At 54.8% G+C, this 56888-nt stretch carries 54 protein-coding genes and 2 tRNA genes (1 of these 56 only partly in view); 39 read left to right on the forward strand and 17 right to left on the reverse strand.

All coding sequences use genetic code 11. The annotated features are described in order from the left end of the window. The 12 genes from tolA to accA form a co-directional block, all read left to right on the forward strand. Positions 1 to 518: the 3' portion of a cell envelope integrity protein TolA gene (tolA, locus tag HBA55_RS20520; RefSeq protein ID WP_166995282.1), read on the forward strand. 328 nt of this gene lie to the left of the window's left edge; only the last 518 of its 846 coding nucleotides appear in the window; the start codon falls outside the window, past its left edge; the stop codon is at positions 516 to 518. A gap of 79 nt (positions 519 to 597) precedes the next feature. Further along, positions 598 to 1875: a Tol-Pal system beta propeller repeat protein TolB gene (gene tolB / locus HBA55_RS20525; RefSeq protein WP_166995284.1), complete on the forward strand. Its 1278-nt coding sequence runs from the start codon at positions 598 to 600 to the stop codon at positions 1873 to 1875. Positions 1876 to 2006: 131 nt separating this feature from the next. Further along, positions 2007 to 2540 (forward strand): peptidoglycan-associated lipoprotein Pal, encoded by a 534-nt coding sequence (gene pal / locus HBA55_RS20530; RefSeq protein ID WP_166995286.1) that lies wholly within the window; start codon positions 2007 to 2009, stop codon positions 2538 to 2540. A 13-nt stretch (positions 2541 to 2553) separates the two neighbouring features. Further along, entirely contained in the window at positions 2554 to 3360 is an 807-nt protein-coding gene (ybgF, locus tag HBA55_RS20535) for a tol-pal system protein YbgF (RefSeq protein WP_166995288.1), read from the forward strand. A gap of 76 nt (positions 3361 to 3436) precedes the next feature. Continuing rightward, positions 3437 to 4084: a 7-carboxy-7-deazaguanine synthase QueE gene (queE, locus tag HBA55_RS20540; protein ID WP_166995290.1), complete on the forward strand. Its 648-nt coding sequence runs from the start codon at positions 3437 to 3439 to the stop codon at positions 4082 to 4084. Positions 4085 to 4115: 31 nt separating this feature from the next. Next, positions 4116 to 4931: a substrate-binding periplasmic protein gene (locus HBA55_RS20545; RefSeq protein WP_166995292.1), complete on the forward strand. Its 816-nt coding sequence runs from the start codon at positions 4116 to 4118 to the stop codon at positions 4929 to 4931. Further along, a complete protein-coding gene (gene queC / locus HBA55_RS20550) occupies positions 4931 to 5608 on the forward strand; it encodes a 7-cyano-7-deazaguanine synthase QueC (RefSeq protein ID WP_166995294.1) in 678 nt (225 codons plus the stop codon). The genes HBA55_RS20545 and queC overlap by 1 nt, the downstream gene beginning before the upstream one ends. Positions 5609 to 5700: 92 nt before the next feature. Beyond that, a tRNA-Lys gene (locus tag HBA55_RS20555) sits at positions 5701 to 5776 on the forward strand. A gap of 101 nt (positions 5777 to 5877) precedes the next feature. Next, positions 5878 to 5953: transfer RNA gene (locus HBA55_RS20560), tRNA-Lys, on the forward strand. A gap of 153 nt (positions 5954 to 6106) precedes the next feature. Continuing rightward, entirely contained in the window at positions 6107 to 7162 is a 1056-nt protein-coding gene (gene nadA / locus HBA55_RS20565; RefSeq protein ID WP_166995296.1) for a quinolinate synthase NadA, read from the forward strand. A gap of 158 nt (positions 7163 to 7320) precedes the next feature. Beyond that, positions 7321 to 10938, forward strand: a complete 3618-nt coding sequence (gene dnaE / locus HBA55_RS20570) for a DNA polymerase III subunit alpha (RefSeq protein ID WP_166995298.1) — start codon at positions 7321 to 7323, stop codon at positions 10936 to 10938. A 230-nt stretch (positions 10939 to 11168) separates the two neighbouring features. Beyond that, positions 11169 to 12119: an acetyl-CoA carboxylase carboxyl transferase subunit alpha gene (gene accA, locus HBA55_RS20575; RefSeq protein WP_166995300.1), complete on the forward strand. Its 951-nt coding sequence runs from the start codon at positions 11169 to 11171 to the stop codon at positions 12117 to 12119. 5 nt (positions 12120 to 12124) lie between these two features. Here the strand turns inward: accA and HBA55_RS20580 are convergent, their stop codons facing one another. The 4 genes from HBA55_RS20580 to HBA55_RS20595 all read right to left on the reverse strand — a co-directional run bounded on the left by HBA55_RS20580 (position 12125) and on the right by HBA55_RS20595 (position 14058). Next, positions 12125 to 12568: a hypothetical protein gene (locus tag HBA55_RS20580; protein WP_166995302.1), complete on the reverse strand. Its 444-nt coding sequence runs from the start codon at positions 12566 to 12568 to the stop codon at positions 12125 to 12127. Between the two features lie 102 nt (positions 12569 to 12670). Further along, on the reverse strand, positions 12671 to 13198 hold the full coding sequence (locus HBA55_RS20585) for an energy transducer TonB (protein WP_166995304.1): 528 nt from the start codon (positions 13196 to 13198) through the stop codon (positions 12671 to 12673). A gap of 181 nt (positions 13199 to 13379) precedes the next feature. Beyond that, entirely contained in the window at positions 13380 to 13703 is a 324-nt protein-coding gene (yciH, locus tag HBA55_RS20590; RefSeq protein WP_166995306.1) for a stress response translation initiation inhibitor YciH, read from the reverse strand. A gap of 43 nt (positions 13704 to 13746) precedes the next feature. Continuing rightward, positions 13747 to 14058, reverse strand: a complete 312-nt coding sequence (locus tag HBA55_RS20595) for a hypothetical protein (protein ID WP_166995308.1) — start codon at positions 14056 to 14058, stop codon at positions 13747 to 13749. Positions 14059 to 14213: 155 nt separating this feature from the next. On the opposite strand from HBA55_RS20595, the gene HBA55_RS20600 reads away from it, so the two are divergent. Continuing rightward, complete coding sequence (locus HBA55_RS20600) at positions 14214 to 15026, forward strand: ion transporter (protein WP_166995309.1); 813 nt, start codon at positions 14214 to 14216, stop codon at positions 15024 to 15026. 4 nt (positions 15027 to 15030) lie between these two features. Here HBA55_RS20600 and HBA55_RS20605 read toward each other — a convergent pair whose 3' ends face one another. Then, entirely contained in the window at positions 15031 to 15963 is a 933-nt protein-coding gene (locus HBA55_RS20605; protein ID WP_166995311.1) for a UDP-2,3-diacylglucosamine diphosphatase, read from the reverse strand. 166 nt (positions 15964 to 16129) lie between these two features. On the opposite strand from HBA55_RS20605, the gene HBA55_RS20610 reads away from it, so the two are divergent. The 3 genes from HBA55_RS20610 to HBA55_RS20620 all read left to right on the forward strand — a co-directional run bounded on the left by HBA55_RS20610 (position 16130) and on the right by HBA55_RS20620 (position 20262). Further along, on the forward strand, positions 16130 to 17299 hold the full coding sequence (locus HBA55_RS20610; RefSeq protein ID WP_166995313.1) for a serine hydrolase domain-containing protein: 1170 nt from the start codon (positions 16130 to 16132) through the stop codon (positions 17297 to 17299). 19 nt (positions 17300 to 17318) lie between these two features. Continuing rightward, positions 17319 to 17558: a SlyX family protein gene (locus HBA55_RS20615; protein WP_166995315.1), complete on the forward strand. Its 240-nt coding sequence runs from the start codon at positions 17319 to 17321 to the stop codon at positions 17556 to 17558. A 181-nt stretch (positions 17559 to 17739) separates the two neighbouring features. Continuing rightward, positions 17740 to 20262, forward strand: coding sequence for a putative bifunctional diguanylate cyclase/phosphodiesterase (locus HBA55_RS20620; RefSeq protein WP_240946187.1), 2523 nt, complete (start codon positions 17740 to 17742; stop codon positions 20260 to 20262). A gap of 15 nt (positions 20263 to 20277) precedes the next feature. Here the strand turns inward: HBA55_RS20620 and HBA55_RS20625 are convergent, their stop codons facing one another. Next, positions 20278 to 21747, reverse strand: a complete 1470-nt coding sequence (locus HBA55_RS20625; protein WP_166995317.1) for a M48 family metalloprotease — start codon at positions 21745 to 21747, stop codon at positions 20278 to 20280. Between the two features lie 241 nt (positions 21748 to 21988). Between HBA55_RS20625 and HBA55_RS20630 the strand changes: the two genes are divergently transcribed. From HBA55_RS20630 to aceF, 5 genes are all read left to right on the forward strand, one after another. Continuing rightward, positions 21989 to 22207 (forward strand): sulfurtransferase TusA family protein, encoded by a 219-nt coding sequence (locus HBA55_RS20630; RefSeq protein ID WP_166995319.1) that lies wholly within the window; start codon positions 21989 to 21991, stop codon positions 22205 to 22207. A gap of 112 nt (positions 22208 to 22319) precedes the next feature. Continuing rightward, positions 22320 to 23447 carry an AI-2E family transporter gene (locus HBA55_RS20635; RefSeq protein WP_166995321.1) on the forward strand — a complete coding sequence of 376 codons (1128 nt, stop codon included), beginning with the start codon at positions 22320 to 22322 and terminating at the stop codon, positions 23445 to 23447. A gap of 156 nt (positions 23448 to 23603) precedes the next feature. Next, complete coding sequence (locus HBA55_RS20640; RefSeq protein ID WP_166995323.1) at positions 23604 to 26444, forward strand: insulinase family protein; 2841 nt, start codon at positions 23604 to 23606, stop codon at positions 26442 to 26444. Positions 26445 to 26763: 319 nt separating this feature from the next. Next, the gene (aceE, locus tag HBA55_RS20645; protein ID WP_166995325.1) at positions 26764 to 29433 is read left to right on the forward strand and encodes a pyruvate dehydrogenase (acetyl-transferring), homodimeric type; all 2670 of its coding nucleotides are present in this window, start codon (positions 26764 to 26766) and stop codon (positions 29431 to 29433) included. 28 nt (positions 29434 to 29461) lie between these two features. Next, on the forward strand, positions 29462 to 31405 hold the full coding sequence (aceF, locus tag HBA55_RS20650; RefSeq protein WP_166995327.1) for a pyruvate dehydrogenase complex dihydrolipoyllysine-residue acetyltransferase: 1944 nt from the start codon (positions 29462 to 29464) through the stop codon (positions 31403 to 31405). A gap of 65 nt (positions 31406 to 31470) precedes the next feature. Here the strand turns inward: aceF and HBA55_RS20655 are convergent, their stop codons facing one another. From HBA55_RS20655 to HBA55_RS20665, 3 genes are all read right to left on the reverse strand, one after another. Further along, on the reverse strand, positions 31471 to 31998 hold the full coding sequence (locus HBA55_RS20655) for a hypothetical protein (RefSeq protein WP_166995329.1): 528 nt from the start codon (positions 31996 to 31998) through the stop codon (positions 31471 to 31473). A gap of 340 nt (positions 31999 to 32338) precedes the next feature. Beyond that, positions 32339 to 33493: a hypothetical protein gene (locus HBA55_RS20660; RefSeq protein ID WP_166995331.1), complete on the reverse strand. Its 1155-nt coding sequence runs from the start codon at positions 33491 to 33493 to the stop codon at positions 32339 to 32341. A gap of 9 nt (positions 33494 to 33502) precedes the next feature. Then, on the reverse strand, positions 33503 to 34075 hold the full coding sequence (locus HBA55_RS20665; protein WP_166995333.1) for a MiaE family protein: 573 nt from the start codon (positions 34073 to 34075) through the stop codon (positions 33503 to 33505). 167 nt (positions 34076 to 34242) lie between these two features. Here HBA55_RS20665 and fabV point away from each other — a divergent pair, with 167 nt between their 5' ends. The 8 genes from fabV (at position 34243) to HBA55_RS20705 (ending at position 42300) form a co-directional block, all read left to right on the forward strand. Then, the gene (gene fabV / locus HBA55_RS20670) at positions 34243 to 35430 is read left to right on the forward strand and encodes an enoyl-ACP reductase FabV (RefSeq protein ID WP_166995335.1); all 1188 of its coding nucleotides are present in this window, start codon (positions 34243 to 34245) and stop codon (positions 35428 to 35430) included. Between the two features lie 156 nt (positions 35431 to 35586). After that, the gene (locus HBA55_RS20675) at positions 35587 to 36480 is read left to right on the forward strand and encodes an MBL fold metallo-hydrolase (protein WP_166995337.1); all 894 of its coding nucleotides are present in this window, start codon (positions 35587 to 35589) and stop codon (positions 36478 to 36480) included. A gap of 30 nt (positions 36481 to 36510) precedes the next feature. Beyond that, positions 36511 to 37554: an NADP(H)-dependent aldo-keto reductase gene (locus HBA55_RS20680; RefSeq protein ID WP_166995339.1), complete on the forward strand. Its 1044-nt coding sequence runs from the start codon at positions 36511 to 36513 to the stop codon at positions 37552 to 37554. An 85-nt stretch (positions 37555 to 37639) separates the two neighbouring features. After that, complete coding sequence (gene lpxL / locus HBA55_RS20685; RefSeq protein ID WP_166995341.1) at positions 37640 to 38554, forward strand: LpxL/LpxP family Kdo(2)-lipid IV(A) lauroyl/palmitoleoyl acyltransferase; 915 nt, start codon at positions 37640 to 37642, stop codon at positions 38552 to 38554. 128 nt (positions 38555 to 38682) lie between these two features. Beyond that, the gene (gene dapA / locus HBA55_RS20690) at positions 38683 to 39555 is read left to right on the forward strand and encodes a 4-hydroxy-tetrahydrodipicolinate synthase (protein ID WP_166995343.1); all 873 of its coding nucleotides are present in this window, start codon (positions 38683 to 38685) and stop codon (positions 39553 to 39555) included. Positions 39556 to 39589: 34 nt separating this feature from the next. Beyond that, positions 39590 to 40774, forward strand: a complete 1185-nt coding sequence (gene bamC, locus HBA55_RS20695; RefSeq protein ID WP_166995345.1) for an outer membrane protein assembly factor BamC — start codon at positions 39590 to 39592, stop codon at positions 40772 to 40774. Positions 40775 to 40777: 3 nt separating this feature from the next. Next, the gene (locus HBA55_RS20700; protein WP_166995347.1) at positions 40778 to 41533 is read left to right on the forward strand and encodes an MBL fold metallo-hydrolase; all 756 of its coding nucleotides are present in this window, start codon (positions 40778 to 40780) and stop codon (positions 41531 to 41533) included. Positions 41534 to 42012: 479 nt separating this feature from the next. Continuing rightward, positions 42013 to 42300, forward strand: coding sequence for a PilZ domain-containing protein (locus HBA55_RS20705; protein WP_166995349.1), 288 nt, complete (start codon positions 42013 to 42015; stop codon positions 42298 to 42300). Between the two features lie 27 nt (positions 42301 to 42327). Here HBA55_RS20705 and HBA55_RS20710 read toward each other — a convergent pair whose 3' ends face one another. Continuing rightward, the gene (locus HBA55_RS20710) at positions 42328 to 42864 is read right to left on the reverse strand and encodes a leucine-rich repeat domain-containing protein (RefSeq protein WP_166995352.1); all 537 of its coding nucleotides are present in this window, start codon (positions 42862 to 42864) and stop codon (positions 42328 to 42330) included. Positions 42865 to 43026: 162 nt separating this feature from the next. Between HBA55_RS20710 and HBA55_RS20715 the strand changes: the two genes are divergently transcribed. The 6 genes from HBA55_RS20715 to HBA55_RS20740 all read left to right on the forward strand — a co-directional run bounded on the left by HBA55_RS20715 (position 43027) and on the right by HBA55_RS20740 (position 49793). Then, entirely contained in the window at positions 43027 to 44298 is a 1272-nt protein-coding gene (locus HBA55_RS20715; RefSeq protein WP_166995353.1) for an HDOD domain-containing protein, read from the forward strand. A 212-nt stretch (positions 44299 to 44510) separates the two neighbouring features. Next, entirely contained in the window at positions 44511 to 45452 is a 942-nt protein-coding gene (locus HBA55_RS20720; RefSeq protein ID WP_166995358.1) for an ABC transporter ATP-binding protein, read from the forward strand. Beyond that, the gene (locus tag HBA55_RS20725; RefSeq protein ID WP_166995360.1) at positions 45449 to 46207 is read left to right on the forward strand and encodes an ABC transporter permease; all 759 of its coding nucleotides are present in this window, start codon (positions 45449 to 45451) and stop codon (positions 46205 to 46207) included. The genes HBA55_RS20720 and HBA55_RS20725 overlap by 4 nt, the downstream gene beginning before the upstream one ends. Before the next feature lie 3 nt (positions 46208 to 46210). After that, positions 46211 to 48181, forward strand: coding sequence for a GldG family protein (locus HBA55_RS20730; RefSeq protein WP_166995362.1), 1971 nt, complete (start codon positions 46211 to 46213; stop codon positions 48179 to 48181). 157 nt (positions 48182 to 48338) lie between these two features. Next, positions 48339 to 48875 (forward strand): hypothetical protein, encoded by a 537-nt coding sequence (locus HBA55_RS20735; RefSeq protein ID WP_166995364.1) that lies wholly within the window; start codon positions 48339 to 48341, stop codon positions 48873 to 48875. Between the two features lie 84 nt (positions 48876 to 48959). Further along, positions 48960 to 49793 (forward strand): class I SAM-dependent methyltransferase, encoded by an 834-nt coding sequence (locus HBA55_RS20740; protein ID WP_240946188.1) that lies wholly within the window; start codon positions 48960 to 48962, stop codon positions 49791 to 49793. 7 nt (positions 49794 to 49800) lie between these two features. Here HBA55_RS20740 and HBA55_RS20745 read toward each other — a convergent pair whose 3' ends face one another. After that, positions 49801 to 50067, reverse strand: a complete 267-nt coding sequence (locus HBA55_RS20745; RefSeq protein WP_166995366.1) for a hypothetical protein — start codon at positions 50065 to 50067, stop codon at positions 49801 to 49803. Between the two features lie 175 nt (positions 50068 to 50242). On the opposite strand from HBA55_RS20745, the gene HBA55_RS20750 reads away from it, so the two are divergent. Continuing rightward, positions 50243 to 50842 carry a hemerythrin domain-containing protein gene (locus tag HBA55_RS20750; protein WP_166995368.1) on the forward strand — a complete coding sequence of 200 codons (600 nt, stop codon included), beginning with the start codon at positions 50243 to 50245 and terminating at the stop codon, positions 50840 to 50842. Positions 50843 to 50854: 12 nt separating this feature from the next. On the opposite strand, the gene HBA55_RS20755 is transcribed toward HBA55_RS20750, so the two are convergent. From HBA55_RS20755 to HBA55_RS20780, 6 genes are all read right to left on the reverse strand, one after another. Next, positions 50855 to 51292, reverse strand: coding sequence for a PaaI family thioesterase (locus tag HBA55_RS20755; protein WP_166995370.1), 438 nt, complete (start codon positions 51290 to 51292; stop codon positions 50855 to 50857). A gap of 25 nt (positions 51293 to 51317) precedes the next feature. After that, entirely contained in the window at positions 51318 to 51770 is a 453-nt protein-coding gene (gene moaE, locus HBA55_RS20760) for a molybdopterin synthase catalytic subunit MoaE (protein ID WP_166995372.1), read from the reverse strand. A gap of 2 nt (positions 51771 to 51772) precedes the next feature. Continuing rightward, on the reverse strand, positions 51773 to 52024 hold the full coding sequence (moaD, locus tag HBA55_RS20765) for a molybdopterin converting factor subunit 1 (protein ID WP_166995374.1): 252 nt from the start codon (positions 52022 to 52024) through the stop codon (positions 51773 to 51775). Continuing rightward, positions 52024 to 52527, reverse strand: coding sequence for a cyclic pyranopterin monophosphate synthase MoaC (gene moaC / locus HBA55_RS20770; RefSeq protein ID WP_166995376.1), 504 nt, complete (start codon positions 52525 to 52527; stop codon positions 52024 to 52026). The genes moaD and moaC overlap by 1 nt, the downstream gene beginning before the upstream one ends. Positions 52528 to 52656: 129 nt before the next feature. After that, a complete protein-coding gene (gene hemN / locus HBA55_RS20775) occupies positions 52657 to 54060 on the reverse strand; it encodes an oxygen-independent coproporphyrinogen III oxidase (protein ID WP_166995378.1) in 1404 nt (467 codons plus the stop codon). A gap of 70 nt (positions 54061 to 54130) precedes the next feature. Beyond that, positions 54131 to 54826, reverse strand: coding sequence for an ABC transporter permease (locus HBA55_RS20780; RefSeq protein WP_166995380.1), 696 nt, complete (start codon positions 54824 to 54826; stop codon positions 54131 to 54133). Between the two features lie 174 nt (positions 54827 to 55000). Between HBA55_RS20780 and HBA55_RS20785 the strand changes: the two genes are divergently transcribed. From HBA55_RS20785 to HBA55_RS20795, 3 genes are all read left to right on the forward strand, one after another. Beyond that, on the forward strand, positions 55001 to 55708 hold the full coding sequence (locus HBA55_RS20785; RefSeq protein WP_166995382.1) for an enoyl-CoA hydratase/isomerase family protein: 708 nt from the start codon (positions 55001 to 55003) through the stop codon (positions 55706 to 55708). Positions 55709 to 55789: 81 nt separating this feature from the next. Further along, positions 55790 to 56326, forward strand: coding sequence for a DUF2058 domain-containing protein (locus HBA55_RS20790; RefSeq protein WP_166995384.1), 537 nt, complete (start codon positions 55790 to 55792; stop codon positions 56324 to 56326). A 35-nt stretch (positions 56327 to 56361) separates the two neighbouring features. Further along, complete coding sequence (locus tag HBA55_RS20795; RefSeq protein WP_166995386.1) at positions 56362 to 56835, forward strand: BamJ family beta-barrel-assembly machinery protein; 474 nt, start codon at positions 56362 to 56364, stop codon at positions 56833 to 56835. Positions 56836 to 56888: the final 53 nt, after the last annotated feature.

Raw genomic sequence — 56888 nt, forward strand, 5'->3', positions numbered from 1 at the left:
AGCGGGAGCGCTTGCGCAAACTGGCTGAGGAAAAGAAACGCAAACAGGAAGCGCTGAAGAAAAAACAGGAGCAGGAACGGCTTGAAAAGGAACGGCAGGAGCTGGAAAAGCAACGCCGCCTGCAGGAACAGCGTGAACAGCAGCGGATAGCCCAGGAGGCTGCCATGGCGGATGAGTTGGCCCGCGAGGAGGAAATGCTGCTTGCCGAACAGGATGCTGCCACCGCTCAAAGTTACGTTGCCAAAATGGCGCAACTGATAGAACAGAACTGGAGCCGACCGCCATCGGCCAGGCGAGGGATGAAGTGCGAACTGCAATTACAGCTGGTGCCAACAGGCCAAGTCGTGAGTGTGGTGGTCACAAAGAGCAGTGGAAACCCGGCGTTTGATCGCTCGGCTGAGCAAGCGGTAAAGAAGATCGGTCGATTCGAGCTATTAAAAGAAATGCCGCCGTCAGTGTTCGAAACCTACTTCCGGCAATTGACATTGATATTTAATCCACAGGATTTACGCTTGTGAGCACTCTGCCATCAGGAGTCTGGGTTTGTTTGGTCAAAAAACAATCAAAGCTAAAGTCTTTTATTTAATTGGGGTGAATATGCAATTTAGATGGTGCCTGCTGCTATGCTGTTGGCTGGGATTATCGGCGGCGACCCATGCGGAGTTGACCATTGAAATTACTCAGGGCGTGGACAACCCCACCAGCATTGCCATTGTGCCCGTGGGGGGGCAGGGCAATGCGGTCGGTGAGGATATCAGTGCTATTGTTGCTGCGGACCTGCGTCGCAGTGGTCAGTTTCGCCCAGTGCCGCGTGAGGATATGCTGTCCTTGCCTCGCTCGGCCTCCGAGGTCTATTACCGGGATTGGAGAATCCTGGGCACCGAGTTTTTGTGGTTGGGCAACCTCCTGCGCGACGCCGGGGGAGGATACACGCTGAACTTTGAGCTGTTCGATATTCTTTCCCAGAAGCAGGTCTTAAAGCATCAGGTCAGTGGCGGGGCTGATCAGTTGCGAGACATGGCGCACTTTGCGAGCGATATGATTTACGAAACCATTACCGGTATTCGTGGTGCTTTTTCAACCAAAATGATCTATGTCGAAGCATTCGGCAACGAAAAATACCGTTTGATGCGGGCAGATGTCGACGGTGCACGGCCAACGCTGTTACTGGAATCGAAGCATCCTATTATGTCACCGGCCTGGTCTCCCGATGGTAAGTCAGTGGCCTACGTGAGTTTTGAGACCGGCCGACCGGCGATATTCTCACAAGTGCTGGCCACCCAGGAGCGTCGGCAAATGACCAATTTTAAAGGCTTGAACGGCGCACCGGCCTGGTCACCGGACGGAAAAAAACTGGCTATGGTTCTCTCGAAAGACGGTAATCCAGAGATCTACGTACTCGATATAGCCAGCAACCGTTTCACTCGAGTGACCCGTCACTTTGCCATCGATACCGAGCCGAGCTGGACAAAGGACGGGAAAGGGCTGATTTTCACCTCAGATCGCGGCGGAAAACCACAAATTTACCAAGTAACTCTTGCCAGTGGCCGGGTGGAACGCTTAACCTTTGAGGGTGACTATAACGCTCGGGCCAGATTGTCTGCGGACGGTAAAACTTTGGTCATGGTGCATCGCCATAATGGCTTGTTTCATATCGCCACACAGGATATGGCAAGCGGGGATATCAGGATACTCACGGAGACTCACTTGGATGAATCTCCAACAATTGCTCCCAACGGTGCCATGCTGATGTATGCCACCAAATTTAGGAGCAAGGGAATCCTCGCCGCGGTGTCATTGGATGCCGGCGTGAAGTTTCGCTTGCCATCCAAGCAGGGTGATGTGCGTGAACCGAGTTGGTCGCCGTACTTTTAATTGGGGTGTATTGTCAGGGAAGCTAGGTCGTTCAATGCGAGGGTGTTTCTACCCGCTTTACAGAGCAGTTACCTGAATCTTGGCGCCAGAAAACTGAAAACGATTAAACGATAACCACTAGGAGTTAAAGTATGCTCTCATCTGCATTGAAGCAAAGTCTTGGTCTGGCTCTGGTCATGGCTGCGCTGGCGGGCTGTACCAGTACCTCAACTGTTGACGGCACCGGCAACGCCGGTACTACAGGTGCCGATACCGACACCAGCACAGAATCCACCGTTAGCACGGGCTCTGCCGGCGATTCCGGTCTCACCACCCGAGGTGGGCAAATGGAAGAATCCGCCCCTGCCATCGATACTGTATTCTATTTCGAATTTGACAAGTCTTTGTTGAATGCTCAATCCCGTGCTGCACTTACCGCTCATGCCGCCCAACTGAAGTCTTCTCCGCGCTCCATCCGCCTTGAAGGTCATGCCGATGAGCGGGGTACCCGCGAGTACAACATGGCACTCGGTGAGCGTCGTGCAAAATCTGTTCGGGATTTTCTCGTCCTTCAGGGTGTGGATTCCTCAATGATTGAAACCATCAGCTACGGCGAGGAATACCCGGCCATGCGCGGTTCTTCCGAATCTTCCTACGCCAAAAACCGTCGCGTAGAACTGAAGTAATCAGTTTCAAGTGATGAAAGCAGTGACCTTGGCCGCAGCAGCCACTGCTGCGGTTGTTTTGATTTGGGGCGCCGCTGCCAGCGCGCAGGTGCAGGTGGTGGACTCCAACAATCGGCTGATCCAGACAGCGCAGGCGGCAACGGATGCCAATGCAGCGCCGGCGGGTAACTCCGCGGAGTTGTTTTACCAGCTGCAGATGTTGCAGCAAGAGGTGTTGGAACTTCGTGGTCTGGTGGAAGAGCAGGCCTATGAGCTGAGGCGTCTGAAGCAGCAGAGACTGGATGACTACCTCGATTTGGATAGGCGCGTCAGTGCTCTGACCTCCACTATGCCCGCTGCTGCTGAGGCGGAAGTGACCGCTGAGACGGACAAACCCGCTGATGCGACAGCCACGCCTTCGGTGCCTGCCGGGGTCCCAGCTGTCTCAACCGCCGCTTCTGCGCCAAATGAGATGCAGCGCTATCGAACTGCTATTGATCTGGTCTTGCGGAAAAAAGACTACGATCAGGCCATCACCGCTTTTAATCATTATCTGAGAGACTTCCCGTCCGGTCGCTATGCCGCCAACTGCCAGTATTGGTTGGGCGAGATATTCCTGTTACGAGGTGATCTTGAGCAGGCCAGGGAATGGTTTTCCCGCTTATTAAGTGAATACAGTGATCACAACAAGGTCCCGGATGCGACTTATAAGCTGGGCACTGTGTACGATAAGCTGGGTGACACCGCCAAAGCCAGGGAGCTGTTGCAGCAGGTGGCTGCTGGCAACTCCAATGCGGCGCGTCTGGCCACAAATTACCTGTCCGGGATGGGCAATCCTTAAGGGTTGCTCCTTAAGTCTCGATTCACAAGCCAGGATTGGGTAAAATTCCGCCCCTTTTTTGAGACTGGCGGAATCCATGGCTGAGCAATCGCTCCGAATTACCGAAATATTCTATTCTCTTCAAGGGGAGGCCCGAACTGTGGGGCTGCCCACGGTATTCGTGCGCCTTACCGGATGCCCCCTGCGCTGCCAGTATTGTGACTCCGAATACGCCTTTTTTGGTGGAAAGCGGCAGTCTCTGGATGAAATTGAGCAAATCATCGCAGGTTATAAGCCCAGATATGTTTGTGTGACCGGTGGGGAGCCTTTGGCACAACCCAATTGCCTGCCCCTGCTGGAGCGGCTTTGTGATGCCGGTTATGAGGTATCTCTGGAAACCAGTGGTGCGATGGCGATTGACGCTGTGGACACCAGAGTCAGTCGCGTCCTGGATTTGAAAACCCCCGCATCTGGCGAGATGAGCAAGAATCTCTATGACAATATCCCGCATATTACCACCAACGATCAGATCAAATTCGTGATCTGCGACCGTCAGGACTATGAATGGGCGAGGATGAAGCTTGATGAGCTGAAGCTGGTTGGGCGCTGTGAAATCCTGTTTTCTCCCAGTTTTGGTCAGGTGGAAGAGAGAGCGCTGGCGGAATGGATTGTTGAGGATAACCTGCCGGTCCGCTTTCAGTTGCAGCTGCACAAAATACTCTGGAATGATGAGCCAGGTCATTGATTTTGACCCCTTGGCGTGTTTTTCTGTCCGAATGCAGCATTTCTTACTGAGGGCGCTACTTCCGGCGATATTGTCATTGTCGGCGCTGGTTCAGGCGGCCAGCCCCGGAGTGGTCCGTTTTGCCACCTCGACAGTCAAACCCTGGGGTTACCTGGATTCGGAGAGCAGGGAACAGGGGTTGTTGGTGTCGTTTGCGCGTGAACTAAGCGCGGAAGCGGGGGTGCCTTACCGCAACTATCTACAACCCTATCCGCGAGTGATTCACTCACTCAAAAGCGGATTTGTCGATTTTGCGGTCTTATTCGACAGCCCATTGGCGAGGCAGGCGGGTATTCGCGTTGGCTCAGTGGTGATGACGGAAGTTATGGTGGTGGGTGCCGGAAAACAGGAGCCCTTGAATTCCATTGAAAATCTGGCCGGGATGAGGGTGGGTTATATTCGCGGATCAAAGTATGGTGCGGCATTTGATAACGCCGCCCACTTTGAGCGAGTCCCCATCAATGCCATGCACCAAGGGGTGGCGATGGTAATTCAGGGTCGGCTGGACGCTATGGCCAGCGCGGATCAGACACTTTATCACGCACTCACAGCTATGGCCGTGAAGCCAGGGCAAATCAGCCGGTTGTTGACGCTGAGCCAGACCAGCGGTGGGCTCTATATGTCGCGAACCTCCAGTCACCGTGATCTTTTGCCGGTTTACAAAGAAGCCTTGGGACGGATGGAGAGCAGCGGTGCTCTGGCCTCTATTTTTTATCACCCGTCAGTACTTTTTACTGCCGGACAACTGAATAATGCCCCGCTGGACGGGGATTCCTCTAACACCGATCTACAACAGAGAAACAATTGATGTCGACATCAAAAGCCGTCGTGCTGGTTTCCGGCGGACTGGATTCCACTACAGTTTTGGCAATGGCGCAGCAGCAGGGTTATGAATGCTATACCTTGAGTTTTGATTATGGGCAAAGGCATCTCACCGAGTTGGCTGCTGCCGAGCGCACTTCCAAGGCAATGGGGGCCACTGAGCACAAGGTTGTCCGGCTTGATCTCGGGACGATCGGAGGCAGTGCGCTGACGGATACCAGTATCGACGTGCCCGAAGAGGAAACAGAAGGCATTCCAGTGACCTATGTGCCCGCCCGCAATACCGTTTTCCTGTCCATTGCGCTGGGTTGGGCCGAGGTGCTTGGAGCTCAGCACATATTTGTCGGTGTCAACGCGGTGGACTATTCGGGATATCCCGATTGCCGACCCGCCTTTATTCAGGCATTCGAAGACATGGCGAACCTGGCCACCCGGGCGGGGGTTGAGGGAAACAAGTTATCGGTCGAGGCCCCATTGATCGATATGACCAAGGCCGAAATTGTCCAGGTGGGCACGGGCCTGGGTGTGGATTACAGCTTGACCGTCTCCTGTTACCAGGCCGATGCGCAGGGTCGGGCCTGTGGCAAATGTGACAGCTGTCGATTGAGGCGCCAGGGATTTGAGCAGGCCGGCCTCCCGGACCCTACCCGCTACGCGGTTTAAGCCCTTGTTTATCATAAGAATATTAGGCTGCAATATTCTTGAAAAAAGCACTTGTGTTTTCAACTTAAATCATTACTATATGCGCCTCCTTTGGGTCGTTAGCTCAGTTGGTAGAGCAGTTGGCTTTTAACCAATTGGTCACTGGTTCGAATCCAGTACGACCCACCATTCAGGATTGCGCCTGATCAGGCATAGATCAAAAAATGACCTATGCGATAGGGTGGCGTAGTTGGCAGGGCCGCCGAGGGTTGTCCGCCGCAAAAGCTTTTGGGTCGTTAGCTCAGTTGGTAGAGCAGTTGGCTTTTAACCAATTGGTCACTGGTTCGAATCCAGTACGACCCACCATACGAAACAAAAAAGGCCGCCCAAAGGGTGGCCTTTTTTGTTTGTGGGCTGACTTGAATTGGTAGCTGGCAGCGTATGAGTGGCGCGCCCTTTCGCGAATTTTTGTTGCCATTGTGTTAAAGTAACAGGTTCCCTGAGACGTCGGATAGATTTATGACTGTTATCGAACAACCCCCCAAGGAAGCGGCGCGCGAGTTGGTGCGCGAACACTTGGCCACGGTGCCTTCGCAAGTAATGAGCGAAGAGGAGAAACAGGCCTACAAATCAGACATCAAACGCTTGCTGAAAGAGCAAAATGCTGTACTCGTCGCCCATTACTACACCGATCCGGTGATCCAGGCGCTGGCGGAGGAGACTGGCGGCTGCGTGTCAGATTCTCTTGAGATGGCGCGATTTGGCAAGACCCATGACGCCGACACCTTGATCGTGGCGGGTGTCAAATTCATGGGTGAAACCGCTAAAATTCTGACACCGGAAAAGCGGGTGCTGATGCCGACCCTAGAGGCTACTTGCTCTCTCGATCTGGGTTGCCCTGCCGACGAATTTTCCCAATTCTGCGACCAGCATGCCGACCGCACGGTTGTGGTTTACGCCAACACCTCTGCAGCTGTCAAAGCCAGGGCGGATTGGGTGGTCACCTCCAGCATTGCATTGGAAGTGGTCGATTATCTTGATGCCAAAGGCGAAAAAATCCTTTGGGCGCCAGACAAGCATCTGGGCAACTATGTGCAAAAGCAAACCGGCGCCGATGTACTGCTCTGGGACAGTGCTTGCATTGTGCACGAGGAATTCAAAGCCAAGGGTATTGAAGAGCTCAAGCAGCGTCATCCCGGTGCTGCCGTGTTGGTGCATCCCGAATCACCAGAGGCGGTGGTCGCCCTGGCTGACGTCGCCGGTTCTACCTCTCAGCTGATCAAAGCCGCACAGACCATGGATAACCAGGAATTTATCGTGGCGACGGATCAGGGTATCTTTTATAAGATGCAGCAGCTGTGTCCGGACAAGCAGTTCCACATAGCTCCGACGGCCGGCAGCGGTGCGACTTGTCGCAGTTGCGCCAATTGTCCCTGGATGGCTATGAACGCATTGGACAACCTCAAAGGTGTTTTGGAAAATGGTCAGGGCCGCGAGATCTTCGTCGATCCGGACTTGGCGGCTCGCGCCATGAAGCCGCTTCAGCGCATGCTGGATTTTACTAAGCGCAAGTAAATTGCCCATTCCGGCTGTACAAAATATGTGCAGCCAGGGATGTGCCCCGCACTTTAGCTCCCAGCCTATCTCTGATCAAAATACAAGCCCTGCTATTCCCCCCAGCTTTCGCTAAAATGTCGGCCCAAATGATAAAAATCCCGCTTGGCTGACTTCCTATGACCCCCAATTTTGTTCATCTGCGCCTTCATTCCGAGTTCTCTCTGTTTGACAGCTTAATTCGCATCAAGCCGCTGGTTGGGGCGCTGGAATCCATGGGCATGCCCGCTTGCGGCATCACCGATCACTGTAATTTTTTCGGTCTGGTGAAGTTCTATAAGGCAGCCCAAGGCAGTGGTATCAAACCGATTGGCGGCAGTGATTTTTGGGTGCGGCCTGAAGAGACGGATGCTGCCCCTTATCTGGTGACCCTTCTCGCCATGAATACCCGGGGATACAAGAATATTACTGAACTGATTTCTTTGGGTTACCAACAGGGGCAGCACCAGGGCATGCCCTACCTGAAGCGGGAGTGGATCAGTCAGTTCAGCGAGGGCGTCATTGCCTTGTCTGGCGCAAAGTTCGGTGATATTGGGCAGGCGTTACTGTCCGGTAAAGATGCTCAGGCCAAAGCGTTGCTGAGGTCGTGGATGGAGGACTTTTCGGGGCGTTTCTACATTGAGCTGCAGCGAACGGGGCGCGCCCAGGACGAAGAGTATCTGCACGCTGCGGTTGCACTGGCGGACCAGGTTCAATGCCCGGTGGTGGCGACCAACGATTGCCGCTTTATCAGCGCTGATGAATTCGAGGTGCACGAGGCGCGGGTATGTATCGGCGAAGGTCGGGCGTTGGACGATCCGCGCCGTGAGCGACGCTACAGTGAGCAACAGTATTTGCGCACTCCTGAGGAAATGTTCGAGTTATTCAGCGACATTCCGGAAGCGCTTGAAAATACCATAGAAATTGCCAAACGCTGTACTCTCGACATTGAGCTGGGCAATTATTATCTCCCCGATTATCCCATTCCCGATGATTTCGAGAATGACCCTTACTTTAAGAATCGGGTTCCCTATGACACCTTTGTGGGGTACGCCAGAGAGGCGATGTCGGTCAAATGGAGTGGTCGGGAGCAGGAACAGGAATACGCGGCGATGCTGCGTACCAATGTGTTCTTCCAGAAGATTTCCTACGAAGGGCTGGATGAGCGGCTGGAGTTTCTGTACGACACCTCCGCCCCGGAATTTTCCGAGACTTACAAGGTCTATCTTGAGCGATTGCAGTTCGAGCTCAACATCATCATGCAGATGGGGTTCCCAGGATACTTCCTGATCGTGATGGACTTTATTCAGTGGGCCAAGGATCACGATATACCGGTAGGCCCGGGCCGGGGTTCCGGAGCGGGTTCTCTGGTCGCCTATGTACAAAAAATTACCGATTTGGATCCGCTGGAATATGATCTGCTGTTCGAGCGCTTCCTGAATCCCGAGCGGGTCTCGATGCCTGACTTCGACGTCGACTTCTGCATGGAAAATCGTGACCAGGTGATCAGCTACGTCGCCGATAACTATGGGCGAGACGCCGTATCTCAGATCATCACCTTCGGTACCATGGCAGCCAAGGCTGTGGTGAGGGATGTGGCGCGGGTGCAGGGCAAATCCTATGGCCTCGCCGACAAACTCTCGAAAATGATTCCGCCTGACCCGGGCATGAAGTTGCAGGTGGCCTACGAGCAAGAGGAGATACTGCGGGAATTTGTCGAGGGCGATGAGGAAGCCCAGGAAATCTGGGAAGTGGCCCTCAAATTAGAGGGCCTGACCCGAAACGTGGGTAAACACGCCGGGGGAGTGGTGATCGCTCCCACCAAATTGACCGACTTCGCACCTTTGTACTGCGACGAAACCGGCGGTGGTCTGGTCACCCAATACGACAAGGGGGATGTGGAAGACGCCGGTCTGGTTAAGTTTGACTTCCTGGGACTGAGAACGCTGACCATCATCGACTGGGCCAAGAAGATGATTGATGTACAGCGGGCCAAGCGAGGGGAGGAGCCCCTGGTGATCGAGTCCATTCCCTTGGACGATGCCAAAACATTCAAATTGCTCAAGGCCGCAGAAACGACTGCCGTTTTCCAGCTTGAATCGCGGGGCATGAAGGACCTGATCAAGCGGCTGCAGCCGGATAATCTGGAAGACATGATTGCCCTGGTGGCATTGTTCCGTCCCGGTCCTTTGGACTCCGGCATGGTGGATGACTTTGTAAATCGAAAACATGGTCGTGCCGAAGTGGCATATCCCGATGCCAGGTACCAGCATGAAAAGCTTGAGCCTATCCTGAAACCCACCTACGGGGTGATCGTATATCAGGAGCAGGTCATGCAGATTGCCCAGGAGCTGGCGGGTTATACCCTTGGCGGCGCAGACATGTTGCGTCGGGCGATGGGTAAAAAGAAGCCCGAGGAAATGGCCAAGCAGCGTTCAACCTTTGAAGAGGGCGCCAAGAGCCAGGGTGTCAATCCCGAGCTGGCCATGAAGATCTTCGATCTGGTGGAAAAGTTTGCCGGATACGGATTCAACAAGTCTCACTCAGCGGCCTATGCTGTGGTGTCCTACCAGACTGCCTGGCTAAAGGCCCATTATCCCGCTCATTTTATGGCGGCAACCATGTCTTCGGACATGGATAAGACCGACAAGGTGGTGACCTTTATCGAAGAGTGTCGGGAAATGGGGCTGACTTTGTTGCCACCGGATGTGAATCAGGGGGAGTTCCATTTCAACGTTGATGATAATGACGGCATTATCTACGGTTTGGGCGCCATCAAAGGTCTCGGCGAGGGCCCGATTGAGAATATTCTGGAGGCGCGCAAGGACGGTCCCTTTGCTGACTTGTTTGATTTCTGTGCCAGAATCGACCCGAGAAGAGTCAACAAGCGAGCGCTTGAAGCGATGATTCGTTCTGGAGCACTGGACAGCTTGGGGCCGAAAGTGGACCGGGATTACGATCGCGCGGTGATGTTCGCGGCGATGGCGGAAGCGGTAAAGGCGGCAGAGCAAAGTGCAGCCAATGCCAGCGCCGGCATGAGTGATCTGTTTGGTGAGGTGGTTCCCAGCAGCGACAGCGGTGGCGATGTCTACAGCGAGTTCCGCAAAGTTCGCAGCTGGAGTATTAAGGAGCGGCTCAATGGTGAGAAGGAAACCTTGGGTCTTTATCTCACCGGTCATCCTATTGAAGAGTATCGCCACGAATTAAAGCATCTGATTTCTTCTCGCATCAACGATCTGAAACCGGAGAAAAGCACTCAAAACGTCGCCGGTCTGGTGGTGGGGTTGAGGGTGATGAAGACCAAGCGTGGCGACAACATGGCTTTTGTGACACTGGATGATCGCTCTGGACGTATTGAGTGCGCTGTATTCTCTGATACCTACAACGAATATCGGGAAAAACTCGTTAAAGACGGCATGTTGGTTATTGAAGGGCAGGTCAGCTACGACGATTACAGTGGCGGCCTGAAAATGCGGGCGGAGAAGATCCGAAGCCTGGCGGATGCCAGGGTCGAACTGGCCCGGGGTCTGGTCATCCAGGTTCAGTCAGAGTCGGTGGCTCAGGACTTTCCGCGTCGACTGGCGTCAATGCTGGAGCCTTATTGCGAAGGACGATGTGCAGTCAAGGTGGATGTTCAGCGCCAAGGCGCGCGCGGGCAGGTGATGCTCGGAAAGGAGTGGCGCGTTAGTCCGAGGGACGAGTTGCTGGAGCAGCTCAGGGATATCTGCGGCCGGGATCAGGTGTCGCTGGAATATTAGTGCTGACGAAGAACATACTCCCCGAAGGGGTACTGGACAAAATGCACGGGGATCAGGCCAAAAGAGGTCGACTCCCCTAATGCTTTCGAGTATGGTAAGCGAACTTCAAATGGGGGGTGCGGGAAGGCGCTGCCCGCACCAACTCATGGTTAGCTGACACATCCGCGGTCGTACAAAAAATGATCGCGTCTCGTTTAACTACAACACGCAGTCTGGAAAAACTGGTAGTTATGAACCCAAATTACCTCGAATTTGAACAGCCGATCGCCGACCTCGAAGCCAAGATTGAAGAGCTTCAGTTGGTGGGCACCGACAATGATCTGAATATCGCCGAGGAGATTGCCAAGCTTCGGGAAAAAAGTATTAAGCTGACTGAGAGCATTTATTCCTCCTTGAGTCCCTGGCAGGTGGTTCAGGTGGCGCGTCACCCTCAGCGTCCCTATTCTATGGATTACATCAAACGCATGTTTTCGGACTGGGATGAATTGCACGGCGATCGCCATTTTGGCGACGACAAAGCCATCGTAGGTGGAGTGGCTCGCCTGGATGGCAAGCCGGTCATGGTGATCGGCGAAGAGAAGGGTCGCAGTGTTCCGGAAAAGGTTGAGCGCAATTTCGGCATGCCCCGTCCCGAAGGCTATCGCAAGGCGTTGCGCCTGATGGAGATGGCAGAGCGCTTTAAAATGCCGGTACTAACGCTGATCGACACTCCGGGGGCTTATCCTGGTATCGACAGTGAAGAGCGTGGTATCAGTGAGGCGATCGCTCAGAATCTGGCCGTGATGTCCCGCCTGAAAACCCCGATTATCTGCACAGTGATTGGCGAGGGTTCCTCCGGCGGCGCACTGGCGATTGGTGTCGGTGATCACCTCAATATGCTGCAATACTCCACCTACTTTGTGATTTCTCCGGAAGGCTGCGCCAATATTATCTGGAAAACGGTGGACAAAGCACCGCTTGCCGCAGAGGCAATGGGTGTCACCTCTGACAATCTGGAGCGTCTTGGCATTGTTGACGAAACCATTGCCGAGCCGCTGGGTGGTGCGCACCGCGATATCGATGCCATGGCGGACAAGCTCAAGGGCCGGTTGATCGAGCAGGTTGACCGCCTTTGCGGTGAATCCATGGATGAATTGCTGGAGCGACGTTATCAGCGACTGATGAGCTACGGTAACGGCTAGTATTGTTAATCCTTCATCACCTTATAATTGGTGATGGAGAGGTCGGCGGCGGAGACTTCACAGGTCACCTCCGCACTTTCTTCCGGGGCGCTGGCGCGGCTGGCAGTCTGGGTATTGATAAAAATGGTATAGCTGTCGGTCTCTGTATCGAAACGGCTTGCCACAGCATTAAATTCGTAGCTCATGCGCTTGCCTGTGTTGGCGGCGTTGAGCTTGTCTTCGCACAGGTACATCGCCTTGGCCATGGAGTGCAGTGCACGCTTCTTGGGCGGGGTGATTGCTCCAGGCGCTGGCTCTTCGATTTCGTTCTCTTGCGCCGCGGCGGCCTCTTTGGATTCAGTGGTTTTGTCGGAGTCGAAATATCCTGTGGCGAAAAGAGTACCGACAATAGACAGGTTGGTCAGCAGCAGCGCACCGCCGACGACTATCATGATTTCCTTGGGTTGCATTCAGTGAGACTCAGTAACCTTACCCTGTCAGGGCAATAGTCTAGTCGTTATTGTTCCTCACTTCATCCCGTTTCCTCCCGATTGTGATTTCTGGATTGTAGCTCAGGCGGTCAACAGGCGGTCATATTTGCGGCTGAGAATGTCGTAGAACTGCTCGCGAAGCTGAAAAATCTCTTGCTTTAGCTTAACGATGTCCTGCTCGCTGATGTCCTGTCGTCCGACGTAAACCTGTTTGCGAAACTGCGCGATTTTCGCGCCATACAGGCGCAGGGTTTTTTCCAGGGCTTTTTCCCCCAGCATCAGCAGCTTGGCTTCTGCTTCCGCCATTTTTCTGAACTCGGCCACCAGTTCCGTGTTGACCCGCACCAGTTCATCTTTACGGGCTTGGGGCCAGCGATTGCCGAAGCGGGTGGATTCAATCACCAGTGAAGAGTACTTGGCAAAAATATGATTAACGTTGCCAACGTCACTCGACACGGCCTCCAGCATATCGATGCGTCGACCGGCTCGATCATGACTGGTGTTGTTGAGGCGGCGATTGTTTAACCACAGGCACAGGCCTGCGATTAGCGCGCCTAGCGCCACCTTGAGTGAAGTGTCGATTAATGGCCAGAAATCTGTCGCGGTCATACTCAAATCGCTCTTGCAGTGCGCCCTCTGGCAGTCAAAACCTTGTCGGTTGGTTCTGGTCTGTCAGGAGCTGGGGCGTCAAAAACCTTGGGCTGCCAAAAAAATGACGGTAATCGGGATTTTTTGGCAAGTCATTGGGTGTAGAGCAAATAACGCGCCAGCTGCGCTAGTGGCGGGATTTTCAACCGCCGGCGAGTTTGACCGTATAACCCAGTTTCTCCAACAGGGCTTTTAGCTTGTCGCGGTCGTCAGTCTGGATTTCAATGACACCTTCTTTGGCGGCGCCGCCCACTCCGCATTGCTGCTTCAGGGTCTTGGCCAGCTTCTTCAGCTCTGCGGCTTCCAAGCCCAGTCCGGTCACAAGGGTAACTCCTTTACCTTTGCGACCTTTGGTCTCTCGTTTGAGCCTGACGATGCCATCGCCGGGATCGACAGTGGGCAGGGCAGGCTCTTCCTTGATTCGACCCTGGTCGGTGGAATAAACCAGTCGGGAATTCTTGCTCACAGCGGGACTCCTATCAGTTCAATAATTCAGGCCAATCAACGAATCAGGCCTTCACCAGTTTTTGGGTGAAAAGGCCGGCGGCAATCACCACGACGCCAACACCAAAAAGGTGGCGGCTGTCGATAAAATTGACTTCCCAGAGGTGGAACAGAGGGGCCAGAATAACGGCGACAAATATGCCAAGGGACACCGTCGTATCGGCTTTTTCGGGAAAAAGTACCGCCTGCTCGCAGTGGGGGCAGCCAAATGATTTGCGTTTGAGAAATGCCTGCAGGCGGCCGCTTCGGCGCAGAAGAGCTTTATCAATAGGCTCCTGACAATGAGGGCAGCGCAGGGGTTTAAGCAATAGGGCCACTAACAGCTCCAAAAGGGTTACCTGGATGGAATCGGGCATTTTAGCGTAAGGTGGGTACAGACCGCCATTGCGGAGCGGGGTCTGATTGCGGTGGTGCTTTAATCGGGGCTCTGGTTAAATGGCGGTCACTCGACCCTACCACGGGATACATTCTTATGGCGCAGTCTCCACTGCAAATCAAACTGCACAGTGTCATTTTCGGGACCGGGACCAAGGCGGGTAAGCGATTCGATGTCGCTCTGATTTACGCCATTGTACTCAGTGTACTGGCGATGATGCTCGAGTCCATAGGAGCCATTGAGCGCGCTTACGGTCCCTGGCTATACGGGGTGGAATGGGCTTTTACCGCCATCTTCACGGTGGAATATCTGCTTCGAATTTATTGCTCGCCCAATCCCTGGCGTTACATCCGCAGCTTCTACGGTCTTGTCGACCTGCTGGCTATACTGCCGTCGTATCTGGGGCTGTTTGTGGCCGATATGAATTACCTCCTGATGATTCGCTTGTTGCGGGTGCTGAGAATTTTCAGGGTTCTGAAGTTGGTGCGCTACCTGTCAGAGGCCAATATTCTGATGCGTGCCATGATGATGTCGCGGCGCAAAATTCTGGTGTTTTTTTCTTCCGTGCTGGTGCTCGCCACCATCTTTGGTTCGCTCATGTTTGTGGTAGAGGGGCCGGAGCACGGTTTTACGAGCATTCCCAAGAGCATTTACTGGACGATTGTTACCATCACCACAGTGGGGTATGGAGACATCACACCTCAGACCAGCCTGGGGCAATTGATAGCGGCGGCGGCGATGTTGACCGGTTACTCCATTATTGCGGTGCCCACGGGTATATTGACGGCGGAACTGACAACGGAAATGCAGCGTGAGCGCAGTTTACGACGTTGCTCCGAATGCAGCAGTGCCGGTCACGACAGTGATGCGTTATATTGCAAACAGTGCGGTTCGACGCTGACGGATTGACGCACTACATGGGTCCCGGGATGATCAGGGCGGGAGCCGCCTTATTGCCGCTCAGCACTTCCTCTTCAATCCGGGCGGTGGCGGCCACCATCGCCAAAGGCAGTTTGGCGGCGATGGCCGGGGGAATTTCCAGACCTTCGGTTTCAAAGTCGTCCAGTTCTGATTCATCGTTGTCAGCACTATCCGCCTGTGAATGCTCGTCCAGATTCCTGCGCCACTTGATCAATGAAATACAGCCTTCGCTGTCTTCAGCGAGCGCCGTGCAGGATTCTACCCAGTCACCGGTATTGTAGTAGTCAATTTTACCGATTTTCTTCTTGGCGGGTTTGTGAATATGGCCACAGATGACACCGTCAAAGCCTTGTTTTTCGGCGGCGCGGGCCACGCCCTGTTCGTAGTCGTTGATGTAAATCCGGGCGCGGCGGATGTGCTGTTTCAGGTAGCCGGCAAGAGACCAATAACCGTAGCCGTAACGGGCGCGAAAGTGATTGAGGTTGCGATTCAGAAACATCAATAAATCGTTGCCCTTGTCGCCCAAAAACTTCAGTAACTGGTGGCAGCGGGCGACACCGTCGAACTGGTCGCCGTGAATGATCAGCAGGCGTCGATTGTCGGCGGTGACATGAATGCTGCGGTTGAGCAGAGTGATATTATCGAGGCGGTTATTGGCAAAACGACGCAGAAATTCGTCGTGGTTACCGGTGATGTAATTGATATTAACGCCTTGTTTGGACAGCTTCAGCAGTCGGCGGATGACCTGGGTAAACTCTTTTTTCCAATAGACACCCGATTGCATCTTCCAGCCATCGATAATGTCACCCACCAGGTAAATGGTGTCCGCCTTGTTGTGTTTAAGAAAGTCGTTGAGCAACTCCGCCTTACAGTCTTTGGTGCCCAGGTGAACGTCTGAGATCCAGAGAGTGCGATGCTGTTTCATGAGATTCCTGCCCTTTGCAACACTTCCACACAGGTTGCAATAGGGCGATGACAGAGGTGTGACCACACTGTGACGGGCCAATGAAAACTGTATGTCGAATTAGTGACAGTCAGGATCACGGATGGGGTATGATGGCGCCTGTGTGAATCCCCAGGTGTATAGGGTAATGACTGAACCAAACAGAGGTAAAGACGGGATACAGGGCGAGGTGAGCCCCGGGTTTGAGCCGGTGGCGACAGCGTTTGCAGATCTTTTCGAAAGCTATGGAGAAATCGGCGCAGGCGTGTCGGTGTACATCGGTGGCGAACAGCGGGTGAAGCTGTGGGGCGGCAGTCGGGATAAAGCCGAGCAGCTGCCCTGGGAATCCTCGACGCGTTCAAATGTGTTTTCGGCCAACAAGGCAATGGTGGCGGTCGCCGTTCTGCAGTTGGCACAAGAGGGGCACCTGGATCTGGATCAGTCGGTTGCTTCCCTGTGGCCGGCATTCGGTCAGGGAGGCAAGAATTACATCACCGTTCGCCAGGTTTTGTGCCATAGATCCGGTGTCAACGCGTTCCGGGACAGAATTGATGACAAGGCCATCTATCACTGGCCTACGGTTACAGAACTTATCGCTCAGGAGGAGCCCTGGTGGGAACCGGGCAGTGCTCAGGGTTATTCCCCAATGCTCTATGGTTGGCTGTTGGGGGAATTGGTGTGCCGGGTCAGTGGTGTGGATAGTTTTGATCACTATATCCAGGAGCGTATCGCCGGCCCGCTCGATCTGGACTGGGATTTTGGTTTAGATGACGATGAATTTCATCGAATTGCCGATGTGGCGCCGCTCAAACACCAGCAAAATGTGCCGGATGGCGGCCTCGTCACTTTAATGCGTGCTGACCCGCGAGGGGTGGTGAACCGGGCATTTTCCAACCCGCCCACCTTGCTGACGGGAACCAACAAACCGGCCTGGCGTCAGGCCCAGATTCCAGCGGCAAATGGCCATGCCAGTGCTGAGGCGTTGGCCCGGTTTTACAGTGCGCTCACGGATCCCAATGATGAGCGCCTGCTTAAAACACCCCGCAAACCCTGGTGCTGGGAAGAGCAAACCCGCGGTCAGGACAGGGTACTCAATCACTTTCTCAGTTTCAGTCTGGGCTTTATGCGCCTGCCGCCAACAGGCATTGAGGCGCCCAGAGCGTTTTGCCATCCCGGCGCAGGAGGCAGCTTGGGGTACGGCGATATGGATGCAGGGTTGGGCTTTGGGTTCGTCTCGCGAGCCATGGGGCAGGCCATATTGATGGACGAACGGGCCGAACATTTGCTGGCGGCGGTATACCGTGTTTTAAGAGCATAGAGCTGAGAGAGAGCGAACGATGAGTGGTACGGAATCTGAGCAGATTGCTCACTTGCAACAACAAATAGAAGAGCTGCAAACCCGGATCCTGTTTCAGGAGGATACGTTGCAGGAACTAAACGACGTTATAGCCGCTCAGGACGAGCGCCAGACTCAGCAGCAGCGTCAGCTGCTGGCGTTGGCAGACAAGTTGAAATCCCTGGAAGGCAAAATTGATATTCCCGGAGCGCCAATCGACGAGCGCCCCCCTCACTATTGATGTGACAGAGTTCGTGGTTTGGGTAAAAACCCTTTGAATTCAGGAGGGTAGAATAATCTCTTGAGATTAAATCTGGCCACATTCAAACGGAATTTCGCTATACTGACTCTATCCGGGTGGATCCAGGGTCGGCCTGGCTCAAGGATAGAAATTACCGATGGTGTGGAGTCCACATTTTATCATGTCCGATCAATCCAAATTTCAACCCTCTGAGGCGCTGCCCGATGCGCAAGTGATACCGGATATTTCGGATGAGCAATATCAAACACTCTTCCAGTTGCCTATGCCCTGCTGGTGTTGGCACGTCAGTGAAGGGCGCATTGAAGTTAATGGCGCCTTCCAAAACGCTTTTTCCTGTAATCCCGATCGGCTTGACCAATTATTAAATATCTTCTGCGAAAAAAGTCGGGAGGGGTTTCTCGAAACTTCGGCCACTGCGCTGCGAACGGCACGGGGATTCAGTTTGCAGGTGAGCCTGAACAACCCATCCACCAACAGCGGATTGAACACGGATCGATTCTTGTGGGCTGCTCCAATACAGAACGAAACCGGCAAGACGCGCATGCTTGGTATGCTGTTCAGCAAGGCCAGCCACGATGTGACCGATAATTCGCGATTCCCGCTCCAAAGCGAATACTTGCTCGACTCCATCAAGGCCGCCATTCTTTACTTCGATCATCATGGCCGTATCAGGCACGGTAACCAGAAGGCTTTTGACTGGCTCCCTCGGGCAACAGCATTGGGCTCACTGTTCTCCGATGTCGCATTGGGCTGGCACAATGCTATTGGTTGCCAGCAGGAGTTGGAGCAGGTCATGGCGACGGGTGTGCCGATACTCGACCGCCTTGAAAATCGCACCGAAGACGGGCAGCAGTTCTGGTACCGGGTGGATAAGCTTCCTACTTTCGATGACGCCGGTGTGGTTCATGGTGCGCTGCTGGTGATGAATGATGTCACCGATCTTGTCTTAAAGGAGCAGGCGCTAAAGGAAAGCGAAGCGCGCTATAAGGCCTTTATTGCCAACAGTTCAGAAGCCATGTATCGCTTTGATTTGGAACCACCGGTGGATGTTCACCAGATAGCTACGGTTCAGATCCAACAGATGTCAGAGCGTGCCAGGTTGGCTGAATGCAATCACGTGTTGGCGAAATTTTTTGGGGCGGTACCCGATAACATGCTGGGGGTTAGATTGGCAGCCTTGTTGGGCAAGCACCGACACAATGTACTGCCGGGTTTTGTCGATGGTGGCTACCGCCTGGTGGATCAGGATTTCAGCTACATTAATAACGATGGCGACAAATTGTCTTTTCAGGTGTCGGCCATTGGTATCATCGAAAACGGATACCTGCAGCGGGTTTGGGGTACGGCCAGAGACGTCACTGAGCGTCAGCGCTACCTGGACAGACTCGAATATCAGGCAACCCACGATTCGCTGACGCTGTTGCCCAATCGTAATCACTTGTACCAGGAACTGGAAACGTTGTTGCGGCAGCGCGCGGAAACCCAGCAGCTGGCGCTTATGTTGCTGGACCTTGATCGTTTTAAAGAAATCAATGATACCTTGGGTCACCACGTCGGGGACAAGTTGCTCAAGCAGATTGGCCCGCGGTTGGAGATGGAGCTCTCCGAGTTGCCCGCCATGGTCGCCCGCCTGGGCGGCGATGAGTTTGCGATTCTGTTGCCTCGAATCCGCAACAACCAGCAGGCAGTTGTCATTGGGCACCGTGTACTCGATGCAATCCGACAGCCATTTGAAGTCGAAGGATTGCACACTGAGATCAGCGTCAGCGTTGGGATTGCAATTTGCCCGGATCAGGCGGATGACGTCAGCACATTGATGCGATATGCCGACGTTGCCATGTACCATGCCAAATCAGAGCGCAAGGGCGTATCCGTTTATCAGGTAGAACACGATACCTACACCCCCAAGCGCCTGGCCTTGATGAGTGACCTTGGCCGTGCTATTCGGGAAGATCAGCTGCAGCTGTATTTTCAGCCCAAAGTGGATCTTGCCCAGTCTCGGGTATTTGGATTTGAAGCCCTGTTGCGCTGGCAGCATCCAGTACTGGGTTTTGTGCCTCCCGGGGAGTTTATTCCGCTGGTGGAAATGACCGATCTGGTTAATCCCATGACCTTATGGGTGCTTGAGAATGCGATTGCCCAGGCCAAGCAATGGCAGCAACAGGGATACCGGTTCTCGGTGGCGGCAAACCTATCCGCTCAGAACCTGTTGGGTGATGCGCTGGTTGACAAGCTCGAAGAGCTGTTGAGCCAATACCAATTACCGGCCGAGCTGCTCGAGTTGGAAATCACGGAAAGTACGATTATGGCTGACCCCGATCGGGCACTCAGGGTGTTAAAAGCCATTGATGGGTTGGGCGTCACGCTGGCGATTGATGATTTCGGTACCGGCTATTCCTCGCTGGCCTACCTCAAGCGTTTGCCAGTACGCCTGTTGAAGATAGATGGCTCTTTTGTAACCGGCATGCTTGGGGATGACCAGGACCAGATAATTGTGCACTCGACCATCAATCTGGCCCATAACCTGGGACTCAAGGTGGTCGCCGAGGGCGTCGAGGATGAAAAAGTCCTGTGCAAGCTGCAGGAGCTCGGCTGTGACCAGGTGCAGGGGTATCACATCGCACGCCCGCAGCCAGCACCGGCGCTGGAGCAGTGGCTGCGTCACGCCCAGTGGGATTCTTAATCAGTGTTCTGAGTATCAGAGGTCCTGGTTTTCCTGCATTTTGATGATCTGTTTGATCTTTTCCTCCAACAGAGCGGTCTGGTGGTAGCTGCCCCTGGACAGTTTAAGCGCGTTCTTCAGCTGGCGCTGGGCCTTGTCATAGACTCCGTTGAGCATAAAGTATTCTGCCCGCGCGGTGTGAACACCCAGAATGTCGCCGGCCAGGCCGTGTACCTCAGCCAATAGATACCAAAGATAATCGTCTTTGGGGTGGCGTTTGACATGAGCTTCGAGCACCTCTTCGCTGTGTGCATATTGACCGTGTTCCATCAGCAGTTCGGCATATCTCACGTTGTAGGCATGGTGTTCCGGTTGGCGTTGCAGCTGCTGTTCCAACAGCCTGATCGCCAGGTCAAAGTTGCCGGCTGCAGCTTCTATATCCGCTGCAGCGATCACGTACGCCGGTTTGTCGGGCGACTTTTCGAGCAGTGGCGCGATAACCTCACGCGCCCTTTGGGGTTGGCTGGCGTCGGTGAGGGCCAGCACCAGACCGTAACGGCTGGCTTCGGGTGACAGCGTATCTCCTTCGAGTTCGCTGCTAAAGCGCTTTACTCCATCCTGGGGGGTATTTTCATGTTGCAGCTGGACTCTGGCTCTCATCAGGTGATAGTCGAGATTGTCCGGATATTGGCGCGCGGGATAACGATTGGCGCGGTTTCGCGAGTCGGCGATCCGGCTTTCTGTCACCGGGTGGGTCAGCAGGAATTCAGGTGGTCGCTGGGTGAAACGAGTGGCCTGCAACATTCGTTCAAACATGGCCGGCACCGCCTGGGGGTCTTCGCCGGCCGCGACCATGGTCAGCATGCCGATGCGATCCGCCTCCTGTTCATTCTGTCGGCTGAAACGCAGTTGTGAATCCAGTGCCGCCGCCTGTGTGGCAGTGAGTGCCGCGAGGCCGGCATCACCACCGGCGGTTGCTGCCAGCACCAGGCTCGCCAGCATGGCTGCCATGGTCGGCAGGCTCGCCTTTTGCTGTTTTTCAACGCCCCGGGCAAAGTGTCTTTGGCTCAGGTGAGCCAGTTCGTGGGATAACACGGAGGCCATTTGCGCTTCCGATTCGGCGTAGAGGAAAAGCCCTGTATGAACCCCCACCACGCCACCGGGTACCGCAAACGCATTCATGCTTGGGTTCCTGACCACAATCAACTCCAGATTGCGATCTTTGAGCTGGCTGTGAACGGCCAGTCGCTGCAACAATTGCTGGACGTAGTTATAGACCAGCGGGTCAGAGGACGTCGGGACACGACTGCGGTACAATCGCAGCCAGGTTTGACCCAGCTCGTATTCCTTCTGCGGTGACACAATCGCCGAACTCGCATCCCCCAGCTCGGGCAGATTGAAATCGGCCCTAGATGCCATGGAAAGCGTTAACGCCAGGGTGGCAAGCAGCCACTTGGCGGTGGCGGAGAAGGTTGGATACACAGCAATTTGGCCTTGGAAGATCATGTACGGCTCGTTAATTTTCTACTCTAACTCAGTTGAAAGGGCCCCACCAGACGGTGCCGGTTAAAAAATGTTTACCGTTCGGTTGTCTGCAAGCAGGTTCGACATTATTGTAGGCCCCTGCCAGAGAGGACGCCGGTAACGCTTAGACCCCGAAATTGGGAGAAAAATCCAATTTCTAAGGTCCATGTTAAAGTCCGGCTTAAACCCTGCGGACAGTTGACCCGCAGTTAAAGAGGTAAAAATGAAAGAAGTGGATGCCAGAGGGCTGAACTGCCCCCTCCCGTTGCTTAAGGCCAAGCAGGCTCTGAATCAGCTCGACTCAGGTGACCGGCTGAGGGTGTTGGCAACGGACGCAGGTTCGGTCCGCGATTTCAAGACCTTTACTGAGCTGAGCGGTAATTTGCTGGTAGAAAGCAGTGAATCAGACGGCTGCTACACCTATGTTTTACAGAAAGTATGAAGTTGGCATTAAGAATGAGTTGCACAGAAGGGCTGAGAGTCTGCCGATGGTCACAGCCTTCCCTGATTGAGCACTTCCCAGAGCAGAATCCTGAAACAACCCCGGAGTTTAAATGCTGCACATTCTGAGAAATTGGGTTGATCGCTATTTTGGCGCCGAAGAGGCGGTGCTGCTGGCGCTGATCCTGATCGTCAGCTTTGTCATCATTCTCACGATGGGCAGCATTCTGGCTCCCGCGATTGCCAGTGTTATTATCGCGTTCCTGATGCAGGGCGTGGTGGCCCGCCTGAAAGCCTGGAAGGCGCCCCACTGGATGGCTGTGACTGCGGCCACATCCCTGCTGATTGCGGCGCTGGTGCTATCGGTTGTCTATCTGGTGCCGGTGGTATGGCAGCAAAGTGCCCGTCTGGCGGGCGAAGTGCCAGGTATGCTGATGGAGTGGCAGCGGCTCCTGTTGCTGTTGCCAGAAAAGTACCCGCAATTGATCACCGAAACGCAAATTCAGGAAATGATGGATCTGGCGGGCCGGGAACTTGGCGGTTTGGGGCAGAACCTGCTGTCGGTATCGGTGTCCAGCCTGCCACTGGTGATTGGCCTGCTGATTTATCTGATCCTGGTGCCCATTCTGGTGTTTTTCTTCTTGAAGGACAGCGACGCCATATTGCACTGGTTGGCCGGGTTTTTGCCCAGACAGCGGCCCATGATGAGCCAGATCTGGCATGAAATGAATGACCAGGTTGCCAACTATGTCCGTGGTAAGGCTATTGAGATCCTGGTGGTGGGAGCTGTTTCCTACGTCGCCTTCTTGTTGCTGGGGCTGAACTACGCTCTGTTGCTTGCACTGGCGGTGGGACTGTCGGTTGTGATTCCCTATATCGGCGCGGCAGTGGTGACTCTGCCCGTATTGATGATTGGTTTTTTCCAGTGGGGATTGGGCAATGAGTTCTATTGGCTGTTTGTGACCTATTGCGTTATTCAGGCCCTGGATGGCAACGTGCTGGTGCCTCTGTTATTTTCTGAGGCGGTGAATCTGCATCCGGTGGCGATTATTCTGGCCGTGCTGGTGTTTGGCGGTCTGTGGGGATTCTGGGGAGTGTTTTTTGCCATTCCCCTGGCGACCTTGATCAAGGCGATTCTCAATGCCTGGCCGCTGGCGGAGCTGTCTCCACCAGCGGAGGAGGCAGCAGTCCGGGCGTCAAAACCCGCGGCCACCAAACCGGTGAAGGAACCTTCAGCTTGATTATTGGGAGCCATCAGCGTGATTAAGGAGCCATCAGCGTGATAACTGAGAGCTTCAGCCCCCAAACAGGAGCCTCTGTCAGGGGGCCGTACAGTGAAGCATATTGAGTTTTTGTTAACCTAGAGGGAATAGAGGGAATTGCGCTTGCGAGTATTGATGACATTGAGGCTGCTGTCGCTGGGTTTCATCCTGTTGCTAACGGCCACATCTCTGTCCGCCAGGGACAAGTCGGCCGAGGTAATCACCAGTCCCAACGATGATCGTCAATATGAGTACCTCCATCTGGACAATGGCCTGCGTGTCCTGCTGATTTCAGACTCGGAAACCGATAAGGCTGCCGCCTCACTCGATGTGCATATCGGCAGCGCCGACGACCCCCGGGATCGTGCCGGTCTCGCCCATTTTCTCGAGCACATGCTGTTCCTGGGGACCAAAAAATACCCGCAACCTGAAGAGTACCAGGCGTTTATCAGCAGCCATGGCGGCTCGCACAACGCTTACACCAGCCCTGAGCACACTAACTATTTCTTTGATGTTGAACAATCCCATCTCGACCAGGCGTTGGATCGGTTCGCACAGTTTTTTGTTGCCCCCCTTTTTACCGCTGAATACGTTGAACGTGAACGTAAAGCGGTTCACTCCGAATACAAATCCAAGATCAAGAATGCCTATCGCAGAGAGTTGGATGTCTATCGCCATATCGTCAGCCAGCGGCATCCCATGTCCAAATTCAGCGTCGGCAGCCTGGAGACTCTGGCGGATCGCGATAGCGATTCGGTAAGGAAGGATTTGCTGGAGTTCTACCGAGATTATTATTCGGCCGACAATATGACGCTGGTGGTCTTGGGGCGGGAGTCGCTGGGTCAGCTAAAAGGTATGGTGGTGGAAAGGTTTGGTGCTATCAAAAGGCGTAAAACCAGGGCGCCGATCACCGGTATGGACATGTTTCGCAGCAACTTTTTGCCAGCGCGGGTGCAGGTCAAACCTGAGAAAGACGAGCGTCGCTTGAGTCTCGTCTTTCCGGTTCCTTCCGCTGACAATCTCTACCGCCAAAAGCCGTTACAGTATCTGGGTAATCTGCTGGGCCACGAAGGGGAGGGCAGTTTACTGTCACTCCTCAAGGATCTGGGGTGGGTCGAAGGGCTTAGCGCCGGGGGCGGTATCGACGGTCGCAATCAGGGCACCTTCAATATCTCCATGCAACTGACACCGGACGGCTATGCCAATCAGGAAAAGGTTGTTGCCATCACCTTCCGAATGATTCAGCTTATCCGCGAGCGGGGCATTGAAAAGTGGCGCTTTGAGGAACAGCAGAATCTCGCGGAAATCGCTTTCCGGTTTGCGGAAAAAGGTGAAGCCATCCATACCGTCAGCCAGCTCTCCAATCAGATGCATCGCTATCGGGCACGGGATATTATTCGAGGGCGCTACGCCTTTGACGAATTCGATGGGCGTTTGATACGCCGTTATTTGAAATATCTCAAGCCGGACAACTTTCTCTGGATGGTGACCGCTCCGGATGTCGAAACCAATCGCGTTAGTAAACTCTATAACACCCCATATTCTGTGGAGCAACTGCGTTACGAGGTGGCCGCGGTTCCCAAGGGGCATTTAGCCAGGTTGGAACTGCCAAAACCCAATAGCTTTTTGCCTCGACGTCTGCAGGTCAAAGATTTGCCGCCTATGGAAACGGCGGCGGTCAATCCTGAGAAAATCAGTTCTGGCGATGCGATCAACATCTGGTTTAAGCAGGATGATCGCTTTCAGGTGCCGAAAGCCAGCATTCGCATTCGGGTGATGGCGCCTCTGGCCGCACAGGGTATCCGAGAGGCGGCGTTGACGCATTTGTATGTGGATCTGCTCAACGACAGTCTGAATGAATTTGCCTATCCCGCGGCCCTGGCCGGGTTGAACTTTAATATATCCGCCAACAGTCGGGGTTTTGATCTCCAGTTGTCCGGCTATAACGACCGTCAGGGGTTGTTGCTGAGTCGTTTGCTTAATGCCATCGAGCGCAACCGCTTCCAGTCCGGTCGCGTCGAGCGCCTGAAGCAAGAACTGATGCGGCGATGGCGCAATCAAAGACAGCTCACCCCTTACGAACAGTTGTTTGAACAGATGCCGGTATTGCTTTACTCGCCCCTGTGGGATAAAAGCGCCATGGCCGACGCGTTGGAAGATATTCAGCATGAAGATGTTCGTCGTTTTGCCAGTCGGGTATTAATCGGGGCTGATATCAAGGCGTTGATACATGGAAATCTCTACCGTCAGGAGGCGCTAAAACTCGCCACGTTGATTGAACATAAATTGAGACGCGATGCGGACAAAGAGGCGGATCTGACGCTTCCTCCGGCACAGGTGGTTAAGCTGACGCAGCAAATCGATCAGCGTCACTTGCAGGTGGACCATCGCGATGTTGCGGCCGTTTTTTACCAGCAGGCCCTGGGCGACAGTGTTGAAGATCGCGCATCCATGATGATGATGCGCCAAATGTTGCGATCCGGATTCTTCCACCAGTTGCGGACCGAGAAGCAGCTTGGATATATCGTTTTTATTACCAGCATGGCGTTAAAGGATGTTTCGGCAAACGTCTATGTGGTGCAGTCTCCATCCACGCCCCTGCCCGAGGTAATGTCAGAGATCGAGCAGTTTATTGCCCAGCAGGCCGGGCAGGTGGAATCGTTTGAGCAGCATCGCTCAGCCCTGTTGGCCAGCTTGCGGGAGGCGCCCAAGAACCTGCCTGAACAATCCGCGCGATTCTGGTCCAACATCGTCTCTGACGCCGACAAGTTCGATCGTCGCGAGCAGCTGATTGGCGCGATTGAGGCCCTGACACCTCAGTCTCTGCAGGCCTATAGTGAAGCTGTGATGAAGCCTTCGCAGTCAGTCTGGTTAACGGCCAGTGCAGACAAGTCGGTTGCCAATACGGATGGCGAAGTGCTCATTGACGATATGCAGCTGTTTAAGCGCCGCTCCTCCCACTACAGCTACCCATAGCTGTTCATCCAATCCTTTAACGTCAGGGCAAGTGGTTCCCCCGCTGGCCGCTGGCTTACATGTAGTTTTGTAGTCAGATACCCCCAAATTTGTAGTTAAACTACAAGAATAATTCTTCATAGGTTGTTGAATTTCGGCAAATTGGCCACTCTTTACGGCAGCTTCGCATGGTTCGGCTTGTGCTGAAATCGATATAGTGTAAAAATACTACAGATTTTTAAGGTGTCCATAATAATGGCAGCGGCTGCTTCGCGGTGCCTATACTCTAATATCAGCAAATGGGCGATTGTTTCAGGTTGTTTAGACAGGATTGACGCGTATGACTACAGAGGAAAAACGGGTTCAGGAGGATGTGGATGCTCTGGAAACCCGGGAATGGCTGGATGCTATGCACTCCGTTATCCGCTATGGCGGTAAGGAGCGGGCGGCGTTTCTTTTAAAGCAGTTGTCCGATCGAGCCACTGATGCCGGCGTGCAGCTGCCCGCTGCAATCACTACGCCCTATCGCAATACCATCCCCGTGACGGCGGAAAAGCGCATGCCAGGGGATCTGTTTATGGAGCGACGTATTCGCTCCCTGATTCGCTGGAATGCATTGGCCATGGTCATGCGCGCCAACGACAACGACGAAGGCCTCGGTGGCCATATTTCTTCTTTCGCTTCGTCCGCCACTCTTTACGATATCGGTTTCAACTATTTCTTCCGCGGCAACGACGGCGAGCAGCCCGGCGACCTGATTTACTTTCAAGGACACACCTCTCCAGGCATGTACGCCCGTTCTTATCTCGAAGGGCGCCTGAGTGAAGAGCAGCTCGACAACTTCCGTCGTGAAGTGGATGGCGATGGCCTGTCTTCTTATCCGCACCCCTGGCTGATGCCGGAATACTGGCAGTTCCCCACGGTCTCCATGGGCCTGGGGCCCATTCAGGCGATCTACCAGGCGCACGTGATGCGTTATATGTCAGCCCGCAATCTCTCCCCTCGTGGTGATCGCAAGGTCTGGGCATTCCTGGGTGACGGTGAATGTGATGAGCCGGAAACCCTGGGCGCCATTTCTCTCGCCGGTCGTGAGCAGCTGGAGAACCTGATTTTTGTCGTCAATTGCAACCTGCAGCGCCTTGATGGCCCCGTTCGAGGCAATGGCAAAATCATGCAAGAGCTGGAAGGTGTTTTCCGTGGGGCCGGCTGGAACGTAATCAAGGTGGTTTGGGGGCGTCACTGGGATGCTCTGTTGGAAAAAGATACCACTGGCCTGCTGCAAAAGCGCATGGACGAAGTCTGCGACGGTGAGCTGCAAAACTACAAGGCCAACGGCGGTGCCTATACGCGCAAGCACTTCTTCGGCAAGTACCCGGAATTGCTGGAGCTGGTCAAAGATCTCAGCGATGAGGATATCATGTACCTCAATCGCGGTGGTCACGACCCATTTAAAGTCTACGCGGCCTACGCAGAGGCGGTGGAGCACAAAGGTCAGCCTACCGTGATTCTGGCCCAGACCGTTAAGGGCTACGGCATGGGTGAATCCGCTGAAGCGCAAAACGAAACCCACTCCGTGAAGAAGCTCGATCTGGAAAGCCTGAAGCGCTTCCGCGATCGCTTTGGTATCCCCATCAGCGACGACGAGCTTAAAAACGTACCCTATTACCGCCCTGCACCGGACAGTCCGGAAATGGTGTACATGCACAAGCGTCGCCAGGAGCTCAATGGCTACCTGCCGTCGCGCAAGGCGGACTTCCCGGTGCTGCAAACCCCGCCCATGGATGCTTTTAAAGCGCAATTGAAAGGCAGCGGCGAGCGCGAAATCTCTACCACTATGGCGTTTGTGCGATTGTTGTCGACGCTTGCCAAAGACAAACAGATTGGCGAGCGGGTTGTGCCGATCGTTCCTGACGAAGCCCGTACCTTTGGTATGGAAGGCATGTTCCGTCAACTGGGTATTTATTCCTCTGAGGGGCAGAAATACACCCCGCACGATCATGACCAGATCATGTTCTATAAAGAGAGCAAGACCGGTCAAATCCTGGAAGAGGGTATCAACGAGGCGGGCGCCATGTCGGCCTGGATTGCAGCTGCTACTGCATACAGCAACAGCGGCGTACCCATGATTCCGTTCTATATTTATTACTCCATGTTCGGCTTCCAGCGTATCGGTGACCTCGCCTGGGCAGCAGGTGACAGCCAGGCACGTGGATTCCTGATTGGCGCCACAGCAGGTCGCACGACTCTCAATGGAGAAGGCTTGCAGCACCAGGATGGCCACAGTCACACCCTGGCCAATACCATTCCCAATTGCCGTACTTACGACCCTACCTACGGCTACGAGCTCGCTGTTATCGTTCAAGATGGTGTCCAGCGTATGTTCCACGAGCAGGAAAACTGCTTCTATTACATCACCACCATGAATGAAAACTACAAGCATCCGGAAATGCCGGTGGGCGCGGAAGAGGGCATCATCAAGGGGATGTACCTGCTACAGGAAGGCAAGAGTTCCGAGCTGAAGGTGCAATTGATGGGGGCCGGCTCGATTCTGCGTGAAGTGGAAGCGGCTGCTGAAATGCTGCGCGCAGACTACGGCGTTGAATCTGATATCTGGAGTCTGACCAGTGTTAACGAGCTGACCCGTGATGGACAAAACTGCACGCGTCATAACCTGTTGAACCCCGAATCGGAGCCGCAGGAAGCGTTTGTGACTGCTCAGCTCAAGGGTCGAGAGGGACCGGTTATTGGTGCCACAGACTACATGAAGTCCTATTTGGAGCAGTTGCGCGCCTACATTCCCGGTCACTACGCGGTGCTGGGCACCGATGGCTTTGGCCGCAGTGACACCCGCACCAAACTGCGTCGCTTCTTTGAAGTGGATCGTCACTTTGTGGTGTTGGCTTCTCTTAAGGCGCTGGTGGATGAGGGCAAGCTGGAAGCCAAGGTGGTTGCCGAGGCGATGAAGAAGTTTGGTATATCGGCCGACAAGGCCAATCCCCTGTACAGCTGATCGAGAAGACTGAGGATAGGTAGCGAATATGACGATTGAGATTATTCCCGTCCCCGATCTCGGTGGTGCGGACAAAGTAGATGTGATTGAAATCTGTGTCGAGCCTGGTGAGGTTATTGAGGCTGAGCAGTCGCTGGTAGTGGTCGAGTCTGATAAGGCCTCTATGGAAGTGCCAAGCCCGAGTTCCGGCAAAGTGGTGGCGCTCAAAGTCAAGGAGGGAGATGCACTCTCCGAGGGCGATGCCATATTGGAATTGGAAATTGTGGGTGCGACGGCCAAGGTGGCTGAGGCCGCTGCAGAACCGGCGCCAACACCTGATCAGGCTGTGGTGGAAGCGCCCGCGCCGGCCGCGGTGGCGGCGGCTACCGGTCCAGTTGAAGTGCCTGTACCGGACTTGGGCGGTGCCGATAGCGTGGATGTGATTGAGCTGTGCGTGGCTGTTGGTGACGAAGTGGCCGAAGGGGATTCCCTGGTCGTGGTTGAATCCGACAAGGCCTCCATGGAGATTCCCTCTCCGGCAGCCGGTAAAGTGCTGGAAATGAAAGTGGCCGATGGTGATAAGGTCTCTGAAGGTTCCATCCTGCTGGTGCTTGAGGGTCAGCAGTCCGCGGCCACAGCTGCTGCAGCAGCAGAGCCAGAGGCAGCAGCTCCCGAGGCTGCCCCGGCCGCTCCGGCTCCGGTCGAGCCGGCGCCAGCCGTTGCAGGCCCGCTTGAAGTGCCGGTACCCGATCTGGGCGGCAGTGACAGCGTTGATGTGATTGAGATCTGTGTTGCGGCCGGAGATGTGATTGCCGAGGGTGATTCTCTGGTGGTTGTAGAGTCCGACAAGGCCTCTATGGAAATTCCCTCTCCGGCAGCCGGCAAGGTGTTGGAGCTGAAGGTTGCCGATGGCGCCAAAGTCTCCGAAGGTGACATTCTATTGGTGCTTGAGGCTGAGCAGTCTGCTGCGCCCACTGCAGTGGAAGCGCCCGCTGCTCCTGCTGCCGCCCCCGCCCCGGTCTCTTCAGGTCCCAAGATTTCCGCGCCGGCTCCGGTCGCCGCTGAGCCGGCGCAGGCGCCCTCCTCAGGTGGTGTTTACGCTGGACCTTCCGTACGCAAGCTGGCTCGCCAGCTGGGTGTGGATATGGCCAAATTGTCGGCCAGTGGTCCCCGTGGCCGTCTGACCAAGGACGATGTCCGTTCCTACGTGAAGCAGATTATTGCCGATGTGGATAGCGGTAAGTTGTCTACCGGTGCCGGCATCCCCGAGGTGCCCGAGATCGACTTCTCTCAGTTTGGCGAAATCGAACTGCAGAAGATGAGCAAGATCGCCAAGGTCACGTCTGCCAATATGACGCGCAACTGGCTCAACGTGCCACACGTGACGCAGTTTGATGACGCGGATATTACCGAGCTGGAGGCCTTCCGTAAGTCTATGAAGGCAGAGGCGGAAAAACGTGGCGTCAGGTTGACGCCGCTGCCGTTCCTGCTTAAGGCTGCCGCTGCAGCCCTGGCGGAAGAGCCGAGCTTTAATGTCTCACTGCATGCTGATGGCCAGCACATTGTTCAGAAAAAGTACATTCACATCGGTGTGGCCGTGGATACCCCCAATGGTCTGATGGTTCCTGTGATCCGCGATGTGGATAAGAAGGGCTTGTGGGAGCTGGCGGCAGAGAGTGTTGAAGTTGCAGCTAAGGCCCGCAATGGCAAGCTGATGCCGCGCGATATGCAGGGCGGCTGTTTTACCATTTCCAGCCTGGGTGCCATAGGCGGTAACGGTTTTACGCCAATCGTGAATGCGCCGGAAGTGGCGATCATGGGCGTTTCAAAAGCCCAGATCAAGCCGGTCTGGAATGGTTCGGAGTTTGAGCCGCGACAGATGTTGCCCCTGAGTGTGTCTTATGATCACCGTGCTATCAACGGAGCTGATTGCGGTCGCTTCTTTACCTATATGGTGTCGATGCTGGGTGATATCAGAAAGTTGCTGCTGTAAGGCGGCAACTTTTAAGTAGCCATAAAAAAACCGGCCATTGGCCGGTTTTTTTATGGGAGAGGAATTCACTTTCTGCGGCGTCTTGACCAACCGAGAGCAACGATACCCAGTGCCAATAGCGTCAGGGAGCTGCTGGTGGGGATGGTGCTTGAGCTGACGAAGAAGGTAGGCGCAATGATCTGATCATCGCTCGGGGCGATTGTGTCACCAAAGAGAGCAAACTCTATTGGAGAAGTAGTGCCAGCGGTTAATGGGCTAAAGAACGCCAGATCAACAATGAAAACAGAGCCGGTTGTCGCAAGTGTGTCCGGACCGGAAAATGCCGGATCGAATTCGGCGTCTGTAAGATTGATAACAGGGGGAGCTGCACCAGAGATCAGGTCGGTCATGCGCACGGTCAGATCTATCATTGAGTAAGCCGTGCCGCTGGCATCTGTCGGGTCGTACTTAAAAGTACCAAAAATGGTGTCCGCGCTGGTTGTGGCAACGCCGGCATCGTCCGTTACTGTCCAGAGAATTGGGCTGGCTTGCGCAGTGGTAAACAGGCTGCTGATAATCAGGGCCAGCAGGCTGATGTAAATTCTTCTTGCCACAGTTGTCCTCCTTGGCGAGTCATCTGTTCTGGTGCATTGGTTTCTTGTTTCTGCAAGGTTTATGCCAGCGTACATGTGGCGCGATATTCAACAGGTTTGACCCCAATTCACCTAAAGCAATCGTGCAAAGTGTAAGTATTCCTGACGATCTGTGCCGGCGATTTAGGAAAATTGACGGTTCTAGAGCCACATATAGTGGTGTTGAATTCCACAACGACTATTCCGGCCAGGAATTAGCAGACTTCGTGAAAGAATGGTTGTTTCTTTAGCGGGCTACCGCGCAAAGTTGTCAAATATTCTGACACTTTGTGGGGGGTTGCCAATCCCTCGCGGCAATACCTCAAGGGGGTGCCGTGATCAGCAGACGTTGAGCCGGGAAGTGCTGAGCCTGCAGATAATGCACAAATTTTAATGTCCGAAAAGCGTCAAACCAGCTATGAAAATGGGCCTCTCCGGGATGCTTCTGCAGATGTCGATACAAGCTGTTCACATCGAGGTCGGCCAGTGTCGATTGCACTGGGGGGCTGAGTTCAGACTGATATCGTTCCAGGGAGCCCGCCACATATCGGTGCCGTTCAACATAAGTCAGCCACTCTTTGAGCGCGTCGAAGATTTCAGTGGCATAGCTGAGAACTTCTCCTTGTTCCTGGATCCTTTGTGCGGCAGGGCCCGTTCCAAAGGGTACTCTGTGAGAAAGTCTGGGCTCCAGTCGAATGACCGGTTCCTTCAGGCTCTTGACCGGCGCCAGTTTGGCAAGCTTGTTCAATAGGTAAAAGTCTTCGCCTCCGGCGCGCTTGGGAAAGCCCCGGACTTGGGCGTAACGCTTAACATCAAACGCAAGTGTGCTGCCCAGGGTATAAAAAGCATAGGGAGACCCGGCACGCTGCAGCCCGTTCCGATAGTGATGCAGGGTCAGCTCATAGAGAGCTGTGGCATGGCTGATGGCACTGTCGTCGCGGATATGCTCAAAGGCATAGCTGATGGCTGAATGGTCTGCCACCGCAAGGCTGGCCTTAAAATAGCTCGCGGGCAGGTGCGCATCCGCATCGGTGTTATGTATCCAGGAGTTCGAGAGATGCCCTTGCAAAGACAATGAACAAGCCAAATCTGCCCCGATTTTCCGGGCCAGGCCAACCCCCTGTTTACGTGGAATGGGTTTGAGGTCACGGTCCACCAGCAGTAACTCACTGTGGTCGTCACCTAGCAGCAACAAAGGCCCGTTGCGCCAGTGAATTCGCGGTAAGCGCTGTTGTAACCAGATTCGCAGAGACTCATTAGCGTCACACTCCGCGCGGTTATCCGGGCGATTGATGACGATAATCCCCAAAGCGTGATTTGATGCCAGCAGGGGCAGGAGCCGCTCTGCAAAGTGCGTCTCTTCGTCATAGACAGGTATGACTACACAGTGTTGGTAGGCGAACCCCGGCGGCCAGCCAGCCAGATAGCCGACTTCTTCCTCGGCGTAGCGGCTGAGATATTTCTCCACAGCGCTCATAGGATCCGATCAGTGCAAAGCGGCGCGAATCGGCAATTTCGATACAATATCCGCTTCAAGGTCCAACAGTTGGTCCATGCGTTCAGCGATTTGGTTTTCCGAAAAATAGAGTCCGGCCAGATCAATAAACAGCGTGTTGTGCTTGGCTTCAGATTTCGCGATCAGGCGATAGAAATCCTGCAGCTGTCCAGCAGGCAAAGCTTCTCCCACCAACCCAAAGCGCTCGCAGCCCCGTGCTTCAATAATGCCGGCAGTCAACAGTCGGTCTAAAAAATAGGGCTCGCTGCCCTTGCGCATGGCCTTGCGAAATTCGTTGATATAGGGGTCTTTTTCATCCGCAGCCAGCTGCAAGCCACGCTCTGTCATGATCTTGACCACCTCTCGGAAATGAGTCATTTCTTCAATGGACAGATCGATCATGGCTTTCACCAGCCGGGTGCGGTCGGGATAGTGGGATAACATGGAAATGGCCATGCCGGACGCCTTTTTCTCCGCCGCGGCATGGTCGATGAGGAAGTCATCCATATTATTTATCACGGTCTGTGTCCAGAGGTCGCTGGTGGCGTGGCGCAGGGAGTACATCGGTGGCTTGTCTCTTATGGGGTTGTATCAGGCGGGCATTATAGCCAGCTCGAGTGGAAAATCAGACAGTAAATGGCCATTTTCACGGTGAAATCACTGTTTTCTCCTGGTCGGCTGTCTATAATGACGTCCGCTACACGACTGACACCATGCCGAAGGATGGAATTATGATTATTAAACCCAAGGTTCGCGGCTTTATCTGCACCACGGCGCACCCGCAGGGCTGCGCGGCCAACGTTCAGCAACAGATTGATTACATCAAGGCACAGGGAGCGATTGATAAGGCTCCCAAAAACGTCCTGGTCATCGGTTGCTCCAACGGCTATGGGCTGGCCTCTCGTATTACTGCGGCCTTTGGCGGAGGCGCCAATACCCTGGGTGTCTGTTTTGAAAAACCGCCGACAGAAAAACGCACGGCTTCGGCGGGTTACTACAATACCGCTGCCTTTGAGCAGGCGGCCAAGGCCGAGGGGCTCTATGCCGAGAGCATCAATGGCGACGCCTTCTCGGATGAGTGCAAGGAAAAAGCCATTGATCTGCTCAAGGCCAATATGGGCAAGGTGGACCTGGTGGTCTACAGCCTGGGTGCGCCACGTCGCCAGGATCCCAAGACCGGCGAGCTGTACACCAGTGTTCTCAAGCCTATCAATGAGGGTTATACCGCCAAGAACCTCAACACGGATACGCTGACGATCTCTGACATCACCGTCGAGCCCGCCAATGAGGACGAAATCGCCCATACCGTTAAAGTGATGGGAGGTGAAGACTGGGAGCTGTGGATGGCAGCCCTGAAAGAGGCGGATCTGCTGGCCGACAACTGCAATACCGTGGCCTATACCTACCTGGGTGATAAACTCACCTGGCCAATTTACGGCCATGCCACTATCGGTAAGGCCAAAGAAGATCTGGATCGCGCCGCCAAGGCTATCAACACCGAGCTTGCGGGTGTTTCCGGCACGGCCAATGTTGCCGTTCTCAAGGCGCTCGTCACACAGTCCAGCTCCGCGATTCCCATTATGCCGCTGTATATTTCCCTGGTGTACAAAGTCATGAAGGAAGAAGGAACCCACGAGGGCTGTATCGAGCAGCTGTATCGACTGTTTACCGAGGGCTTGTACACCGATACACCCCGCCTGGATGATCAAAACCGTTTCCGCATGGATAACCTGGAACTCAACGCCGATACCCAGGCGAAAATTGAAGCACTGTGGCCCCAGGTTACTGAAGAAAACCTCTTCGATCTGACCGATTACAAGGGCTACAGCGAGGAGTTCCTGAAGCTGTTCGGCTTTGGTTGGGATGGTGTCGACTATGAAGCTGACATTAGCCCGGTGGTGGAGATGGAGTTTAAGTGATCAAAAAATGGCCGATTTCATCGGCCGTTTTTGCTGGTTGTTCGGTGAATACTGACAATTGGGCTGTCGGCTTTGTGTGAGACGTAAAAAATTTGATAGCCTGCCAAATCACTTTGGCCGGCGATTTTCCCCGTCGGCCTGGCTTAGGAGTTTTCAATGGCCGATATCCATACCACCCTGGTTCACTACGATCTCAATGTTGGTGAACCGGTTTTCATTAGCCCGCTTGTTCGTCGTCTGACTGCGGGTAATCCCAGTTCATTTACGGGGCCGGGTACCAACACCTACATCATTGGTACCGACCGCTATACAGTGGTTGATCCGGGGCCGGACAAAACCGAACATATTGATGCAATCCTGAAGGCCACCGACGGCAAAATCGACCGAGTGCTGGCAACGCATTTGCACGAAGATCACTCCCCGGCGGCTCTGCCGCTCGTCAAAGAGACGGGCGCCACCATGATCGGCTTCAGTAATCTGGAAGATCTGGACCACCTCGATGACACCTTCCGTCCGGAAAAACAGGTGGAAGATGGTGAGGTTATCGACTGTGGCGACTACCAGCTGGAGGCCATACACACCCCCGGACACCTCAAGCGCCATGTGTGTTTTCTGCTGCGACAGGAGCAGCTTCTGTTTGCCGGTGATCACATTATGCAGGGCGCCACTGTGGTGATCGTACCGCCCCACGGTGGCACCATGTGGGAGTATCTGGATTCTCTGATGAAGCTTAAGGGGCGGGGCATCAAGCACCTGGCACCGGCCCACGGCCATGTCCTTGCAGAGCCGGATAAAGTGCTGCAGGAGCTCTACGATCATCGTATGACCCGCGAGAACAAGGCCATCGCGGTACTCAAGGAGCACGGTTCCGGCACCATTGAGGAACTTGCCCCCTTTGTGTATCCGGAAATCAGTGGGGATTTGATCAGGGCGACGCATCTGGCTCTGTGGTCGCACCTGCAGAAACTGGTACACGACGGCATCGCCCGCAAGCATCACGAAAAGCACTGGATTATGGGAGAAGAAACCTGGGAGTATGCCGGCGATTAGAGTCGGCAACCTATATATAGGAGAGGCAGCATGCAGTATCGCCAATTGGGTAATACGGATTTAAAGCTCAGCGTGATCGGTCTGGGCACCATGACCTGGGGGCAGCAAAACACAGAAGCCGAAGCCTTTGAGCAGCTCGACTATGCCATGGATCGGGGTATCAATTTTATCGACACGGCAGAGATGTATCCGGTGCCGCCGAGACCCGCAACCCAGGGCCGCACCGAAGCCTATATCGGAAACTGGCTGGCCAGACGTGGCCAGCGAGATCGTATAGTGCTCGCCTCCAAGGTGACCGGGAGAGGGGATCGCAATACCGGCATGGAGCATATCCGCGGTGGCCCGCGCTTGAGTCGGGACCATATCCGCGAGGCGATTGAGGCTTCTCTTGCACGCCTGCAAACCGACTACCTGGATCTTTACCAGGTGCACTGGCCCGAGCGTGTCACTAATTTCTTTGGGCAGTTGGATTATCGACATGTAGAAGATGACAGCATCGAGATCGAAGAGTCTCTGGAGGCCTTATCCGAATTGGTCAAGGAGGGGCGAGTGCGTCATATCGGTTTATCCAACGAAACCGCCTGGGGAGCCATGACCTGGGTGAGGTTGGCAAAAGAACGGAATTTGCCATTGGTGGTCTCTATTCAGAATCCCTATAACCTGGTAAACCGTACGTTTGAGGTGGGGCTGGCTGAAGTGGCCATGCGTGAAAAAGTTGGCTTATTGGCCTATTCACCCTTGGCTTTCGGGGTGTTAAGCGGAAAGTATCTGGATGGCCAGCGGCCGGCTGATGCCCGTTTGACATTGTTCGAGCGTTTTACGCGCTATACCAATGAACGCACCAGTGCGGCTACCGCAGACTATGTGGCTTTGGCGCGGGAGCATGGCCTGGATCCCGCTCAAATGGCGCTGGCATTTGTCAACAGTCGTGAATTTGTCACCAGCAATATCATTGGTGCCACCACCATGGAGCAGTTGCGCAGCAATATTGACAGCATTGATCTGACGCTGGAGAAAGAGGTCATGAAGGCGATCAACACGATCCACAATCGAAACCCCAACCCAGCGCCCTGAATGTCTGAGGCCATGTCTTTTTTTGCTGGCGGTTGCCGGCAAAATCCCTAACAATAGCCGGCTTTTTGGCAGGCTGGGGACGCCGGTGGACAAACCTCAATTTCAAGCATCTCTTCTCGCGCCGCGATATTGGCCGGTGTGGTTGCTGATGGGCTTCTGGTGGTTGGTGGCGCAGCTGCCTTTTGCTTTGCAAGTGCTAATGGCCAGAGGGCTGGGAAACTTGCTTTGGAGGGTTGGGGGCAGTCGCCGTCACATCGCCGAAACCAATATTCGCCTCTGTTTCCCTGGCAAGAGTGAAGCGGAACGAGAAGCGCTGGTGCGCGAGAACTTCTTTTCCACCGCCATGGCGCTGTTTGAAACCGGTATCGCCTGGTTCTGGCCCAGTTGGAGACTGCGCCGGCTTTATCGGGTACGCGGGCTGGAGCATCTGCCCGAGCATCCCCAGCAGGGTGTTCTGCTGATGGCCATGCACTTTACCACGCTGGATATCGGCGGGGCGTTTATGAGTCAGGAGCGTTTTATCACTGGCATGTACCGACGCCATAAAAACCCGGTCTACGACTATGTGCAGCGTCGAGGGCGGGAGCGTCATCACGAGGAAACCCGGGTGATCCCGCGCGAAGACGTCCGCGGCATGCTTAAGGCCTTGAGAGAGGGGCAGATTGTCTGGTACGCACCCGACCAGGACTATGGTCCCAAGCAGTCGCTATTTGTCCCCTTGTTCGGAGTCGAGGCCGCGACAGTGACGGCTACCGCCAAGTTTGCCCGGCTCGGCAAGGCACAGGTGGTGCCTTTTACCCAGCGTCGTCTGCCTGGCTGGAGTGGTTACGAGCTGGTGATACATCCTCCGCTGAAGGCGTTTCCGCAAGGGGATGACATGCGGGACGCCCGTCGTATCAATGAATATATTGAAGCCCGAATCCTGGAGCAGCCCGAGCAGTATCTCTGGGCCCATCGTCGTTTCAAAACCCGTCCTCCGGGAGAGGCCAGGGTTTACTGATACCTTTTGTTCGCCCTAATTGACAAAGATTAAGAATAACCGGCAAAGAAAATGCCAAGGGAACTTGTGTCGGGGTTTGGGCGTCAGTAACATTACGCTTTTGCCTGAAAGCCCGACGGAGACAATGCATGATTCAAGGTAGTATGGTTGCCCTGGTAACCCCGATGACAGCGGAAAATGAGCTGGACTGGGAAGGCCTCCATAAACTGGTGGATTGGCACCTTGAGCAAGGTACCCATGCCATTGTTGCGGTTGGTACCACCGGTGAGTCGGCGACTCTGTCTGTACATGAGCACCTGAAGGTCATACAAAAGGTGGTCGATCAGATCAATGGCCGCATCCCGGTGATTGCGGGTACAGGTGCCAATTCCACCCAGGAAGCGATCGAACTGACGGCCTCTGCCAAAGGCGCGGGCGCAGATGCCTGCCTGTCAGTGACCCCCTACTACAACAAGCCCACCCAGGAAGGCTTGTTTCAGCATCACAAAGCCATCGCCGAGGCGGTCGCTCTGCCGCAGCTGCTTTACAATGTGCCCGGCCGTACCGGGGTCGACATGTCACCGGAAACCGCTATTCGGCTGTCAAAGGTCGACAATATTATTGGTATTAAAGAGGCCACCGGCGAAATCGACCGCGTCCCGACTCTGTTGGACAATACTGAGGACTTTCTGGTTCTGTCCGGTGACGACGAGACTGCCGTTGAGTTGATGCTGCTGGGCGGCAAGGGTGACATCAGTGTTACCGCTAATGTGGCCCCGGCACAGGTGGCGAAAATGTGTGAACTGGCGATCGCCGGAAAGAGCGAAGAAGCCCGTGCCATCAATCAACAGCTGATGGCGGTTCACGCAGCCATGTTTGTGGAGCCGAACCCTATTCCCGTGAAGTGGGCCGTGGCCGAAATGGGTCTGATGCAAGCGGGTATCCGCCTGCCCATGACACCGCTGGCGGAGCAATACCACCAGCAGGTGCGAGACGCGCTCAATGGCGCCGGACTGCTGTAATTACTGAACTATGCAAGCGAAGATGACAACAATAATGATCAAATCCATAATGCGTCGCTCGGCGTTGTTAATGCCGTTGGTCGCTTTAAGCGGCTGTAGCAACCTGTTTGGTCCGGAAGGGTATTTTCGCGATCGCGGCGACGATTACCTGAAGGCGGACGTCATTGCCCCTATGCAGGTGCCCGCTGGCGTAGAGCAACAAAAGGTGGAGCAGCTGTACGCGATTCCAGCCATTGTCGAGCGTGATCAGGAGCTGGCCGGCAGTTTTGAGGTTCCGCGCCCGCAGCCGTTGTCCGACAGCGCTTTTACTGATCGGGTAAAAATTCAGAAATTGAGCGGTCGCCGCTGGATTCTGGTCAGTGCGCCGCCCGCTGAAGTCTGGCCTCAAGTCAGGGGCTTCCTGTCCCGGAATAATCTCAATGTGGTTTTCACCGACGCCACCAGTGGTGTCATCGAAACAGGCTGGTTGAAATTCAAGGGTGATGAGGAAACCAAAGACAAATATCGCCTTCAGATTGAACAGGGCGTACAGCCTGACAGTACCGAAATTCACGTCTTGCACATGAGTGTGGATAAAGACCTGCCCTCCAAGGGCCAGATCAACTGGCCGGCACGCTCCATCAACGGCGAGCGCGAATCCTGGATGCTTGATGAGCTGGCAGCGACGATTGCCAGCGATAGCGGCAGCAGCCAGGCGGCTTCTCTGCTGGCGCAAACCATCGGTCTGAGTGATAAGGTGAAGCTGGATGCTGAGGGCGAAGAGCCGGTGCTGCGTCTGGTTCTGGAATACAATCGCGCCTGGGCAACCGTGGGCCATGCTGTGCGTCAGGGAGCTTTCTCCACCTGGGGCTCTGACGAAGTGGTGGGTGTTTACTACATCGATTACGATCCTGAATACACCGATGAAACCGAAGAGCCGGGATTCTTCTCGCGCTGGTTTGGTTCCGCGGATGAAGATCAGCCAGAGAGCAGCTCGCCCTACAGTTTGTCAGAAGTCTTGGCACATTTGCAGCTGGAAGACACAGAAAGCAACCGCAAGATCTTCAAGAGTATCAAGAGTGGATCGGCGGATCCCTTGGATGAAGTGCCGGGCTATCTGGTTGTCGTGCGTGGCTGGAACGATTCTATCGAAGTGCGCGTTCGCGATGGCTACGCCCGCAACCTTCCCAATCAGGAAGCCAAAAAACTGCTCAATATGATCCGCCATAATCTGATTTGACGGATGAAATTTGCATCATTGGGAAGCGGCAGTCGCGGTAATGCGACTCTGGTTGCGTTTGAAGATCAGCTGCTTCTGATCGACTGCGGCTTTACCATCAAGGAAACCGAGGCGCGACTGGAGCGGCTCGGTTACCGCGCTGAGGATGTCAGCGCTGTTTTGGTGACCCACGAACATTCCGACCATCTGAAAGGCGTGCCGCCACTGTCGCGCAAGTACGGGATGCCCGTCTACATGACCGCCGGCACCTTTCGCAGCCGCGACCTGGGCAAGCTCCCGGAGCTTAACCTGATTGAAGGTTACCGACCCTTTGAGCTGGGTAATATCCTGATCCAGCCTGTGGCTGTGCCTCACGATGCCAACGAGCCCACTCAATTTGTATTCGAAGCCGGCGACAAGCGCTTGGGAGTGCTCACGGATCTGGGCACTATCAGCGCCCACGTTGAGGACTGCTTTAGTGACTGCGATGGACTATTGTTAGAGGCCAATCACGACCCTCAGATGTTGGCCTATGGTCCTTATCCGCCCTCCCTCAAGCGTCGGGTCGGTGGTCCCTGGGGGCATCTCAGTAATCAGCAGGCAGCAGGCTTCCTGCATCGCAGCAATCGTGAGCGTTTGCAGACTCTGGTGGTGGGGCATATCAGCCAGAAAAACAACTGTGTGGAACGGGCTCGCGAAACACTTGCTGACGCGACCGACGGGATAGAGCGTGTGGTCTACGCCTGCCAGGAGCAGGGGTTCGGCTGGCTTCATCTCTAGCTCAGGGGTACCACTGAGGGCAAGTGTGAGCGATCACTTGCGATATATCGACCTCTTAACCTGTCAAACCTGACAGTCTTTTCCACACGCCGGCAGGCACTGTTTGCATCGATCGGGCTGAGGTTGATTGGCGCGACAAGGATTCCTCCAAGACCCTTAAGTGGTTGAAACTAAGATAAAAAATCCTTTGCATATTTTTTAGACAAGTTGGAAGGGGTCCACATCGACTCAGCGATTGCGCCGGGTGCACAAAGGACATCCACAGACTTATCCACAGATGCTGTGGATTATTACCGCCAGGCTACCAATCGGTGTCAACAAGATGACAGTCGTTGTGGGTAAGCTCGGTGTTTCTAGCGTTTAGCCAATTTAGGTGCCATATTTAAAAGACCAATAGCCATGAAGCCGATAGTAATTACCGATGGATTGTGGTTTATTTGGAATCCCAGAGAGTGAGCAGGGCATAAGGAGTCATTGCCGTGGATGAGCGTCGGCGATTCGAGCGCAGACCAACTTCTATACGAGTAGAAATCACCCACCCCGCGTTTGGGGCCATCATTGGTTTTGCCAGAGACATTTCAGATGGGGGAGCTTCGGTCTTGATCGAACACTACCAGGTGCCTCCGGTAGGGACTGTGGTGGACGTATGCTTCAAGAAGGTTGTGGGGCCCATCAACGATGAGCCGGTGAAAATGACCATCATGCATCATCACCGCAATGTGGCCGGGCTGATGTTCACCCCCTCCGCGCCGTTTAATCCGGGATAGCCAGCCCGGGCTGGGGCGGTTTGAGCCCTACAGGCACTGACCGGGCAGGCGTGCCTCGCCCTGATAATGCTGGTGCCACTGGTGCACATTGTCGCAGCCGAGCTCAGGGTTATTATCCAGGTGCACTTGAGAAAGGGCAGGTAGTGTCAACAGCACTGCGGCATCACTTAGCTGGTTGTCTGATACCAGCAAAACCTCCAGTTGTGAAAGATAGCGAAGCGGCTCCAGGCTTTGAACCCGGTTATCACGGATGTCGATCTCCTTCAGGCCTCTGAATTGTTCAATGCCTTCAAGGCTGGTTAATCCAGCGTGGCTGCAGATCAACCTGGAGACCGCAGTTGCTGAACGATACTGACCATCCTTAATGGCCTGATCCAGGCAGCGCTTGAGCTGTGGGTCCCGGGTATCAAACTGAGTGAACAGCGGGGGAGGTGTATAAACCGGAGTTTCGTTGAGCGTGACCTGGTAGCGGGCACAACCGGAAAGGATTAGACAGGCGCCGAACAGGCAATAGGCCAGACAAGTCGAGGGTGTGATCAGTGCGCGCAGCGAGGACAAAACCATATCGAGTGGCCAACAAGTTGGGACAAACCTTTAGGGGGGACGGATGATAACAGTTCTGAGCGAGGGCGTGTGGAGCAATTACACGTTTTGGCTTTCTATTCACCGACCATCGGTTACAATCTGCCCTGTAGATTAAGTAGAGCGACAGGAAATCACGGCGGTATGCAAGATCAGGAAGCGGGTGAGCTGACCCCGGAACGACTACAGCAGTTTGAACCCTTTGAAGGACTGGATGCCCATCAGTTACTGCTATTGCGCAGCCAGGTACAGTGGCGCAAGGTGGCTCGCAAGACCCAGCTATTTGGGTTTGGCGACATCGACAGCAACGAATACTTTCTTCTCAGTGGTGAGGTGGAGCTGCAGTCTGCGGATGGCAAGCGTTTTCGTGTCGCCGCCGGGCAACCCAACGCCCGCCGACAGCTGGCGCGCCTGCGTCCCCGCCAATACACGGCCATTACAACCGGCCCCTGTGAACTGATCGTTGTAGACAGCGATGTCCTGGAGGATCTGGCCGAGGAGCTTAGCAGCTACGAGCGAGCAGAGGATGTCTACCACGTCAGTATGGTGTCCACGGTGGAGGAAATGGAAGAGCAGGAATTGCTCAGTGGTTTCCATAACGCACTTCAGCGCAATCAATTTGTCCTTCCCAGTCTGCCGGAAGTGGCCATGAAGGTTCGTAACCTGCTGGAAGACGACAACACCAACGCGGATATGCTGGCCAAAGTCGTCAATGCCGATCCCTCTATCGCCGCAAAACTGGTGCGTGCGGCCAACAGCCCGCTGTACCATGGGGCCAGCAAGTGCGACACCACCAGTAATGCCATTGTCCGCCTCGGCCTCAACACCACCCGCCAGCTGGTGGTGAGTTTTGCAGTGCGAGACTTGTTTTCCAGTCAGTCGCCTGCTCTGCGCAAGCGCATGCTGAGGGCCTGGCAGGACAGTGTCGAGGTTGGTGCCATAAGCTTTGTGATTGCCCGCATGGTGGCCAAGGGCAGGCAGCTCGCCGAAGAGGCGATGCTGGCGGGATTACTGCACAACATCGGGGTTATCGCCATCCTGGCTTATATTGAAAATGAGCCGGAGCTGATGGAGTCGGAAGAATCCATTGATACCGCCCTGAAGAGTCTGCGGGCGGAGGCCGGCGAGCAGATTCTGGAAATGTGGAAGTTTCCTCCGGAGTTTGTCGAAGTCGCCAAGAGTGTTGCTGACTGGCAGCGTAATCCCAAAGGCGATGCTGACCTCTGCGATATTGTTCAGATTGCGCTGTTGCACAGTTACATCCGCAATAAGCACGCCATCCCCTTGCCTCGCATTGATCAGGTTCCAGCGTTCAAAAAATTGCCGCTTGGCGAACTCAGTCCCGAGCTGACCATTCGTATTCTCGACGAGGCCCGCGAGCAAATCGCCGAGGCCAAACAGCTGCTCAGCAGTTAGTTTCCTGCAGGACGCTATACCGTTCCCGTTGTTTTGGATTCAGCATCATTCCTGCTCTTGCAGGAATGACGGGTCGGGAGCGACTGGGCCATAGGTCGGAGCTTGAAAACACCCGTCGTCGACCTTATATTCTGCCCAACATTGAATTCAACTCAATAACAGGCGCGCTTCTATGTATTCTCAGTAAGCGGCGCTATAACCAGTGAATTTCTATGATTGAGATAAAGCAGCTGACCAAACGTTTTGGTCACTTTACCGCCGTCGACAATCTGTCGTTTACGGTTAGACCAGGCGAGGTATTGGGATTTCTCGGCCCCAATGGCGCTGGCAAATCAACCACCATGCGCATGTTGTCCGGATTTCTGAAGCCCGACACCGGCTCAGTTACCGTTTTTGGCCAGGATGTGGTGCGCTCGCCGCTCGAAGCCAAACGCCTTATGGGCTATCTGCCTGAAGGCGCTCCCAGCTATGGTGACATGCGGGTGCGGTCTTTTTTGAATTTTATCGCAGAGGCCCGCGGCGTGGCACCCGCGAGCCGCGATGCCTGTGTGGATCGGGTTGTGGAACGGTTACAGCTGCAGGATGTGCAGCAGCGTCCGGTGGAAACCTTGTCCAAAGGGTTTCAGCGGCGCGTGGGCATTGCCCAGGCACTCTTGCACGATCCTCAGGTATTGGTGCTCGATGAGCCGACGGATGGGCTGGACCCAAACCAGAAATTTGAAGTCCGGCAGCTGATCCGGGAATTGTCGAGTGACAAAATCGTGATTATCTCCACCCACATTCTGGAAGAAGTGGAAGCCGTTTGTCAGCGCGCCATTATTATCAATCAAGGTCGTCTGGTGGCAGATGCCACGCCGGCAGAGCTGAAAGCAAGCTCCGATTACTACCAGGCCATCGAGTTGGAAGTGGAACAACCCATGGCGGTTATGGATGCCCTCAAAACCCTGCCGGGTGTTCGCCAGATTTATATCAGTAGTGACAGTGATCATCAGCTGATTGTGGTACCCGAAGAAGGGCAGCATCTCTGGCAGCCCGTGCAACTGGCATTGCAGGAGCAAGGTATAGAACCCAAAGCCATGTCGATTTCCAGCGGTCGTCTGGATGATGTGTTTCGTCGGGTGACCGCCGCTGCTAACGAAGGAGTGCAAGGATGAGTGCAGCCGTACTTTGCGCCGTCGCGCGGACCAAATCCGTATATCGTCGGGAGCTGCGCAGCTACTTTGCCACGCCACTGGCCTATGTGTTTCTCTCGGTGTTTGTTCTGCTGAGTGGGTTTCTGACCTTTGAAATGGGCAGCTTCTTCCGCCGTGAGCAGGCGGATTTGATGTCCTTTTTTACTTTTCATCCCTGGCTCTATCTTGTACTGATGCCGCCGCTGGCCATGCGTCTGTGGGCAGAAGAGCGACAGACTGGCACCATCGAATTGCTGATGACTCTACCGCTGACAACGCTCGACGCGGTGCTGGGCAAATTTCTGGCAGCCTGGAGTTTTACCGCCATTGCGCTGTTGATGTCTCTGCCCATGTGGATCACCGTGAACTATCTGGGAGACCCCGATAACGGCATTATCCTGGCGGCTTATGTTGGCAGTTGGCTCATGGGCGGCAGCTTTCTGGCCCTGGGTTGCTTCCTTTCCGCATTGACAAAAAATCAGGTGATTGCGTTTGTACTGTCGTTGGTCGTCAGTCTGGTATTCCTCCTGCTGGGCTTTGCACCGGTGGTGAATGCCATGCAATCAACGTTTCCTCAGGCGTTGGCCGACGTGCTCGCGTCAATGAGTTTTCTGACGCACTTTCAGGCCATTTCCCGGGGTGTGCTGGATGTGCGGGATGTCGGTTTCTTCCTGGTATTTATGCTCTGTTGGCTGTTGGCCACCGTGGCGGTTGTAGATTGGAAACGTGCGGAGTAATTCATGATGAATTTGTTTACCTCACTGCGCGGCTATAGCGTTGCGGCCAGTGTTACCTTGCTGGTGGTGGTCACGGCGCTGCTGCAAATGGCGCCCGCCTGGCGTATCGATCTGACTGAAGAGGAACTCTATACCCTGGGGCAAGGCTCAAAGCAGCTGGTGGCGGATATTGAAGAACCGCTGGTGATGAAGTTTTTCTTTTCTGAGTCCGTTGCGCGGGAATTGCCGCAGTTGCGTGACTATGCCCAGCGAATTCGCGATCTGCTCACCGAATATGAAGCCTTGAATCCGGGTAAGCTGACATTGGAGATGATTGATCCGGAGCCCTTCAGTGAAGCTGAGGACGAGGCTACTCTGGCCGGGTTGCAGGGGGCCCCCGTCAGTCTGGGCGGTGACACCATGTATATGGGATTGGTGGTGGAGCGGCAGAGTCAGCAGGGACAAGAAGAGGCCGCCGGTGAAGTGATTGCTTTTTTTAATCCCGAGCGCGAACGTTTTCTCGAATACGATATCAGTCAGGTGATTTATCGTCTTGGCAGTAACCGGCAATTAGCGGTAGGCGTTATCAGCGGCGTGCAGATGTTTGGCGGTTACGATTTTGCCAGCCGCCAGTCCACAGACCCGTGGGCGATTATAGAACAGCTTCGCGGTGTGGCTGAGGTACGCCAGATTCACGACTCCGGACTCAGTCTGATGGATGAAAATCTGGATGTATTGCTGGTTGCCCATCCGCAAAACCTCGAGGAAAAAACACTCTACGCTATCGACCAGTTTGTGCTCAGTGGTGGTCGGGCACTGGTGTTTGTGGACCCCCATGCCGAGATCAATGCGCGCATGCCGGGCCAGGCCAGCGGATCAGAACTGGGAGAATTGCTGGCTGGCTGGGGTGTGGATTTCGATCCCGGACAAATTGTCGGTGACAGCCGCTGGGGGTTGAGAATTTCCGCTGCCAACGGGGGTGTTCCACTTCCCCATGTCGGCATCGTGGGTTTAATGGATGAGGCGATGGATCGAAACTCCATTATTACGACGGAGTTGGACAGCATCAATGTTGCCAGCAGTGGGTATCTGTTGCAGGCAGAAGGTTCATCCACTCAATTTCAGCCATTGTTGCAGAGTTCCGACGCAGCGGCCCTGATCGAAAGTGAACGCTACGTGTCGATTCGGGACCACGGCGAACTGTTGAACGAATTTGTGCCCACGGGTGAGCGCTATGTGCTGGCCGCAAAGATCAGTGGTGAGGCCGCCAGTGCCTTTGATGCTGCGCCGCAGCCAGAGCCGGAAAAGGAGCCAGAGCTGGATGAGCAGCCTGAACCTGAGGCGGCTGAATCGACACAAAAATCAGAAGTTGATGGCGACGAATCAGCACAGGAACCGGAAGAGACTGAGTCAGTGCCACCACATCGGGATAGTGGCAAGGTCAACGTAATTGTGGTGGCGGATGTGGATCTGCTGAGTGATCGCCTTTGGGTACAGGTGTCCAACTTCTTTGGGCAGCAGGTAATGGTGCCCTGGGCCAATAACGGTGACTTTGTCATCAATGCGGTGGAAAATCTGGGTGGCAGTGAGGCGCTGATCAGCCTGCGTTCCCGGGGCCAATATTCCCGTCCGTTTGATGTGGTCAATGAGCTTCGCAGCGCAGCGGCGGAGAAGTTCAAGCAGCAAGAGCAGGTGTTGCTGCAGCGACTGGAGCAATTGGAGGCATCCATCGCCAGCCTGGCGCCAACGCCGGACCTGCAGGGCGATACCGGTGCGGCAACCTTAAGTGACGCGCAGCAGGCGGAGATCAAGGCTTTCGAGGCCCAGCGCCTTGAGACTCGCAAGCAATTGCGTCAGGTGCAGCACCAGCTCAACGAGTCAATTGATGCACTGGAAGCCCGTCTGCGCTGGATCAATATTGCGCTGGTTCCCGCATTGCTGATGGTGCTAATGGTGGTGGTTCTTGTTTATCGCCGTCGCCAGAGCGGGCTCTGAGGGTGACTGTCGCCTTCAAAAATTAATCTGGGGCATTGATGATTATGCCGGCAGCGGTTAAGCTAGGCGCGCCTAAAAAATGCACAGGTTGTTTGGGTGATAAACCTTTTGCCTGAAGAGGGTAAAGGCCGGGACAAATCGGGTGAGAATGGGAGCGATGATGAAATCAATGTTGGCTTTTGCGCTGTTTGCTGTAATGAGTGTCTCTTGGGCGGAAACCGCCGAAGTCTCAGACGGCGATAAGGTGGCGACAGAGGCTGCAGCTACCGACATCGGCGCTGAGCAATCGTCTCAGTCCAGTCTGCATAGCTCACCTCAACTTACCCCACAACAACAGGCTGAAACCCTGATTGCCGATGCCGATTGGCTGGCGCTGGTTGAAATTACTCATGTGAACAGCCTCATTAATCGCGCCATGAGCTTTACCGGCGCTCTCTCGGTCGAAGGCTACACCTACCAAATGGCAGAGCAACGTCGCTGGAAAGGTGAAATCACACAAGGCACCGAGTTACGGGTATCTCTGCGTGATTGTCATCATAAAATGGATAAGGGCGAAACCTATCTGGTAGCTGCCCGCCATATAAGCGAGGAGCTGGTATCCGGCAGTTGTGACCAGCTGGTGGCTGTTGCTGACGCAGAGCAATTGATTGCCCATCTTGATCGCCTTATCGCTCCCAGTATCGCCAGTCGCTAAGTTCTGATGCTCTCCCGGCCGTATCTGGCGGCCGGGCCTGTTCCCCCTTTGATATCCCCCTGATGCAGTCTCCAATGGAACGCCATGTCCGACAGTGCGCCAATCCCTCTGATTTGTGAGATGCCGTCGCTGCATCCGCTCGCCAGCGAGTTGCTGGAAAACCTTCCCTGCGAGTTGCTGGAGGTTGAAGACTTTAAGCAGTTCAGCCGGCACGCCGAATACCCTTATGCGCTGATTCTGAGCGAGGGCGGGTTGGCTCTGCAGCCTCTGGGCAAAAAAGCTCCGGGGCCTGTTCGTGTGGATTTTGCCGCCGGTGCCGTTGCCCACCGCCGCCATTTCGGCGGTGGCAGGGGGCAGATGATTGCCAAGGCTGTTGGCGTCAGGCCAGGTCTGAAGGTGCTTGATGCTACGGCGGGTATGGGCAAGGATGCCTTTGTCCTGGCCAGCCTGGGTTGTGAGATGACGCTGTTGGAGCGTACCCCAGTGGTGGCGGAGCTGCTTGGCGACGGATTGCGTCGTGCCCGACATAGCGAGGATGATGCGCAATTGCAGGCTATCGCCGGTCGCATGCACCTGCATAAAGGGGATGCGCGCCTATTCCTGAGCGATTGCCAAAAGGCTGATCAGACTTTTGACGTGGTCTATCTGGACCCGATGTTTCCCGAGCGCAGTAAGTCCGCGAGCGTCAAAAAAGACATGGCTGTATTTCATCAGTTGGTAGGGCGGGACGAAGACGCCGGCGAGCTGTTACCACTGGCCTGCGAGCTGGCCCATTATCGGGTGGTGGTCAAGCGCCCGCGTAAAGCGCCGCTTCTGGGGGGGCAGGCACCGACCTACCAGCTTAGTGGCAAAACCAGCCGCTACGATATCTACGTCAATCGCTCGTTGGACAGTTTCGAGCAGCCAATAGAAGTCTGACAGGCATTCAACTTCTGAAGAAGTTAAGAATGCGGCTGATCAGCATCCGAATCTGCGCCAGCATGGCCAGCAAAAACCCAACCCCCACCAGCAATAAACCCACCAATGTTACCACCTCCAGAGTCACGGAGGGTGGCAGCTGCTGGTGGGCGAGGTAGACGATCACCAGGCCGGTAAAGAACAGCATGGCCCCCAACTTGAACTGGCGGAAACTCAGTTCCAGAGGGGCGCTGTAGTGATTCTTCAGCAGGGTTAACCATCGATTCTCGGGCATGGATCATCATTCATTGAGTCTAAAAACGGCAGGGCTTAGAGCGACTTGGTTTAACTGAGGGAAGGGGCGCCCGCTCCTCCAGTTGATGTGCATCAAGGGCCTGAGTCCAGTCAGGGTGTAATTTTCAAAGGGTTGCTGTAATTGTTCAACCTTTGAGATTAAAGGGATATGACCTATGCACCCGATTGAGAAACAACTACATAAAGATCACTACCATTTCAGCCGCTTGTTACGGTGTTTGCAGCGCCAGGTGGAGTCGTTGGAGTCGGACAGCCGGGTCGAGAATCCCCTGTCCCTGATTCTGGATGCCCTTGACTATATCAAGGTGTATCCCGAGCGTTGGCATCACCCGGTTGAGGACGTCATTTTCGCGCATATCGCCCGCAGCCACCCACAGCACGCCAAGAAAATTGCCGCCATTCACGCTGAGCACCAGGATCTTGAACAGTCCACGAGGGATCTGGATGCACTGTTTACCGCGATTGCCAATGACACGGTTGTGCCCATGGATCGACTGATGCGCGATTCTCGCGAGTTCCTGATGCGCCAGCTGTCCCATATTGATCGCGAAAACGAACTGACCTACCCGCTGATGGCCGAGTGCCTCTCTGACGGGGACTGGCAGGAGCTCGAAGCCCAGATTGAGGCCGCCGACGATCCCTTGTTTGGCGATAACCTGCGACAGGAGTATATGGAGCTCTTGGACTATGTGCTGGAGTCTGAGGCGCACCAGCAAATTCAGGCCGCCATCAGCCAGCCCGCTCGAAGGATCTGACTGGCTTTATTGTTAACGCGGCTCCAGGAGCTTGATAACACCGCTGGCGGTGAGTACGGGGCGGTCATCGACACTGAGTGTGCAGCGGGTAAACGCCAGTGATTTGCCCTGTCGGGTCAACTCTGCGCGGCCCATAATCAGGTCGCCCTCGCAGGAGGAGCCGATAAATTCGCTGTTGCAGCTGACGGTAACGACGCCAGGCGAATGGTGCAGAAACACAGGCATACAAAGGCAATAATCGGCAAAGCTCATCAGCACGCCGCCATGAGTGGAGCCGCCCATATTGCAGTGGTGCGCCTTTACGCGAAAAGCGCCCTCCAGAAACATTTCACCACCCTCGTCTTCCTGCACGCGGTAGAAAAACGGGCCGAGGTAATCTTCAGCGTTATCGCCGGCGTAATGCTGGAAACCCGAAGGTATGGCGAAGTCCGCCGGTTGATAGGCCGTCATGCAAAATAGTCCATTGGTGAGCCCCTCAATCTTTTTGCCAGCGCCTGGCGGCATCGGCATCGCTCTGGCGGGCATCCACCCAACGGTCACCATCGCGAGTCTGCTCGCGTTTCCAGAAGGGAGCCTGGGTTTTAAGAAAATCCATGATAAATTCACAGGCGGCAAATGCATCGCCGCGGTGGGCTGAGGATACACCCACAAACACGATCTGGTCGCTGGGACGCAATTCACCCACCCGATGAATCAGCCGTATCTGTTGGATCGACCAGCGGTCGCGTGCCTGAGCGCAGATTTTTTCAAGCACCTTCTCGGTCATGCCGGCGTAGTGTTCGAGGAACAGGGACTGGACATCGTCGCCCTGATTAAAATCCCGCATCAATCCGGTAAAGGTCACAATGGCGCCGATGGCCGGGCTGTCCTCTCGCAGTGCCGAGTATTCAGCTTGCAGGTCAAAGTCCTGCTCCTGGACGATAATCATACTTAACCGCCGGTCACGGGAGGGAAAAAAGCCACTTCCTCTCCGCCACTGAGTTCGGCATTCCAGTCACAGACTTCCTGATTCACGGCGACGAACAGGCCCGGCATATTCAACGCCTGCTGCCACTTGTCACCCCGCTGGCACAGAAGGTCGCGAAGCTGACCGACATTGGTGACCTCCTCCGGCAGCGCCAGAGACTCTTGTTGGCAGTCGAGGTCGTCCCTCAGGCGGGCGAAAAACAGCAGGTTGATCATCACAACTTCTCCGAGGGGTTTTGGGGGGTATCGGCGACCCAGTGTCCGGATTTGCCGCCCTGTTTATCCAGCAGGCGCACAGTCTCAATCACCATGCCTTTGTCCACGGCTTTGCACATGTCGTAAATGGTGAGGGCGGCGACGGAAGCGGCAGTGAGGGCCTCCATCTCGACACCGGTCTGGCCGCGCAGCTTGCAGGTGCTGGTGATGTGAACGCATTGCTGTTGCGGCAGCGCTTCCAGCTCGACCTTTATCGAGGTCAGCATCAGGGGGTGACAAAGGGGGATCAGGTCGGAGCATTTTTTGGCCGCCTGGATGCCGGCGATACGGGCAACGGCAAACACATCCCCTTTTTTGTGGCCGCCTTCCATAATCAATTGCATGGTTTCGGCGTTCATACGTACAAAGGCTTCGGCGCTGGCCTGGCGTTCGGTGTCCGCCTTGGCGCCGACATCTACCATATGGGCGTGGCCCTGGCTGTCCAGGTGGGTAAATTCACTCATAGATCTAGTCAGTACTGGAATTAGCCCACCATATTACTCTGTATTGGCAGCTGATAGTACTCCCAGAGCCCGGCTGGTGGGTGAACCCACAGTCACACCGCGACCTAAAGTAAGACCACTTTGGGGGGATCAAATAATGCGCGAGTAACGTACCGGCTGCGGGGAATCCAGATAGGCATCAAAGGCCATGCAGATTCGGCGAATCAGCAGGCGCCCATCGTCGGAAACTTCCAAACCGGCCTCGCTGCGCTTGAGCAGCTGATCGTCCAGCAAGGGCTGAAGTGATGCCAGAGCCTCGGCAAAGTAGGCCTCAAAATCAATCTCGTAAGCCCTTTCAATCGCAGCGAAATCCAGTTTGAAATGACAGATCAACTGATTGATAACCGCCTGACGCAATTGATCGTCCGCACTTAAGGTCAGCCCCTTAAAACTGGGGGCTTGCCCCTGCTCAAGCGCCTTCGAATAGCTGGGGATGTCTTTGTAGTTCTGGACGTAAATATTATCAATGGCGCTGATCGAGGAGACACCGAAGGCCAACAGATCGCAATTGCCATGGGTGGCATAGCCCTGAAAATTGCGTTGCAACAGCCCTTCGCGTTGGGCCACAGCGAGATCATCGTCCGGTTTGGCAAAGTGATCCATGCCGATATAGACATAACCGGCTTGCTGTAACCGCTCGATAGAGTGCTCCAGCATCTGCAGTTTTTCCTGAGGTTCTGGCAGGGCCTTGGTATCGATCTGGTTCTGGCTCTTGAACAGGTGTGGCAGGTGCGCGTAGTTGAACAGCGACAAGCGTTCGGGGGCGAGTTCTATCACCTGCTCCAGAGTCTGGCTGACGCTCTCAAGGCTCTGGTAGGGCAGACCGTAAATCAGATCCATGCTCAGAGAGTGAAACCCTTCAGCCTTGGCTCGTTCGGTCAATTGGCGCACTTCTTCGTAGCTGTTAAACCGGTTAACGGCGTGCTGGACCCGGGCGTCGAAGTCTTGCACCCCCATGCTCAAGCGGTTGAATCCAATCTCTCTCAAGACACCCAGAGTGTCGGGATTGAGGCCGCCGGGATGGATTTCGATGGAGTATTCGCCGCTGTCGTCGTCGAGCAGTTGAAAGTGCTCGCGGGTGGCGGCCATCAGTTCGCGTTTTTCGTCGTCGCTGATGTAAGTGGGGGTGCCGCCACCCCAGTGCAGTTGGTGTACCGGGCGAGAGGTATCGAACTGGTTGGCGCGCAGGGCGATCTCCTGCTGCATGGCATCCAAGTAAGGGCGGGCCCGTTTTTTATTGGCGGTGACGATCTTGTTGCAGCCACAGTAATAACAAATGGTGTCGCAGAACGGAATATGGAAATACAGTGACAGCGGGCGGGCGGCCTGGTTGCTGCGCTCAATGGCGGCGTCCACCTCCGAGGTGGGATAGTTTTCGACAAACTGCGGAGCCGTTGGGTAGGAGGTATAACGCGGGCCGGCCAGATCATATCGCTGGATCATGCCTTGGTTCCAGTGAACGGTAGTGCTGTTGCTAAATTCTTTGCTGGTCATGCAGTCTGTCGTCTGAAAAAAGTAAAGACGACAGGGTAGTTCGTTTGCGCAAGCTTTACCTTGACGTGTGTCAATCCGCGTGTCGTCGGCTTAGCAGCCACAGCATCAGAGCGGCACCAGTGCCACTGGTGCCCAGGATCATGGCCATAATCATGATCTGGTAGCGAACGGCCACCAGCGGAGAAACCCCGGACAGGATCTGACCGGTCATCATGCCTGGCAATGCCACCAGGCCTACGGCCAAAAGGCCATTAATCTGGGGGATCATGGCGGCCTGGAAGGCCTGTCCCCGCGCTTCCAGGGGTGCCACGCTGCGGTCGAGTTCAGACTGGTAACGTTCCGCTGCCAGGCTAATGGCATTCATGGTGTTCGCAAAGTACATGCCGGCGAGCGGGATCAGCACATTGGGGCTGTACCACTGCTCCACACCCATCACCAACTTCAGCGACAACAACAGGTGCAGGGAAACCGCAAGACCGAGAGAGATCAGCGCCGGCTGCAGATAGCCGCTCTGGTGGCGAACAGGACGAATCGCGATCCAGCCGGCAGCCGTGATCATGACGGTCAAGACCGCCAGGCTTAACCAGGGGGAAGGGTTCTCGAATAACACCACCAGCACATAGCCGACGCCCACCAGCTGCAGCAACATTCGGGCGCTGGCGAGCAGGACTTCATTGGCTCGGCCCTGCCAGGCAATGTATATGGCGCAAACCAAGGCGATGGGAATCAGGCACCAGCTCAGCGCTGACCAGGAAATAATCGACATAATCCGGTGATCGATGGCGTTATTGCCGAGGATGAGTTTGACGTGAGTCTAAGGCAGCAGGCCGGGAATGTCATTGCATCTGGAGGATTTTGTCATAGGTCGGGCCGTGGCAGCTGGCTAGACTGTGATGGCTATGAAGACTGTCAAGAGTGAAAAACAGCCCGGAGTTCGATCATGACCAAACAATCCTCAGATCTCAATATGTCCACTATGCAATTACGGCTGGTGGACGGCGTGCACGTGCTGACGCTCACCAATAACGAGCACGAAAACAAGCTCAATATTGACGTGATGGGGGAGTATCATCGGGCCCTCGATGCCGTCGAAAACTACGAGGGCAATACTGCCCTGTTGATCACCTGCGAGCATGAAAAAACCTTCTCCACCGGCATTGATCTGGAGTGGCTGGGTAGTCAGACGCCAGAGGGGGTACAAAACTTTGTCTTGGAGCTGGAGCGGGTGCTGTACCGTCTGGCCATGTTCAATGCTCCCACCATCGCCTGTATTAACGGCAACGCCTATGCCGGCGGGGCGATACTGCTGACGGCTCTGGATTTTCGGGTCATGAGGGCCGATAGGGGGCGTTTCTGCTATCCGGAAGTGAATATTCATATCCCCTTTACCGAGGTGATGACGGACATTATCGGGCTGCTTCCCAACAAGCATGTGCTCAAGCAGATGGCACTTCTGGGCACCCCATTGACCGGCGAGGAATGCGTGGCGGCGGACGTAGTGGATGCCATTTATCCGCTGCAAGCGCTGCAGCAGGAGGCTATGAATCTGGCCGTACAATTGGCCCAGAAGGATCGCAATACCTATACCACCATCAAACGGCGTATGCGCGAGGGGCTGACCCGTCATGCAGAGGCTCTGGGGTACTGAGTTTCCCATGTGGCTTCCTCCCGGCCCTGGCAGCCGCTAAAATAGCGGTTTTGCCGATTCGACAGAGGGAGGTAGCCGGCAATGAGCTCCTTGCAGGATCAATTGATGAAGGCCGGCTTGGTTGACGCCAAGAAAGCCAAGCAGGTCAACAAAGACAAGCGCAAAGCCGCCAAGGTTCAGAAGAAGTCCAAGCAGGTGGTCGTGGACGAAACCAAGTTGCAGGCCCAGCAAGCCCGCGAAGAAAAGGCTGAACGGGATCGTCAGCTGAATGCCGAGCGCAAGGCGGAGGCGGACAAGAAAGCCGTTGCGGCGCAGATCAAGCAACTGATCGAGATGAATCTGCAGTCGAAAGGCGGGGGCGATATTCCCTACAATTTCACTGATGGCAAACAGATCAAAAAAATTCACGTCTCCGCGGCGGTGCAGGAGCAGCTGACCCGAGGCCGTCTTGCCATCGTCAAACTGGGAGAGGGCTACGAACTGGTGCCGGTGCCTGTGGCAGAAAAGATCGCTGAGCGTGATGAGTCGGTGGTGTTGTCTGTAGCCGCCGCTCAGGATCAGATGGATGAGGATGATCCCTACGCGGATTACCAGATTCCTGATGATCTGATGTGGTAACTTTGATTGAGGCCTAGGGAAAAGGGGAAATTCCAATGACTAAAATTATTGTCGCCATCATTGCTATTGTGGCGGTGTTTCTGCTGGTGCAGCGCGTCTCCGCAGGCAAGAGCAATTATGCTGAAAACCTGCAGAAAGGTCGCGAGTTTCTGGAGCAGAACAAGAGTAAAGAAGGGGTGGTAAGCACGGCCTCCGGATTGCAATACCTGGTGCTGGAAGCGGGGGACGGCAAGCAGCGCCCCGGCGCTCGTGACAAGGTAAAAGTGCATTACCACGGCACCCTGATAGACGGCACCGTGTTTGACAGTTCTGTGGATCGGGGCGAGCCCATCGAGTTTGGCCTGTACCAGGTGATCAAAGGTTGGCAGGAGGGACTGCAGCTGATGTCTGTGGGCGAGAAAACCCGCCTGTTTATTCCCAGCGATCTGGGCTACGGCAAGCGTTCGGCCGGTATTATCCCGCCCGGCTCGGTTTTGATTTTTGATGTCGAATTGCTGGATATCCGCTGATTCTTGCGAAAACTGACGCCGCAGTTGTCAGCTTTGCCCGTGGCGCAGGTTTG

The organism is Pseudomaricurvus alkylphenolicus, assembly GCF_011683955.1.
Taxonomy (GTDB): domain Bacteria; phylum Pseudomonadota; class Gammaproteobacteria; order Pseudomonadales; family Cellvibrionaceae; genus Pseudomaricurvus; species Pseudomaricurvus alkylphenolicus.

Excerpts from the sequence above, each read along its gene's own strand:
- tolB (WP_166995284.1), top strand. The coding sequence starts at position 598 with ATGCAATTTAGATGGTGCCTGCTGCTATGCTGTTGGCTGGGATTATCG.
- pal (WP_166995286.1), top strand. The coding sequence starts at position 2,007 with ATGCTCTCATCTGCATTGAAGCAAAGTCTTGGTCTGGCTCTGGTCATG.
- ybgF (WP_166995288.1), top strand. The coding sequence starts at position 2,554 with ATGAAAGCAGTGACCTTGGCCGCAGCAGCCACTGCTGCGGTTGTTTTG.
- queE (WP_166995290.1), top strand. The coding sequence starts at position 3,437 with ATGGCTGAGCAATCGCTCCGAATTACCGAAATATTCTATTCTCTTCAA.
- HBA55_RS20545 (WP_166995292.1), top strand. The coding sequence starts at position 4,116 with ATGCAGCATTTCTTACTGAGGGCGCTACTTCCGGCGATATTGTCATTG.
- queC (WP_166995294.1), top strand. The coding sequence starts at position 4,931 with ATGTCGACATCAAAAGCCGTCGTGCTGGTTTCCGGCGGACTGGATTCC.
- nadA (WP_166995296.1), top strand. The coding sequence starts at position 6,107 with ATGACTGTTATCGAACAACCCCCCAAGGAAGCGGCGCGCGAGTTGGTG.
- dnaE (WP_166995298.1), top strand. The coding sequence starts at position 7,321 with ATGACCCCCAATTTTGTTCATCTGCGCCTTCATTCCGAGTTCTCTCTG.
- accA (WP_166995300.1), top strand. The coding sequence starts at position 11,169 with ATGAACCCAAATTACCTCGAATTTGAACAGCCGATCGCCGACCTCGAA.
- HBA55_RS20580 (WP_166995302.1), bottom strand. The coding sequence starts at position 12,568 with ATGCAACCCAAGGAAATCATGATAGTCGTCGGCGGTGCGCTGCTGCTG.
- HBA55_RS20585 (WP_166995304.1), bottom strand. The coding sequence starts at position 13,198 with ATGACCGCGACAGATTTCTGGCCATTAATCGACACTTCACTCAAGGTG.
- HBA55_RS20600 (WP_166995309.1), top strand. The coding sequence starts at position 14,214 with ATGGCGCAGTCTCCACTGCAAATCAAACTGCACAGTGTCATTTTCGGG.
- HBA55_RS20605 (WP_166995311.1), bottom strand. The coding sequence starts at position 15,963 with ATGAAACAGCATCGCACTCTCTGGATCTCAGACGTTCACCTGGGCACC.
- HBA55_RS20610 (WP_166995313.1), top strand. The coding sequence starts at position 16,130 with ATGACTGAACCAAACAGAGGTAAAGACGGGATACAGGGCGAGGTGAGC.
- HBA55_RS20615 (WP_166995315.1), top strand. The coding sequence starts at position 17,319 with ATGAGTGGTACGGAATCTGAGCAGATTGCTCACTTGCAACAACAAATA.
- HBA55_RS20620 (WP_240946187.1), top strand. The coding sequence starts at position 17,740 with ATGTCCGATCAATCCAAATTTCAACCCTCTGAGGCGCTGCCCGATGCG.
- HBA55_RS20625 (WP_166995317.1), bottom strand. The coding sequence starts at position 21,747 with ATGATCTTCCAAGGCCAAATTGCTGTGTATCCAACCTTCTCCGCCACC.
- HBA55_RS20630 (WP_166995319.1), top strand. The coding sequence starts at position 21,989 with ATGAAAGAAGTGGATGCCAGAGGGCTGAACTGCCCCCTCCCGTTGCTT.
- HBA55_RS20635 (WP_166995321.1), top strand. The coding sequence starts at position 22,320 with ATGCTGCACATTCTGAGAAATTGGGTTGATCGCTATTTTGGCGCCGAA.
- HBA55_RS20640 (WP_166995323.1), top strand. The coding sequence starts at position 23,604 with ATGACATTGAGGCTGCTGTCGCTGGGTTTCATCCTGTTGCTAACGGCC.
- aceE (WP_166995325.1), top strand. The coding sequence starts at position 26,764 with ATGACTACAGAGGAAAAACGGGTTCAGGAGGATGTGGATGCTCTGGAA.
- aceF (WP_166995327.1), top strand. The coding sequence starts at position 29,462 with ATGACGATTGAGATTATTCCCGTCCCCGATCTCGGTGGTGCGGACAAA.
- HBA55_RS20660 (WP_166995331.1), bottom strand. The coding sequence starts at position 33,493 with ATGAGCGCTGTGGAGAAATATCTCAGCCGCTACGCCGAGGAAGAAGTC.
- HBA55_RS20665 (WP_166995333.1), bottom strand. The coding sequence starts at position 34,075 with ATGTACTCCCTGCGCCACGCCACCAGCGACCTCTGGACACAGACCGTG.
- fabV (WP_166995335.1), top strand. The coding sequence starts at position 34,243 with ATGATTATTAAACCCAAGGTTCGCGGCTTTATCTGCACCACGGCGCAC.
- HBA55_RS20675 (WP_166995337.1), top strand. The coding sequence starts at position 35,587 with ATGGCCGATATCCATACCACCCTGGTTCACTACGATCTCAATGTTGGT.
- HBA55_RS20680 (WP_166995339.1), top strand. The coding sequence starts at position 36,511 with ATGCAGTATCGCCAATTGGGTAATACGGATTTAAAGCTCAGCGTGATC.
- dapA (WP_166995343.1), top strand. The coding sequence starts at position 38,683 with ATGATTCAAGGTAGTATGGTTGCCCTGGTAACCCCGATGACAGCGGAA.
- bamC (WP_166995345.1), top strand. The coding sequence starts at position 39,590 with ATGATCAAATCCATAATGCGTCGCTCGGCGTTGTTAATGCCGTTGGTC.
- HBA55_RS20700 (WP_166995347.1), top strand. The coding sequence starts at position 40,778 with ATGAAATTTGCATCATTGGGAAGCGGCAGTCGCGGTAATGCGACTCTG.
- HBA55_RS20710 (WP_166995352.1), bottom strand. The coding sequence starts at position 42,864 with ATGGTTTTGTCCTCGCTGCGCGCACTGATCACACCCTCGACTTGTCTG.
- HBA55_RS20715 (WP_166995353.1), top strand. The coding sequence starts at position 43,027 with ATGCAAGATCAGGAAGCGGGTGAGCTGACCCCGGAACGACTACAGCAG.
- HBA55_RS20720 (WP_166995358.1), top strand. The coding sequence starts at position 44,511 with ATGATTGAGATAAAGCAGCTGACCAAACGTTTTGGTCACTTTACCGCC.
- HBA55_RS20725 (WP_166995360.1), top strand. The coding sequence starts at position 45,449 with ATGAGTGCAGCCGTACTTTGCGCCGTCGCGCGGACCAAATCCGTATAT.
- HBA55_RS20730 (WP_166995362.1), top strand. The coding sequence starts at position 46,211 with ATGATGAATTTGTTTACCTCACTGCGCGGCTATAGCGTTGCGGCCAGT.
- HBA55_RS20735 (WP_166995364.1), top strand. The coding sequence starts at position 48,339 with ATGATGAAATCAATGTTGGCTTTTGCGCTGTTTGCTGTAATGAGTGTC.
- HBA55_RS20740 (WP_240946188.1), top strand. The coding sequence starts at position 48,960 with ATGTCCGACAGTGCGCCAATCCCTCTGATTTGTGAGATGCCGTCGCTG.
- HBA55_RS20745 (WP_166995366.1), bottom strand. The coding sequence starts at position 50,067 with ATGCCCGAGAATCGATGGTTAACCCTGCTGAAGAATCACTACAGCGCC.
- HBA55_RS20750 (WP_166995368.1), top strand. The coding sequence starts at position 50,243 with ATGCACCCGATTGAGAAACAACTACATAAAGATCACTACCATTTCAGC.
- HBA55_RS20755 (WP_166995370.1), bottom strand. The coding sequence starts at position 51,292 with ATGACGGCCTATCAACCGGCGGACTTCGCCATACCTTCGGGTTTCCAG.
- moaE (WP_166995372.1), bottom strand. The coding sequence starts at position 51,770 with ATGATTATCGTCCAGGAGCAGGACTTTGACCTGCAAGCTGAATACTCG.
- moaD (WP_166995374.1), bottom strand. The coding sequence starts at position 52,024 with ATGATCAACCTGCTGTTTTTCGCCCGCCTGAGGGACGACCTCGACTGC.
- moaC (WP_166995376.1), bottom strand. The coding sequence starts at position 52,527 with ATGAGTGAATTTACCCACCTGGACAGCCAGGGCCACGCCCATATGGTA.
- hemN (WP_166995378.1), bottom strand. The coding sequence starts at position 54,060 with ATGACCAGCAAAGAATTTAGCAACAGCACTACCGTTCACTGGAACCAA.
- HBA55_RS20780 (WP_166995380.1), bottom strand. The coding sequence starts at position 54,826 with ATGTCGATTATTTCCTGGTCAGCGCTGAGCTGGTGCCTGATTCCCATC.
- HBA55_RS20785 (WP_166995382.1), top strand. The coding sequence starts at position 55,001 with ATGACCAAACAATCCTCAGATCTCAATATGTCCACTATGCAATTACGG.
- HBA55_RS20790 (WP_166995384.1), top strand. The coding sequence starts at position 55,790 with ATGAGCTCCTTGCAGGATCAATTGATGAAGGCCGGCTTGGTTGACGCC.
- HBA55_RS20795 (WP_166995386.1), top strand. The coding sequence starts at position 56,362 with ATGACTAAAATTATTGTCGCCATCATTGCTATTGTGGCGGTGTTTCTG.